Source organism: Nitrospirillum goiasense, assembly GCF_034427435.1.
GTDB lineage: Bacteria > Pseudomonadota > Alphaproteobacteria > Azospirillales > Azospirillaceae > Nitrospirillum.
Window position 1 is genome coordinate 2,308,328 of sequence record NZ_JAXQNP010000002.1, and the last position, 57,671, is coordinate 2,365,998.

48 protein-coding genes (2 of these 48 running past the window's edge) are annotated in these 57,671 nt (G+C 66.8%); 25 read left to right on the forward strand and 23 right to left on the reverse strand.

What is annotated here, in order from left to right:
* The 3 genes from ULB03_RS13160 to ULB03_RS13170 all read right to left on the reverse strand — a co-directional run.
* Window positions 1-911, reverse strand: partial view of a PepSY-associated TM helix domain-containing protein gene (locus ULB03_RS13160; protein ID WP_322483543.1) — the 5' portion only. It extends 643 nt beyond the left edge of the window; only the first 911 of its 1,554 coding nucleotides appear in the window; it begins with the start codon at window positions 909-911; its stop codon lies beyond the left edge, outside the window.
* A gap of 26 nt (window positions 912-937) precedes the next feature.
* Window positions 938-1,549: a hypothetical protein gene (locus ULB03_RS13165; RefSeq protein ID WP_322483544.1), complete on the reverse strand. Its 612-nt coding sequence runs from the start codon at window positions 1,547-1,549 to the stop codon at window positions 938-940.
* A gap of 116 nt (window positions 1,550-1,665) precedes the next feature.
* Window positions 1,666-3,108: a CoA transferase gene (locus tag ULB03_RS13170; RefSeq protein ID WP_322483545.1), complete on the reverse strand. Its 1,443-nt coding sequence runs from the start codon at window positions 3,106-3,108 to the stop codon at window positions 1,666-1,668.
* A gap of 114 nt (window positions 3,109-3,222) precedes the next feature.
* Between ULB03_RS13170 and ULB03_RS13175 the strand changes: the two genes are divergently transcribed.
* From ULB03_RS13175 to ULB03_RS13210, 8 genes are all read left to right on the forward strand, one after another.
* Window positions 3,223-4,476, forward strand: coding sequence for a citrate synthase family protein (locus ULB03_RS13175; protein ID WP_322483546.1), 1,254 nt, complete (start codon window positions 3,223-3,225; stop codon window positions 4,474-4,476).
* A 106-nt stretch (window positions 4,477-4,582) separates the two neighbouring features.
* Complete coding sequence (locus ULB03_RS13180) at window positions 4,583-5,209, forward strand: hypothetical protein (protein WP_322483547.1); 627 nt, start codon at window positions 4,583-4,585, stop codon at window positions 5,207-5,209.
* A gap of 176 nt (window positions 5,210-5,385) precedes the next feature.
* Entirely contained in the window at window positions 5,386-6,288 is a 903-nt protein-coding gene (locus ULB03_RS13185) for a LysR family transcriptional regulator (protein WP_322483548.1), read from the forward strand.
* A 219-nt stretch (window positions 6,289-6,507) separates the two neighbouring features.
* Complete coding sequence (locus tag ULB03_RS13190) at window positions 6,508-8,211, forward strand: RNA-directed DNA polymerase (RefSeq protein WP_322483549.1); 1,704 nt, start codon at window positions 6,508-6,510, stop codon at window positions 8,209-8,211.
* Window positions 8,212-8,422: 211 nt separating this feature from the next.
* Complete coding sequence (locus ULB03_RS13195; RefSeq protein ID WP_322483550.1) at window positions 8,423-10,756, forward strand: TonB-dependent receptor; 2,334 nt, start codon at window positions 8,423-8,425, stop codon at window positions 10,754-10,756.
* Window positions 10,757-11,064: 308 nt separating this feature from the next.
* Complete coding sequence (locus tag ULB03_RS13200; protein ID WP_322483551.1) at window positions 11,065-13,374, forward strand: TonB-dependent receptor; 2,310 nt, start codon at window positions 11,065-11,067, stop codon at window positions 13,372-13,374.
* Window positions 13,375-13,508: 134 nt separating this feature from the next.
* Window positions 13,509-13,844 (forward strand): MoaF-related domain-containing protein, encoded by a 336-nt coding sequence (locus tag ULB03_RS13205; protein WP_322483552.1) that lies wholly within the window; start codon window positions 13,509-13,511, stop codon window positions 13,842-13,844.
* Between the two features lie 75 nt (window positions 13,845-13,919).
* On the forward strand, window positions 13,920-15,377 hold the full coding sequence (locus ULB03_RS13210; RefSeq protein ID WP_322483553.1) for an esterase/lipase family protein: 1,458 nt from the start codon (window positions 13,920-13,922) through the stop codon (window positions 15,375-15,377).
* A gap of 4 nt (window positions 15,378-15,381) precedes the next feature.
* On the opposite strand, the gene ULB03_RS13215 is transcribed toward ULB03_RS13210, so the two are convergent.
* The gene (locus ULB03_RS13215) at window positions 15,382-16,200 is read right to left on the reverse strand and encodes an SDR family NAD(P)-dependent oxidoreductase (protein ID WP_322483554.1); all 819 of its coding nucleotides are present in this window, start codon (window positions 16,198-16,200) and stop codon (window positions 15,382-15,384) included.
* Window positions 16,201-16,498: 298 nt separating this feature from the next.
* On the opposite strand from ULB03_RS13215, the gene ULB03_RS13220 reads away from it, so the two are divergent.
* Window positions 16,499-17,029: a MarR family winged helix-turn-helix transcriptional regulator gene (locus ULB03_RS13220; RefSeq protein ID WP_322483555.1), complete on the forward strand. Its 531-nt coding sequence runs from the start codon at window positions 16,499-16,501 to the stop codon at window positions 17,027-17,029.
* Window positions 17,030-17,048: 19 nt separating this feature from the next.
* Here the strand turns inward: ULB03_RS13220 and ULB03_RS13225 are convergent, their stop codons facing one another.
* The 4 genes from ULB03_RS13225 to ULB03_RS13240 form a co-directional block, all read right to left on the reverse strand.
* Window positions 17,049-17,264, reverse strand: coding sequence for a type II toxin-antitoxin system VapC family toxin (locus tag ULB03_RS13225; protein WP_322483556.1), 216 nt, complete (start codon window positions 17,262-17,264; stop codon window positions 17,049-17,051).
* 34 nt (window positions 17,265-17,298) lie between these two features.
* A protein-coding gene (locus ULB03_RS13230) for an IS5 family transposase (RefSeq protein ID WP_322483521.1) occupies window positions 17,299-18,050 on the reverse strand; the annotation gives its coding sequence in 2 pieces (ribosomal slippage) (window positions 17,299-17,720 and window positions 17,720-18,050; 753 coding nt in all).
* 203 nt (window positions 18,051-18,253) lie between these two features.
* The gene (locus ULB03_RS13235) at window positions 18,254-18,499 is read right to left on the reverse strand and encodes a type II toxin-antitoxin system Phd/YefM family antitoxin (protein WP_322483557.1); all 246 of its coding nucleotides are present in this window, start codon (window positions 18,497-18,499) and stop codon (window positions 18,254-18,256) included.
* A 66-nt stretch (window positions 18,500-18,565) separates the two neighbouring features.
* Window positions 18,566-18,982 carry an OB-fold nucleic acid binding domain-containing protein gene (locus ULB03_RS13240; protein WP_322483558.1) on the reverse strand — a complete coding sequence of 139 codons (417 nt, stop codon included), beginning with the start codon at window positions 18,980-18,982 and terminating at the stop codon, window positions 18,566-18,568.
* A gap of 130 nt (window positions 18,983-19,112) precedes the next feature.
* Here ULB03_RS13240 and ULB03_RS13245 point away from each other — a divergent pair, with 130 nt between their 5' ends.
* Window positions 19,113-19,853: a hypothetical protein gene (locus ULB03_RS13245; protein ID WP_322483559.1), complete on the forward strand. Its 741-nt coding sequence runs from the start codon at window positions 19,113-19,115 to the stop codon at window positions 19,851-19,853.
* Window positions 19,854-19,873: 20 nt separating this feature from the next.
* Here the strand turns inward: ULB03_RS13245 and ULB03_RS13250 are convergent, their stop codons facing one another.
* Window positions 19,874-23,125, reverse strand: a complete 3,252-nt coding sequence (locus ULB03_RS13250) for an error-prone DNA polymerase (protein WP_322483560.1) — start codon at window positions 23,123-23,125, stop codon at window positions 19,874-19,876.
* A 244-nt stretch (window positions 23,126-23,369) separates the two neighbouring features.
* Entirely contained in the window at window positions 23,370-25,094 is a 1,725-nt protein-coding gene (locus ULB03_RS13255) for a Y-family DNA polymerase (protein ID WP_322483561.1), read from the reverse strand.
* Window positions 25,095-26,235: 1,141 nt separating this feature from the next.
* Between ULB03_RS13255 and ULB03_RS13260 the strand changes: the two genes are divergently transcribed.
* Together ULB03_RS13260 and map are read left to right on the forward strand one after the other, a co-directional pair.
* Window positions 26,236-26,457, forward strand: a complete 222-nt coding sequence (locus ULB03_RS13260; protein WP_322483562.1) for a ParD-like family protein — start codon at window positions 26,236-26,238, stop codon at window positions 26,455-26,457.
* Window positions 26,457-27,233, forward strand: coding sequence for a type I methionyl aminopeptidase (gene map, locus ULB03_RS13265; RefSeq protein ID WP_322483563.1), 777 nt, complete (start codon window positions 26,457-26,459; stop codon window positions 27,231-27,233). Before ULB03_RS13260 ends, map begins: the two co-directional genes overlap by 1 nt.
* 46 nt (window positions 27,234-27,279) lie before the next feature.
* On the opposite strand, the gene ULB03_RS13270 is transcribed toward map, so the two are convergent.
* Entirely contained in the window at window positions 27,280-27,510 is a 231-nt protein-coding gene (locus tag ULB03_RS13270; protein ID WP_322483564.1) for an AbrB/MazE/SpoVT family DNA-binding domain-containing protein, read from the reverse strand.
* Window positions 27,511-27,653: 143 nt separating this feature from the next.
* On the opposite strand from ULB03_RS13270, the gene galA reads away from it, so the two are divergent.
* Window positions 27,654-30,212, forward strand: a complete 2,559-nt coding sequence (galA, locus tag ULB03_RS13275) for a beta-galactosidase GalA (protein ID WP_322483565.1) — start codon at window positions 27,654-27,656, stop codon at window positions 30,210-30,212.
* A gap of 63 nt (window positions 30,213-30,275) precedes the next feature.
* Here galA and ULB03_RS13280 read toward each other — a convergent pair whose 3' ends face one another.
* Together ULB03_RS13280 and ULB03_RS13285 are read right to left on the reverse strand one after the other, a co-directional pair.
* Entirely contained in the window at window positions 30,276-31,667 is a 1,392-nt protein-coding gene (locus tag ULB03_RS13280; RefSeq protein ID WP_322483566.1) for an NAD-dependent succinate-semialdehyde dehydrogenase, read from the reverse strand.
* A 174-nt stretch (window positions 31,668-31,841) separates the two neighbouring features.
* Window positions 31,842-32,231 carry a hypothetical protein gene (locus ULB03_RS13285; protein ID WP_322483567.1) on the reverse strand — a complete coding sequence of 130 codons (390 nt, stop codon included), beginning with the start codon at window positions 32,229-32,231 and terminating at the stop codon, window positions 31,842-31,844.
* A 555-nt stretch (window positions 32,232-32,786) separates the two neighbouring features.
* Here ULB03_RS13285 and purQ point away from each other — a divergent pair.
* From purQ to grxD, 4 genes are all read left to right on the forward strand, one after another.
* Window positions 32,787-33,476, forward strand: coding sequence for a phosphoribosylformylglycinamidine synthase subunit PurQ (purQ, locus tag ULB03_RS13290; protein ID WP_322483568.1), 690 nt, complete (start codon window positions 32,787-32,789; stop codon window positions 33,474-33,476).
* A complete protein-coding gene (gene purL, locus ULB03_RS13295) occupies window positions 33,473-35,692 on the forward strand; it encodes a phosphoribosylformylglycinamidine synthase subunit PurL (protein WP_322483569.1) in 2,220 nt (739 codons plus the stop codon). Before purQ ends, purL begins: the two co-directional genes overlap by 4 nt.
* Window positions 35,693-35,864: 172 nt before the next feature.
* Window positions 35,865-36,101: a BolA family protein gene (locus ULB03_RS13300; RefSeq protein WP_040846404.1), complete on the forward strand. Its 237-nt coding sequence runs from the start codon at window positions 35,865-35,867 to the stop codon at window positions 36,099-36,101.
* A gap of 217 nt (window positions 36,102-36,318) precedes the next feature.
* Window positions 36,319-36,657 carry a Grx4 family monothiol glutaredoxin gene (grxD, locus tag ULB03_RS13305; RefSeq protein ID WP_145733687.1) on the forward strand — a complete coding sequence of 113 codons (339 nt, stop codon included), beginning with the start codon at window positions 36,319-36,321 and terminating at the stop codon, window positions 36,655-36,657.
* Window positions 36,658-36,763: 106 nt separating this feature from the next.
* Here the strand turns inward: grxD and ULB03_RS13310 are convergent, their stop codons facing one another.
* The gene (locus tag ULB03_RS13310) at window positions 36,764-36,898 is read right to left on the reverse strand and encodes a hypothetical protein (RefSeq protein WP_322483570.1); all 135 of its coding nucleotides are present in this window, start codon (window positions 36,896-36,898) and stop codon (window positions 36,764-36,766) included.
* A gap of 185 nt (window positions 36,899-37,083) precedes the next feature.
* Between ULB03_RS13310 and ULB03_RS13315 the strand changes: the two genes are divergently transcribed.
* Complete coding sequence (locus ULB03_RS13315) at window positions 37,084-37,374, forward strand: hypothetical protein (protein ID WP_322483571.1); 291 nt, start codon at window positions 37,084-37,086, stop codon at window positions 37,372-37,374.
* 24 nt (window positions 37,375-37,398) lie between these two features.
* Here the strand turns inward: ULB03_RS13315 and ULB03_RS13320 are convergent, their stop codons facing one another.
* On the reverse strand, window positions 37,399-38,415 hold the full coding sequence (locus ULB03_RS13320) for a sulfotransferase family protein (protein WP_322483572.1): 1,017 nt from the start codon (window positions 38,413-38,415) through the stop codon (window positions 37,399-37,401).
* 473 nt (window positions 38,416-38,888) lie between these two features.
* On the opposite strand from ULB03_RS13320, the gene ULB03_RS13325 reads away from it, so the two are divergent.
* Window positions 38,889-41,486, forward strand: coding sequence for a cation-translocating P-type ATPase (locus ULB03_RS13325; RefSeq protein WP_322483573.1), 2,598 nt, complete (start codon window positions 38,889-38,891; stop codon window positions 41,484-41,486).
* A 37-nt stretch (window positions 41,487-41,523) separates the two neighbouring features.
* Window positions 41,524-42,069, forward strand: a complete 546-nt coding sequence (locus ULB03_RS13330) for a cytochrome b (protein WP_322483574.1) — start codon at window positions 41,524-41,526, stop codon at window positions 42,067-42,069.
* Between the two features lie 87 nt (window positions 42,070-42,156).
* Here ULB03_RS13330 and rpsD read toward each other — a convergent pair whose 3' ends face one another.
* From rpsD to ULB03_RS13360, 6 genes are all read right to left on the reverse strand, one after another.
* Window positions 42,157-42,771 (reverse strand): 30S ribosomal protein S4, encoded by a 615-nt coding sequence (rpsD, locus tag ULB03_RS13335; RefSeq protein WP_145615591.1) that lies wholly within the window; start codon window positions 42,769-42,771, stop codon window positions 42,157-42,159.
* A gap of 231 nt (window positions 42,772-43,002) precedes the next feature.
* A complete protein-coding gene (locus ULB03_RS13340) occupies window positions 43,003-43,734 on the reverse strand; it encodes a peroxiredoxin-like family protein (RefSeq protein WP_322483575.1) in 732 nt (243 codons plus the stop codon).
* 110 nt (window positions 43,735-43,844) lie between these two features.
* Window positions 43,845-44,609: a tetratricopeptide repeat protein gene (locus tag ULB03_RS13345; RefSeq protein WP_322483576.1), complete on the reverse strand. Its 765-nt coding sequence runs from the start codon at window positions 44,607-44,609 to the stop codon at window positions 43,845-43,847.
* Window positions 44,610-44,611: 2 nt separating this feature from the next.
* The gene (locus tag ULB03_RS13350; RefSeq protein WP_322483577.1) at window positions 44,612-45,436 is read right to left on the reverse strand and encodes a tetratricopeptide repeat protein; all 825 of its coding nucleotides are present in this window, start codon (window positions 45,434-45,436) and stop codon (window positions 44,612-44,614) included.
* Window positions 45,437-45,487: 51 nt separating this feature from the next.
* Entirely contained in the window at window positions 45,488-47,182 is a 1,695-nt protein-coding gene (locus tag ULB03_RS13355; RefSeq protein ID WP_322483578.1) for an amidohydrolase, read from the reverse strand.
* Between the two features lie 62 nt (window positions 47,183-47,244).
* Window positions 47,245-48,159, reverse strand: coding sequence for an alpha/beta fold hydrolase (locus ULB03_RS13360; protein ID WP_322483579.1), 915 nt, complete (start codon window positions 48,157-48,159; stop codon window positions 47,245-47,247).
* Between the two features lie 235 nt (window positions 48,160-48,394).
* On the opposite strand from ULB03_RS13360, the gene ULB03_RS13365 reads away from it, so the two are divergent.
* A complete protein-coding gene (locus tag ULB03_RS13365) occupies window positions 48,395-49,108 on the forward strand; it encodes an FkbM family methyltransferase (protein WP_322483580.1) in 714 nt (237 codons plus the stop codon).
* Window positions 49,109-49,218: 110 nt separating this feature from the next.
* Complete coding sequence (locus ULB03_RS13370; RefSeq protein WP_322483581.1) at window positions 49,219-50,097, forward strand: AraC family transcriptional regulator; 879 nt, start codon at window positions 49,219-49,221, stop codon at window positions 50,095-50,097.
* Window positions 50,098-50,113: 16 nt separating this feature from the next.
* Here the strand turns inward: ULB03_RS13370 and ULB03_RS13375 are convergent, their stop codons facing one another.
* Both ULB03_RS13375 and cimA read right to left on the reverse strand, forming a co-directional pair.
* Window positions 50,114-50,920 (reverse strand): RNA methyltransferase, encoded by an 807-nt coding sequence (locus tag ULB03_RS13375; protein ID WP_322483582.1) that lies wholly within the window; start codon window positions 50,918-50,920, stop codon window positions 50,114-50,116.
* A gap of 31 nt (window positions 50,921-50,951) precedes the next feature.
* Complete coding sequence (gene cimA, locus ULB03_RS13380; RefSeq protein ID WP_322483583.1) at window positions 50,952-52,574, reverse strand: citramalate synthase; 1,623 nt, start codon at window positions 52,572-52,574, stop codon at window positions 50,952-50,954.
* A gap of 346 nt (window positions 52,575-52,920) precedes the next feature.
* Between cimA and ULB03_RS13385 the strand changes: the two genes are divergently transcribed.
* The 3 genes from ULB03_RS13385 to ULB03_RS13395 form a co-directional block, all read left to right on the forward strand.
* Entirely contained in the window at window positions 52,921-54,582 is a 1,662-nt protein-coding gene (locus ULB03_RS13385) for a methyl-accepting chemotaxis protein (RefSeq protein WP_322483584.1), read from the forward strand.
* Between the two features lie 251 nt (window positions 54,583-54,833).
* Window positions 54,834-56,978 (forward strand): TonB-dependent siderophore receptor, encoded by a 2,145-nt coding sequence (locus ULB03_RS13390; protein ID WP_322483585.1) that lies wholly within the window; start codon window positions 54,834-54,836, stop codon window positions 56,976-56,978.
* Window positions 56,979-57,175: 197 nt separating this feature from the next.
* Window positions 57,176-57,671, forward strand: partial view of a tetratricopeptide repeat protein gene (locus tag ULB03_RS13395; RefSeq protein ID WP_322483586.1) — the 5' end (the start) only. Its footprint extends 638 nt past the window's final position; 496 of the gene's 1,134 nt are visible here — the first part of the coding sequence; its start codon is at window positions 57,176-57,178; its stop codon lies off the right edge, out of view.

The window sequence follows — 57,671 nt, forward strand, 5'->3', positions numbered from 1 at the left end:
ACGCGCTGCCCCCGGGTGCCCGGCCGCTCGACGTAATAAAAGCGGGATATGCGGGCGGCACCCGGCGTGGGATCGGCCACCTGGGCCTGCAGCAGGGCGATGGGTGGCAGCGGCTGGGTGGCGGCGTCCGCCACCACCGCCGGCCCCCGCAAGGGGGCGGAGGCGCGGGCGAGATTTCCGTGATAGCCCACCTGGGCGATGGCCACCACCATCAGGCTGGCCAGGGCGAACAGCGTGCCGGTGATGCTGAGTGCCAGGTGGAAGGGCAGGCCCCAGACGCTGAGGCGATTGTGCAGGTCGGCCAACCCGAGCCGCCGCCCGCCCGTCAGGCGCAGGGCGAAGGCGTCGCGGAAAATGCGCGGATGAGCCAGGATGCCGGAGAACAGCAGCGACATCAGGGCGATGCCGACGGTGCCCACCACCAGCCCACCCCACAGGCCGGGCAAGGTCAGGCCCAGATGCACGTCGCCGATGACGTCGGTCCATTTGTCGGACGGGGCGTCGGCCAGCACGCCATTGGCGTCCGCCTGCCAGGTGACCTCCCCCGCCGCGGTGTAGGCGCGCACCGCCATGTGCGGCCAGTCCGGACGGGGCAGCAGGGTATAGAGCACGCTGACCTTATCCACCCCGCCGGCCGTTTCCGCGGCGCGGGCCAGGCCCGCCGCCATGGCCCTGTCCACCGCCTCTGGCGCCACGCTGGCGGATTCCGGGGTGGCGGCCCATTCCCACCGGCCGAGGTCGTCGGCGAAGACGGCCACGGCGCCGCTGAGGCAGACGATGTAGATCAGCGCGCCCAGGGCCAGGCCCAGGGCCGAGTGGCCGGCCAGCGCGGACTGCACGAGGCCGCTCTTGGCAAGCGGTTGGGCGCGGCGGGCCAGGACGCGGGCGGCGAAGCGCTTCAGCATGATCATGTCCCCTATCTTTTGCCCTATCTGTTTCAGGCGCGGGCCAGCCAGGCGGCCGCCACGGCGGCACCGGCCGTCAGGGGCAGCAGCAGACCCACCCTGGCCAGCCGCGCGTCGGTCAGCGCCCAGGTCATGGCGATGCCCCAGGCGATGGGCCCGACGAAGCCGCCGGCCACCAGCCGGTCGCCCTCCAGCCCGCCGCCCCGCACCGCGACCAGCGCGGCCAGGGACAGGCCGATCGCGGCGGCCAAGGGGCCGGCCAGCAGGACGCGGGCCGTGCCGCGCAGGGCCGTGACCCAGGCCCGGCCACCCGTCGCCGGGGCCGTGGGATCATGGGCTTTGGATGATTTAGCGGCGGGCGTCTTGGCAGAGGGCGTCTTGGGCGCGCGGTGCGGGCGGCGGCGGCGGTCGCGACCGGCCACCAGCACGGCGACGCCCGCCAGGGAGAAGGCCAGCAGGCCGATGGCGATGGCCTTGTCGGCATCCGCCACGGCCAGCCAGCCGGCGAAGCCGGCCAGGATCAGGCCCCAGCCCGGCAGGGTGTGCCAGCGCGGCGCCGTGGCCGAGGCCCACACCCGCCGCAGCAGGACGATGCCCAGCACCGTCAGGGCCAAGCCCCCCAAAAAGCCCATCGTCGCCGTCATGCCGTCGCCCATATCCCAAAGCGTGTCGCGGGCTCCCGGCCGATCATCCCCCCGGCCGCCGCCCCCTAGCGTCCGGCACTATAGATAAGAGTAATTCGCAATTGCAACACCCAACCTCAGCCCCAGTCCGCCGCCGCACTGCCCAGGGGGGAGGCTGGAAGGTCCCAGGCCAGGGGCGTCCCGGCCACGGCCACCGGCGGCCGCAGGCGGCGGGCGGGGCCCCAGACGGTGCGCTCCGGGACCGGGTTGAAATCGGCGTCGGTCTCCGGTGCCAGGGGCGGCGCGTCACCCCTGCCCGCCCCGCCCTCCATCAGCAGGCGGGCGGTGGCGGCCAGGGAGGTGCGGCCCACCACGCCGCGCCCGGTATCGCGCCGGTGGGCCAGGCCGCGCAGGGCCATGGCCGCCAGGATATAGCCGGTGGCATGGTCCAGCGCCTGCACCGGCAGGGGCGTGGGCCGGTCGCGGCCCAGCAGGCGCATGCCGGCGTCGGCGATGCCGCAGCTCATCTGCACCAGGCTGTCGAAGCCGCGCCGGCCGGCCCAGGGCCCCGTCCAGCCATAGGCGTCCAGGCAGATGTCCACCAGGCCGGGGTTGAGCGCACGGCGGCTGTCCGCGTCCAGGCCCAGGCCGGCCAGGGCGTCGGGGCGGTAGCCGTGGACCAGCACATCCGCCTGGGCCAGCAGCCGGCGGAAGGTCGCCAGGTCGCCGGCGTCGCGCAGGTTCAGGCGGGCGCAGCGCTTGCCCAGGGTCATGTCCGGCGCCAGGGCCGGCTCCTCCCAATCCGGCGGGTCGATGCGCAGCACCTGGGCGCCGCACCCGGCCAGGAAGCGGGTGGCGGTGGGGCCGGCCAGCACCCGCGTCAGGTCCAGCACCTTGACGCCGGCCAAGGGCCGCGCCGGATCGGGGCGCCAGCGGGCCCTGCCTTCCGCCGCCCCCTGGCTGGCCCCCTGCCCCGCCTCATCCAGGCTGAGCAGCGGCGCGGCCGCCACGGCCCGGCCCTGCGGGTGCGCCGCCCAGGCGGCGGCGTCGCGCATGGCCGCGGCGCAGCCACCGGCCGCCACCACGGCGGTTTCAAGCGCCGTGGCCGACCAGGCGGCGACGGCGCGGGCCACGGCGGCGCGCTCCGCCGGCACGGATAGCACGGCCAGGGCGGCGGCACGGTGGTGCGGGGCGTTGGTGTGCAGGCGGATCCAGCCGTCGGCGGCCAGGTAGTCCCCGGCCACCGCGTCCCAGACGGGCGGCAGTTCCCAGCCCTGGGGCCGCAGGGCGTAGCCGAACCAGACCGAGGCCAGGCGGCGGTCGGCCACGACGGTGTCAGCCCCCGTCAGCCCGGCCCCCATCAGCCCGGCCCCCATCAGCCCTGCCCCCATCAGCCCTGCCAAGGCCAACCCGGCGGCGGCCACCGAGGCCACGGCCAGGTCGGTGACGGGGTAGACGGCAGGCAGGCCGCCGGCGCCGGTGAAGGTCACGCGGTCCAGGGCGGCCGGGTCGCCGCCCAGGGCGTGCCACAGGGTTTCCAGGAAGCGCCGGTCCGGCGGCGGGCTCTCACGGGTGGTCATGGCTGGCGTCTCCCTCAGGGTCAGGAACGCCCCAACGATGAACCGGTGACATTTATCGTCAACGTTGTTTAACTCGATCAACGTTGACCAAGATAATCAACCAGGAGACCCGCCATGGCCGACCTGTTTACAGCTGATGGGCGGACAGGCGAGCTGCTGACCGCCGCCCAGGCCGCCACCCGGCTCGGCATCTCCCGCCCCACCCTGTACGCCTATGTCAGCCGGGGGCTGCTGCGGGCCCAGCCGGCGGGCGATGGCCGGGGCAGCCGCTACCTGGCGGCGGAGGTCGAGCGCCTGGCGCTGACCCGCATCCGCGGCCGCCGGCCCAAGGAGATCGCCAAGGCGACGCTGGACTGGGGCCTGCCGGTGCTGGAATCGGCCATCACCCTGATCCAGGACGGCCGGCTGTACTACCGCGGCCACGACGCCCTGGACCTGGCTGCCCGCGCCAGCGTGGAGGAGGTGGCGGGACTGCTGTGGCAGGTCCCGGCCGGAGGGACGGCCCCGGCCGACGCCTTCGCGGGGCCCGCTCCCACCCCGGCGCCAGCCTTCGCCGCCGCGCGCGCCGCCTTCCACGGCCGCCGGGCGGAGGAGACGCTGCTGCCCCTGCTGGCCCTGGCCAGCGACGATTCCGACACCGCCATCTGGCAGCGGGCGCCCGGCCGCCTGGCCCAGGGGGCGGCGGCGCTGGTGCGGCTGCTGACCGCCTGCCTGCTGGGCACGGCGCCGGACGCCGCCCCCATCCACCGGCAGTGCGCCAAGGCGTGGGGGCTGGACAAGGAGGGGGCGGAGCTGGTGCGCATGGCCCTGGTGCTGTGCGCCGACCATGAGCTGAACGCCTCCAACTTCACCGCGCGTTGCGTCGCCTCCACCGGCGCCAGCTTGCGGGCGGCGGTGCTGGGCGGGCTGGCGGCCCTGGGGGGCCCGCGCCATGGCGGCCTGACCGCGCGGGTGGAGGCGCTGTGGGATGAGGTGGGCGCCGATGGCGACACCGCCGGCCGCCTGCGCCAGCGCCTGGCGCGGGGGGAGGACATCCCCGGCTATGGTCATCCGCTGTACCCGGCGGGCGACCCGCGCGCCGCCGCCCTGCTGGCCCGCATCCTGCCCCAGCGCCCGGCCTGGGCCGTGGTGATGGAGCAGACGCAGCGCCTGGTGGGCCAGCCGCCGGTGATCGACACCGCCCTGGTGGCGCTGCGCCGCCACCTGCGCCTGCCGCCGGGCACGGCCTTCGGCCTGTTCGCCCTGGGCCGCTCCGTCGGCTGGATCGCGCACGCGCTGGAGCAGCGGGCGGACGCCCAGCTCATCCGCCCCCGCGCGCTTTACACTGGGCCGCTTTACACTGGACCAGGGCCGGCGCCCAAGCCGTGACCCCGACAGCGGCGCGCCTGGGCCAAAGCGATATGCCGGGCGCCGAGGCTGCGGCGGCGGGCGATACACGGTATACGGGTAGTGACCCATGAGAGGATCGCCCGCGATGTCCGCTTTGATGCCCGCCGAGCTGGCCTGGTACGTCACCGGCCGTTTCTACAAGGCCGCCGACGGCACGCTGGCCGACTATGGCTATTTCCTGCACCTGCCCTTCCCCGGCGTGCCGCTGTTCGCCGGGGAAGGGCACGCCGCACCCAGCGAGACGACGGCCCACTTCACCTTCGCGGCCCAGCCGTTCCGGGCGGGCGCGGCGACCAACGGCGCCCTGTCGCTGGGGCTGGACCCGGTGGGCGGCTTCGCCCTGTTCCTGCAGCGCCGGCCGGCCGCCACCTTCGACGACCCGGCCACCTTCGCCTGCGGGGAGTGCATCGCCACCTTCCGCCGCACCAGCCTGGTGGTGGGCACCACCGTGGCGGCGGGGAGTCCAGCGGCGGGGAGTCCAGGGGTGGTAAGCCCAGCGGCGGAAACCCCGCTGCTGGCGACCAACGTCTTCTCCGCCCGGCTGACCGCCAGCGTTCCGTTCGATTTCGCCGGCGGCCGCCATGACCTGGCGGCGCACATCGGCGCCGGCGTCACCCAGTTCGGCACCGCCGCCGCCACGCCGGTGACGCCGGCCCCCGCCGGCTACACCCTGGCCGTGCCCTTCACCGGCTCCGCCCTCGCCCTGGGCTGACGCGAGCGCGGCGCGTGCCCGGCGCAAGCGGGGCGAGCTATCGATGGCGCCGATATACCCCCATCGCTAAATACGCTACGGCCGGGCCGGCAAAAGGCTGGCCGAGCTATCGGTTCTGGCGTACCAAAACGGGGCGAGGTATCGCCTCGAACAATAAAACAGGGAGGATGGACGCCATGCGCTTCCGCCGTTTCGACCTCAACCTGCTGGTGGCGCTGGACGTGCTGCTGGAGGAACGCAACGTCTCGCGCGCCGCCCATCGCCTGCACCTCAGCCAATCCGCCATGAGCGGGGCGCTGGCCCGCCTGCGCGATTACTTCGATGATGAGATCATGGTGATGGTGGGCCGCACCATGGTGCCCACGCCGCTGGCGCTCGCCCTGGTGGAGCCGGTGCGCGACATCCTGATCCGGGTGCAGACCACCATCGAGGCGCGCCCCACCTTCGACCCCGCCACGGCCCAGCGCGTGTTCCGCGTGGTGGCGTCGGACTATGTGACGGAGGTGGTGCTGTCCCGCGCCGTCCGCCGCATGCGGCGCGAGGCGCCGGGCCTGCGGCTGGAGATCAGCCTGGTGGGCGACGACATCCACGACCGCCTGAACCGGGGCGACGTGGACCTGATCATCTCCCCCGACGCCTACCTCACCAACGAGCAGCCCAAGGAAATCCTGTTCGAGGAGACGCACAGCTGCGTCGTCTGGCGCGACAACCCGGACGTGGGCGACAGCCTGACGTTCGAGCGCTATCTGGAACTGGCGCACGTGGTGGTGATCATCGGCGGCAAGCGCACCCCGGCGTTCGAGCAATGGTTCATGGAACGCTACAGCTACGCCCGCACCATCGGCGCCGTGGCCCCCGACTTCTCCTCCGTCGCCGCCATCCTGGTGGAGACGGACATGATCAGCACCATGCACACCCGCCTGGCCCGCCTCTACGCCCAGCACCTGCCCCTGCGCGTCCTCCCCGCCCCCATCGACTTCCCGGTGCTGACCGAGATGATGCAGTGGCACTACCAGTTCGACCGCGACCCGGGGCTGATCTGGCTGCGGGGGTATTTGCGGGAGTGCGTGGCGGAGTGAGGGCGGGCGTATAAGCCAAATAAGGTCTGATAGTTTCGCTACAATCAGCAATCTTACAACATTGCCAAACGACCTTGAAAGGACGTATATATTTAATACCATCTGTTTCTGTAGGCCCCTATGCGATCTCCTCGATTTGATATTCGCGCCAATAAACTAAGCACTATTTTCTCGCCAATAAACATTGAGAGAACGTGGTTAAAAAAAGTCAGAATTTCGATGAAGGAGCAATTTATTAACGATGGTATCGAGAATTTCGATTTCCACATCGATTCCAAGACAGAATGCCAAAAACTCTCACAAATAATATTATCAGGAGATTATACCCCCCAGAGACCCCAAAGAATACTTGTCGAAAAAAGCAAGGGCCTCTGCAGGCAGCTTGTTATCCCGTCCGTTAGAGATTGCATTGTATTACAATGCCTATCAGATGCTTTTTATAAAGAAATCAAGGACAAATCCCCTACAAAAAAATCATTCTTCGAGCCGAAAGACCATAAATTTTCTTCAGAACCAGTCGAATACGGCATGTTTACGGCTTGGGTAAATTTTCAAAAGAATCTTTTTAAATTCTCAAAAACCAGAAACTTCATTGTCGTTACAGATATATCTAACTATTATGATAGCATATCATATACACATCTAAGAAATGCCCTATCACCGATAACGGGCGTCGACGAATGCGTTTTGGATATGCTAATATATGTATTAAATAATCTTTTATGGCAACCAGATTATACTCCGAAAATTGAGATCGGGCTCCCGCAAATTAATTTAGACGCGCCACGCCTTCTCGCTCATTGCTTTCTTTATGAACTTGATTCTTTCCTTGACAAAAGCTTTGGCGGGGATTTTGTTCGATATATGGACGACATCGATGTAGGAGTAGACACTATTGCCGACGCAAGAAAAGCATTAATGGAAATAGATCTCGTATTGCAAACGAAGCAGATTCGGCTAAATAGCGGAAAAACAAAAATACTTAATAAATCTGATGCTGTGAAGCATTTTCGTATTTATGAAAATTTCAGAATAGATACCGTTAAAACTAGTATCGAAAATAGAATCAAATCAAATAAGTCTATAGATCGCCAAAAAATACTAATAAGTCGCCGCATCCATAAGGGAATTCGCACCGGTGAATTCGACGATGGAAATGGAGAAAAAGTCCTCAAGCGCTGGATAACACTAGCAGCACAAACAGGTGTCAAAATTGATTCAAATGTTATAGAAAATATTGTAAAAAACAGACCGTCTGTTCGTGTTAGTATCTATAACTTTATCCGCAAAACCCCACTTACACCATCAATTTCTAAAGCACTAGCTCGATGCTTACAATCAAAACTTCTTGTTGATGATGCTGCTATGGTTGAAATGGCTAATCATCTTGTAGAAACACAAGTTAGAACCCGACATAGCCATCCGCAAATAAATGACATCATATTGAGCATGAACCCAAAAAGTTATTACGGACTGTATTCCAAACTATGGCTCCAATCTAAATATGGAACCACAGAGGAATTATTAAAAACGCTTTCAGAAAATAGCGACATCTGGATACCGCACGAAAATCTTGGAAGGTTGGCCGCATCATTTTTGCCTATTTTTTTGAAATCAAAAGAAGAAAATAACTTTAAGGAATTACTCAACAGCACCCTAAATTCTGGCGTAAGGGAGACGTATAAATTCCACATTTCCCTCATGAGAGATAAAGATAAATTTAAATCCATGTTCAGATTTCTTAAATCACCAAACCACTCGCGAGGAACTGGAATAACCCATGCTAAATTTATTTGCCTATTATCTGCACTACTAAATACCAACGCAGATAAAAATCAGTTAATAGAATTAAAATTTAATAATGGCCTTGCGTTCAAAGATACGTATTACAAGAGCATAGCAAAGAGATTAAAGGTAATCTAAAAGCAGACATAATACCCGACCATCACCCTCCCCGATACCGCGTATCCAGCCTATCGATTTGATGAATGCATTGTTGCGATCTACCTTTGCCTGTAGCGGCACAGCAGGCGCCCGGGAACCGGCGCCCCGGCCTTTAGTCCCTTGGAAGAGCACGGCTTTCGCCGTGGGGGCTGCGGGCTGGCCATAGAGGCCGCGCAGGGAGTGACCATATATGCACCGGATCGTGCGTCCGGCGACGGCTGCCGTCGCCCTTTTGCTGACGCCTGCCATGGGCGCGGCCTTCGCCTCCACCGCCTTGGCGCAAAGCGCCCAGCCGGCCTCCGTCCCACCCGCCCCGGCGGCGGCCGGCGCCAAGGGCGCCGTCCCGGCGGCGGAAACCAGCCAGCTTGAGGATATCGTCGTCACCGCCGAGCGGCGGGAGCAGAGCCTGCAGAACGCGCCCATCGCCGTGTCGGCCCTGGGCGGGGCGGCGCTGAAGGACGCGGGCGTGGCCGATGTGTCGGACCTGACGCGCAGCGTGCCCTCGGTGGTGATCGCGCCGGCGGCCGGCGGCGTGCCGCAGGTCTATGTGCGCGGCATCGGCACCTTCGCCTCCAACCAATATGCCGAGCAGTCGGTGGCGGTGAACCTGGACGGCATCTACATCTCCCGCCCCGCCGGGGCCAACGGCTTCTTCTACGACATCCAGCGGGTGGAGGTGCTGAAGGGCCCGCAGGGCACGCTGTACGGCCGCAACGCCTCGGGCGGGGCCGTGAACGTGCTGCCGGAGACGCCGAAGCTGGACGCGCTGTCGGCCGCCGCCACGCTGGACATCGGCAATTACAACCTGCGCAAGGGCGACGCCTATGTGAACGTGCCGCTGAGCGACAAGGTGGCGCTGCGCGCCTCCGGCATGGTCATCGACCGCAAGGGCTACCTGACCGACGGCTATAACGACGACCAGGGCCAGGCCGGGCGCCTGCAACTGCTGCTGGAGCCGACGGAGGATTGGCGGGTGCGCCTGTCCGGCGACTATTACCACCGGGGCGGCAAGGGCTCCGGCCAGGTGCAGTACCCCTACGCCGACCCCGACAACCCCTGGGTCGGCCCGTCCGATCCCCGCGAGGTCGCCGCCTATTACGCCGGCCTGCCGGCGGCCTCCGCCCACAGCCCGCTGATCGAGAACGCCAAGACCAACGGCTTCATCGACGACCAGTTCTGGGGCACGCACGCCGAGATCAGCCACGATTTCAGCTTCGCCACCCTGACCGTCATCCCGGCCTATCGCGAGGTGCATGAGGACTACCTGTCCTACATCCCGTCCGCCTTCCGGGTGGAAAGCGACAGCGCGCAGAAATCGGTGGAGGCGCGGCTGGCGTCCAGCGGCGGCGGGCCGCTGACCTGGCTGGCCGGCGTCTATTACTTCACCGAGGATGTGACGGCCAACCAGGACTATGACCACTGGGTGCAGGAAACGGTGATCAACAGCAAGCTGACGGACGAGACGACGGCGGCCTTCGGCCAGCTGACCTACGCGCTGACCGACAGCCTGCGCCTGACCACCGGCGGCCGCTTCACCCATGAGGAGAAGACGCAGGACAGCCAGTTCGGCACCGCCACCTTCAGCCCGGTGAAACCGGCGCTGAGCGGCCGCGCCGACGACCGCATCTGGAACGCCGCCACCTGGAAGGTGGGCGTGGATTACGACGTGGCGCCGCAATCGCTGCTCTACGCCAACATCGGCACCGGCTTCAAGGCCGGCGGCTTCTTCGCCAGCGCCGGGCCCGACACCTATAATCCGGAGCATCTGACGGCCTACAGCGTCGGCCTGAAGAACCGCTTCTGGGACAACCAGGTGCAGGTGAACGTCGAGGCCTTCGACTATGAATACCGCGACCAGCAGATCAGCTATCTGGCGCCGTCGCTGACCGGGGTGTCCAGCTTCCCCTACGCCCCCGTCTTCGTGACGCAGAACGTGGGCCGGTCGCGCATCCGCGGTTTCGAGGTGGAGGGGCGGTGGAAAGCCACGGCGCAGGACCTGCTGACCGCCAACGTGCAGTATATCGACAGCCGTTACACCAGCTTCACCTACAACTACTTCTCCAACTTCGGCGCCCCGCCCTCGGTCGGCTGCCCCTCCAGCGTGGCGACGGGGGTCAACCCGGCGCCGGTGGCCCCCTCCACCATCTATGCGGTGAATTGCAGCGGCAAGCCCGGCACCAACGCCCCGCGCTGGACGGCCAACCTGGGTTATGAGCATGAGTTCCGCTTCGCTGACGGCTCCGGCCTGACGGCGGCGGCGGATGTCTACCTCTCCGCCTCCTACTACACCGCCTATGACTACCTGGCGGAACAGGTGCAGGGTGGCTATCACATGACCAACCTGCGCCTGACCTATAACGCCGCCGACGACCGCTGGTCCGTCACCGGCTATGTCAACAATGTGGAAAACCAGGCGGTGGTCAACACCAGCTACCAGCCCAACCAGGCCTTCGGCAACGGCCTGAACTACGCCAACATCCGGCCGCCGCGCACCTACGGCGTGCGCGCCACCGTCCACTATTGAGGCGGATGCGGCATCGTCATGGCCGCCCTTTCCTGAAAGGGGGGCGGCCAGTAACCCTGACAATTCTCACCAATAAAGATTGCAATACCGGCACCGCCCCCGCGCAACACGTGGGGGCGGCGTCTTGCGTTGTGTGGTTTTACGGTATCACCAATCAATTCTAATCAAATCTGATTATTATTTCATTGCGCCATCGGGTCATTTTCTGTCTCCTGACGCTGTCTGCATAGGCACGGAATGGCGCCCCCAAGTGGCGCCCTGGACCCGACCGGTCCGGCCAACAGCTGCCATGCGTTGGGGACACATACATGACCAAACTGTTTCGGCCGGCGACGGCCATGGCCACCCTTTTTCTGGCCGCCGCCCTTCACGCCCCCGCCGCCCAAGCCGGGTCTGGCACCGCGTCCGGGGCCGCCCCGGATGCGGCCGACACCGGCACGGATGGCACGCTGGACGACATCGTGGTGACGGCGGAACAGCGGGCGCAGACGCTGCAGTCCGCCCCCGTGGCCGTGCAAGCCGTGACCGGCGCCAGCCTGGCGGCCAACAGCCTGACCAACACCGCCGACCTGACCCGCGTGCTGCCGGCCCTGGTGGTGTCGCCGGCGGCGGGCGGCACGCCGCAGCTCTACGTGCGCGGCATCGGCAGCTTCATCTCCACCAGCTATTCCGAGCCGGCGGTCGCCTTCAACCTGGACGGCGTCTATGTCCCCCGCCCGGCCGGCGCCAGCCTGGCCTTCTATGACCTGCGGCGGCTGGAGCTGCTGCCCGGCCCCCAGGGCACGCTGTACGGCCGCAACGCCTCCGCCGGCGTGCTGAACATCGTGCCGGAGGTGCCGGTGCTGGGCGAAACCTCGGGCCACGCCTCGCTGGAGTTCGGCAACTACAACCTGCGCAAGGGCGAGGGCGCGCTGAACGTGCCGCTGTCGGACAAGGCGGCCCTGCGCGTGGCCGCCCAGGTGGTGGACCGCAAGGGCTATCTCTCTGACGGTTATGACGACGACCAGAGCCAGGCCGGCCGCGTGCAGGTGGCGCTGGAGCCGGCGGACGACTGGCACATCCGCTTCGCCGCCGACTACGCCCACCGGGGCGGCAAGGGCGACGCGGAGGTGCAGTACCCCTTCGTGAACAGCGACAACCCGTGGGTGGGCCCGTCCGACCCGGCGGCGGTGAAGGCCTATTACGCGGCCCTGCCGCCGGTGGCCCGGCTCAGCCCGCTCATCGGCAACGCCAAGAACGACGGCTTCATCGACGACAAGGGCTGGGGCCTGAAGACCGACATCACCAAGGACTTCAGCTTCGCCACCCTGACGCTGACGCCGGCCTATCGCGGCATGGACGAGGATTATCTGACCTACGTCCCCAGCGCCTTCCGCCTGACGTCGCGGTCGCGCTCCACCTCGGTGGACGCGCGCCTGACCTCCAACGGCCAGGGGCCGCTGAGCTGGGTGGGCGGGGCCAGCTATTTCGATGAGAACCTGTACGCCGACCAGAACTTCAACAGCTTCATCCAGCACGCCATCGGCAAGGGCGACCTGACGACGGAATCCGAATCCGTCTATGGCCAGCTCACCTATGCCGTGGTTCCCGACCTGCGCCTGACCGCGGGCGGCCGCCTGTCGCATGAGGAGAAGACGCAGGACATCCTGTTCGGCAGCAACACCTTCTCCGCCGCCCCACCCACCTTGCTGCGCCGCGACGACCGGCACGACTGGAACGGTACCAGCTGGAAGGCGGGGGCGGATTACGACCTGGCCCCCGGTTCGCTGCTGTATGCCACCATCGCCACCGGCTACAAGGCGGGGGGCTTCTTCTCCGCCCCCGTCAGCCAGCGCGACCAGTATGACCCGGAGCATCTGACGGCCTACACCGTGGGCCTGAAGAACAGCCTGCTGGACGGCAAGGCCCAGGTGAACCTGGAGGCGTTCGATTACGAGTATCGCGACCAGCAGATCAATTACACCGCCCCGGTGCTGACCGGCATCGCCCTGGCGCCCTACGCCGCCCTGTCGGTGACGCAGAACGCCGGCCGGGCGCACATGCGCGGCCTGGCGCTGGACGGCCGGTGGCAGGTGACGGCGGACGACCTGCTGACCGCCAGCGGCCAGTACCTGGACACCGCCTACGACGACTTTCACTACCGCTACTATAGCGCCCTGGGCCTGGCGCCGGCGGTCGGTTGCGCCTACACCAACGCCACCGCCGTGGCGGTGCCCAAGCCCGTCGGCGCCGCCCGGATCTGGGCGGTGGATTGCTCCGGCAAGCCGGCGGTCAACGCCCCGCGCTGGACCGCCACGCTGGGCTATCAGCATGATTTCCGCCTGGACGGCAACGGCACGGTGACGGCGGCGGCGGATGTCTACCTCTCCTCCTCCTACCACACCGCCTATGACTACCTGGCCAAGCAGGTGCAGGGCGGCTATCACACCACCAACCTGCGCCTGACCTACACCCCGCAGCATGCGTGGTGGAGCCTGACCGGCTACGTCAACAACGTGGAGAACCAGGCCGTGGTCAACATGGGCTATCAGCCCGTGCAGGCCCTGGGCGCCGGCTACAACACCGAAAGCATCCGGCCGCCGCGCCTCTATGGCGTGCGGGTGCGGGTGGCGTACTGACGACACACGTAAGGCGCTTCCAACCCAAAGGGATAAACCCCTTATGGTTGCATGTCGGCGTGGACGTTCCTGCTAGGATGAGATGCGCCCGGGGATAACCCACCCCGGGCGCCATCCTTTCACGGAGACGTCCCATGCCCACGCCCTTCCCCGCCGTCGGCCACTATTACCTGGTGACCTTCACCACCTTCCGGGTCGAGTTGCACTTCACCTCGATCACGTCGCTGACCTACACCGTCATCGGGCCGGACGGCAGCCGGGGTCAGTCGGAAACCGTGACCATAAAGGTGGAGGAACTGCGCGACGACCAGTTCCTCGTGACCTGGCAAGAGGCCGACAAGACCACGGTGGTGCATGTCGAGGACTATGCCCGCCACACCATCGTCACCAACATCACCAACCCCGACCTGACCTTCGTCCAGGACCACGGCACCTTCGTCCAGGTGCCGGGGCCGGTGGGGACGTGCTGACCTCCTGCTGCGCACCAGACGTCACCCGGCTATGCTGCATGCTGGTATAGCGCCGAGGGGCAAGTCGGGGGGCCCATGATCCTGGTTTTCGTGCATGGCTGGAGCGTCACCAGCACCGCCACCTATGGCGGCCTGCCGGACGCCCTGGTGCGGCAGGCGGCGCTGACGGCGCCCGGCCTGACCCTGACGGTGGCGCACATCCACCTGGGCAGCTACGTCAGCTTCCACGACGCCCTCACCATGGCCGACGTGGTGCGGGCCTTCGACCAGGCCCTGCGCGACACGCTGCTGCCCGGCGCCCCGGCGGGGACGCCCCTGCCCGACTTCTCCTGCGTCACCCATTCCACCGGCGGCCCGGTGGTGCGGGAATGGCTGAGCCGGCTGTATGACGGCGAGGCCGGCCTGCGGCGGCCGCCGCTGCGCCACCTGGTCATGCTGGCGCCCGCCAACCATGGCTCCCCCCTCGCCACCCTGGGCAAGCAGCGGGTGGGCCGCATCAAGGCCTTCTTCAACGGCGTGGAACCGGGGGAACGCATCCTGGACTGGCTGGCCCTGGGCAGCGCCGACCAGTGGCGCCTGAACGGCCGCTGGCTGGAATACGATCCCCTGGCCGTGGACCTCTACCCCGTCGTGCTCACGGGCCAGGCCATCGACGGCCACTTCTACGACTTCCTCAATTCCTACCTGGCGGAGGAAGGGTCGGACGGGGTGGTGCGCGTGGCCGGGGCCAACCTGAACAGCCTGTTCCTGACCCTGGTGGAAACGGCGGCGCAGGTGACCAACCCGCACCCGCATTTCGACGGCCGGGCGGCCGCCGTGCTCAGCCCCGATGGTGGGCCCCGCGCCCCTCGGCAAGCCCTGGCCTTCGGCGTCATTCCCGACGCCAGCCATTCCGGCGACCGCCTGGGCATCATGGGCAGCGTCACACCCCAGAACGCGGCCGCCAAGCCGGTGGTGGCGGAGATCCTGCGCTGTCTGCGGATCGACAGCCCGGCGGCCTACGCGGCGTGCGCGGCGGCGCTGGCCCAATTGACCGACGCCACCCAGCAGGCCGTGGCCCGGGACAAGCCGCATGAGGGCCAGCGCCACAGCCAACTGGTCTTCCGTATCCGGGATGACCAGGGCGACGCGGTGGACGATTTCGACCTCTATCTGCTGGGCGGCCCGGACTACAGCCCGGACGACCTGCCGGAGGGCTTTTTCGTGGACCGGCAGCGCAACAGCGTCTCCCCCAACTGCCTGGTCTACTACCTGGATTACGACGTCATGGCGCGGTTGCCGGATGAACGGTTCGGCCTGCGCGTCCAGGCGCGGCCGGCCGCCGACGGCGGTTTCGTCGGCTATGACCCGGTGGAGTTCCACACCGACGGCGCCAGCCTGGCCATGGCCCTGCGGCCCAATCAGACGACCTACGTCGACGTGGTGCTGAAGCGCCACGTCGACCGGGCCGTCTTCCGCCTGGCCCCCGTAACGGCCCCCGTGGAAGACTTGAGGGACCGCAAGCCCCGTGGGACGGACGTCGACACGCCTTGAGAGATCAACCCGCCTTATAGCGGCTGGCGGCGTGGTTGCGCGACAGGTTGGGGCCCAGGGCGTAGCGGGCCTTGCTCACCGCGTCGAAATCCGCCGGGTCGGGCAGCGAGGGGATGGTGATCAACTCGCCCTGGTCCAGGCCGGCCAGCGCCGCGTCCACCATCTCCCCCACCTCCATGACCATGGTCTGGTCCAGGTCGTCGAAGGACTTGCCCACGCGGTCGAAAATCTCCGTCCGCGTCAGGCCGGGCAGCACGGCCTGGAACTTCACGGCCTTGCCGGCCTTGGCGGTCTCGGCCTGCAGCGACTGGGTCAGCGCCAGGACGAAGGCCTTGGTGGCGGCGTAGGTGGCGCTGAACATCTCCGGGATCAGGGCGACGACGGAGGCGACGTTGACCACGGTGCCGGCCCCTTTGCCTTCCGCCCCCTTGGCGGCGAAGGCGTCGGTGGCGGCGATGGCCAGGCGGTTCACCGCCGTGACGTTCACGGCGATCATGCTGTCGTGATAGGCGATGTCGCTGCCCAGCGAGCCCTCCTTGGGTCCCAGGCCGGCGTTGTTCACCAGCAGGGTGATGGCGGCGTCGGCGCGCAGGCGCTGCTCCACCTTCTCCACATCGGCCTGCTGGGACAGGTCGGCCGGCAGGACCTCGACCGCGACACCGGCCTCGGCCCGCAAGCGGGCGGCGGCCTCGTTCAGCCGGTCCTGGTTGCGCGCCACCAGGATCAGGTCATAACCCCGGCGGGCCAGCCGGTCGGCATAGGTGGCGCCGATGCCGGAAGAGGCGCCGGTGACAAGGGCGGTGCCCTTGGAAGACGTGCTCATGGGATTTTCCTCTGGAGAAATGTGGAAGCGGGGCGCCGTCGGCGTCGTTGATCACAAAACTGGTATATGCCACTATTATCATGCAAGTCAATCAGGCTTGCGGGGGCCGAGCTCCGCGCCGGGAGCATCGCAGGTCGGGCACCGGCGCGGGGACGGTTGGCCCCTATGGCGTGTTAGCCCCGCGATGGTGGAAATGGCCTCTGCCGCCGGGGGCGCCTATTCTGGCCCTGTCGCGATGTCGGATGACGGAGACCGGCCCGCCGGTCTTGGAAACGGCAGTCTTGAAAGGATGATGGAATTGGATGAGCCCGCCCTCACAGCATCCACGCCACCGGCGCCGGCATCGGATAACGGTCAATCGGACCGCTGGGGCTGGGACTATTGCACCAATACGGCGGTGCGCCGCGCCGCCCGCCGCCTGGGCCAGCTCTATGGCGACGTGACGGCGCCGGCCGGCCTGATGCCCACCCAGCACAGCCTGCTGACCCACCTGAAGCTGGCGGCCGCCGCGTCCGACCCCGCCGCCGGCACGCTGCAGAACCTGGCCGCCGCCATGGTCATGGATCTCTCCGCCCTGGGCCACACCCTGAAGCCGCTGGTCCGCGACGGCTATGTCGAGTTGGTGCCCGACGCCCGCGACCGCCGCGTCAAGCGCGCCCGCCTGACCGAGAAGGGCGAGGCCAAGCAGGCGGAGGGCCAGGCGTTGTGGCACGTGGCCCAAAGCCGCTTCGACGCCCTGTTCGGCGCGCAGGAGTCCGCCGCCCTACGCCGCGCCCTGGCCATCGTGGCGTCGGAGGAATTCGCCGCGGCGTTCAAGCGGGGGGAATAGCTAAAACCTCTTTCAATGCTCAACCGTCATGCCCAAGGATGGCAACGGCATACCGGCGCATGATTGCATCGACGGATACCAGCGTCAGTCCTTCGAGTTGCGCTTGAGCGACAAGCATGCGGTCGAATGGATCCTGGTGATGCGGCGGCAGGGTGCCTGCCCTCGCCGCGTGGGCGACATCGATACCGAGTGGCGTGAAACCCGCTTTAGCCAGCTGTTCTTCAATGCCGTCCAATGAAAACTTCAGTCGGCCTAGGGCTTGTTGAGAATCATCTGGAGTGAATGACGGCTGCGACGAGATAGATCATGGCTGAGAAGCTCTGATCTGTTTTGTCGCAGCGCATGGCGATGCGTTTGAACTCTTTGAGTTTGCAGAAGAAATTCTCGATGAGGTGACGCCACTTATATATCTCGGCGTCAATCTTGCGTGGACTTGCCCGGCGAGGATGCTGGGAGATGACGACCTTGGCGCCACGCTCGTCCAGATCGGCGATGATGGTGGCAGAGTCATAGGCTTTGTCACCGATCAATCCGCCGAACTCCAAATCCTGGATCAAAGGGGCGACACCAACAGTGTCAAACCGATGGCCTGGCAGGAGGACGAAACGCACCAGGTTTCCGAGCGCATCCGTAAGAGCCAGGATCTTGGTGGTCATGCCGCCCTTGGAGCGACCTATGGCCTGGCTCTGAGTCCCCCTTTTGCGCCCTGACCATGCCGGTGGACTTTGACGATGGTGGCGTCAACCATGGCGTATTCCATGTCGGGCTCGTCCGAGCACGCCTCGAAAAGCCGAATGAAAACATCAGCTTTGACCCAGTCACGGTAACGTTTGAAGATCGTGTTCCACTTGCCGAACGAGGCGGGAAGGTCTCGCCAGGGGCTGCTCGTCCGCGCTATCCAAAGCACCGCCTCAATGAAAAGGCGATTGTCGCTACCGCTCCGCCCTGGATCACTCGGCTTCCCAAGGCAATGCGGTTCCATCTTCGCCCATTGGGCATCGGTCAGTACAAAGCGTTCCATCCGAAGCTTGAATCACGACCAAGCAACGGATGGAAGATAAATCTCAACAAGCCCTAGGGCCTGCTTGATTGAGATTTCCCAAATCGATGCCGCGCTTACGAAGATTTGTGAGCGTCGGTCTTGAAGAGTCGCTTTGGCGATGGCCGGTAGCGCCGGATCGTTCGTCATCCACCAAAGCAGAATGTGCGTGTCGATCAATAGTCTCACGACACGCCACTTCCGAAAGCGCGGGCGATTTCGTCCGGCAATGGCGCGTCGAAGTCGGGACCGATTTCAATTTCGCCTTTCCATAAGCCAGGCACGCGTGGCCCCTCCAACGCCACCAGCGGCACGAGACGGGCCATGGGGCGTCCAGCCTTCGCTATGATGATTTCCTCACCCGCGGCGGCCCGCTCAACCAACTGCGACAGATGCGTCTTAGCGTCGTAAAGATTAACGGGCTCAGCCATGGCACCCCTCCTGACCAACTTGACCAAATATATCACAGCGGCGCCAATTGGTCGAGTTGGTCAACGTCACCGGAAGTTCCGCCCGTCGGGGAAGGTCGCGTCCGCGCGGCGGGCGGGGGCGGCGCCGGTGGGTTCGTCCAGGCGGGACAGCAGGTCGGAATAGTCGATCAGGCGTTCGGCGCGGATGTGGGTGACGGGGGTGGCGCTGGGGCCCTTGTCCTGGGTGGGGGCGATGACCTTCTCCACCCGCCCCAGGCACAGCAGCAGGCGGCTGCCCAGGATGTGGCGGCGGAAGGCGGTGAAGGTCTCGGGCATCAGCACCAGGTTGGCGATGCCGCTCTCATCCTCCAGCGTAATGAAGATGACGCCCTTGCTGCTGCCCGGCCGCTGGCGCACCAGCACCAGCCCGGCCACGGCGACGCGGCTGCCGTCGGCCAGGGTTTCCAGCGTTTCCGTGCGCATCAGGGGGTAGCGGCGCGTCATCCTCTCCTGAGGCTTGGCCGCTACGTTTCGTAGCTTTCATTATAAGCCTTGATGAATTTATCCATTAATTTACAATGGCGCAAAACATACCTGATTAATCATCAAATCAAAATATAATTGGGAAATAAACATGCATATAATATTAAATAATCTTTATTGTAAAATGTTTTTCTTAAATAAAATTAAGACATTATTTAAAAAAACTATACCGCTATTAGAAAAGGTGCTTCAAAGCAAAAAAGAAACCGTAGCTATGATTTCGGCTATATCCAGTGCTGCCAGCGCATTTTTTGCGTGGAAATCAGCCGATATTTCAAATAGATCATTTTTACAAACACAAAGACCATGGATATCAGTTGAAGTTAGTATTGGAGATAAAGGGATTATCATTAATAATGATATTATGAGCGTTGACTTAAAATTTACTCTCAAGAATGTCGGAAATGTTCCGGCATTATACTCTGGAATTAATGCTGCACCAGAAATAGGAATCACATCCGATAAGAGAATTGAGAATCTAGAGAGAAAGTGCCAATCAAAGAATATAAAACATAACCAAGTCGATACAATTTTCCCAAATGAAATTAGAGAATATGATATAATTTACACAGTATTAGAAAAAGAAAAAGCAAATAATATTATGAAAAGCGGAATGCCATACATAGGAATAACCCTCACAGGGTGCGCAACATATGCATCGCCAAATGAAGAAGGAAAATTACACTCAAGCAGATTTATATACGAGATACATCAAAGATACGAAAATGGCGGAACATATCAAGTGAAAATTCCAAGAAATGGAGAACCCATAGGAGGTAAAAATATTGTTTTTGATAAATGGATGGAACCTGGAAGCTTTAAGGCAGATTAAGTGAATTCCAACAAATCCTCTCACCGGAAGTTCCGCCCGTCGGGGAAGGTCGCGTCCGCGCGGCGGGCGGGGGCGGCGCCGGTGGGTTCGTCCAGACGGGACAGCAGGTCGGAATAGTCGATCAGGCGTTCGGCGCGGATGTGGGTGACGGGGGTGGCGCTGGGGCCCTTGTCCTGGGTGGGGGCGATGACCTTCTCCACCCGCCCCAGGCACAGCAGCAGGCGGCTGCCCAGGATGTGGCGGCGGAAGGCGGTGAAGGTCTCGGGCATCAGCACCAGGTTGGCGATGCCGCTCTCATCCTCCAGCGTGATGAAGATGACGCCCTTGCTGCTGCCCGGCCGCTGGCGCACCAGCACCAGCCCGGCTACGGCGACACGGCTGCCGTCGGCCAGGGTTTCCAGCGTTTCCGTTCGCATCAGGGGGTAGCGGCGCGCCATCCTCTCCTTGGGCTCCGCCGCCAGGCCCGCCAGCCGTGCCACAACCGCGTCGCGCACCAGGCTCAGGGGATGGCGCTTCAGCGACAGGGACAAGCGGCTGTAATCCTCCACCAGATGCTCCCCCAGGGTCATGGCCGGCAGGGTGGCCAGGGACGGCTCCTCCGCCCAGGGATCGCCGGTCCCCTCCTCCGCGTCCAGGGCGAGGTCCAGCAGGGGCGGCAACCGCTCGCCCAGGGCGCTGACCGCCCACAGCGCCTGGCGCCGGTCCAGGCCCATGGACTGGAAGGCGTCAGCCTCCGCCAGCAATTCCAGGGTGCGGGGCGCCAGGCGGGCGCGGCGCCACAAATCCTGCGGGCTGGCGTAAGGCTCATGCCCCCGCGCCTCCAGCAGGGGCTGCACCGCCGCCTCGCTCAGGCCCTTGGCCAGGCGCAGGCCCAGGCGCAGGGTCTGGAAACGCTGCCCGCGTGCCGGCGGTTCCAGCCGGCTGTCCCAATCGGAATGGTTCACGTCCGGCGGGCGCACCACCACGTCATGCTCCCCCGCGTCGCGCACGATCTGCGCCGGGGCGTAGAAGCCCATGGGCAGGCTGTTCAGCAGGGCGCAGGCGAAGACGTCGGGGTAGTGGCACTTGATCCAGGCGGAGGCGTAGACCAGCAGGGCGAAGCTGGCGGCGTGGCTTTCGGGAAAGCCGTAGGTGGAGAAGCCCTTGATCTGGTTGAAGCAACGCTCCGCGAACTCCTCGGTGTAGCCGTTCCTCAGCATGCCGGTGCGGAACTTCTCCTCGAAGGTGTCGATGTCGCCCAGCTTGCGGAAGCTGGCCATGGCGCGGCGCAGGCCGTCGGCCTCCGCCCCGGTGAAGCCGGCGCCGACGATGGCGATCTGCATGGCCTGTTCCTGGAACAGGGGCACGCCCAGCGTCTTCTGCAGCACCTTCCTCAACGCCTCCGACGGGTAGTCCACCGGCTCCAGCCCCTGGCGACGGCGCAGGTAGGGGTGGACCATGCCGCCCTGGATGGGCCCGGGGCGGACGATGGCCACCTGCACCACCAGGTCATAGAAGGTGCGCGGCCGCAGGCGGGGCAGCATGGACATCTGCGCCCTGCTCTCCACCTGGAACACGCCCAGGGTGTCGGCGGCGCACAGCATGTCATAGGTCGCCACGTCGTCTTGCGGGATGGTGGCCAGGTCCAGGTCGCGGCCGTAATGGTCCCGCAGCAGGGTGAACGCCCGGCGCAGGCAGCTGAGCATGCCCAGGCCCAGAACATCGACCTTCATCAGGCCAGCGGCGTCCAAATCGTCCTTGTCCCACTCGATGTTCTGCCGCTCCGCCATGGCGGCGTTCATGATGGGGCAGAAGGTGGCCAGCGGCTTGGGCGTGATGACGAAGCCGCCGACATGCTGCGACAGGTGGCGGGGGAACTTCGAGATCTGGCCCGTCAGGTCCAGCACCTGGCGCAGCAGCGGGTCGTCGGGGTCCAGCCCGGCCTCCCGCGCCCGCTCCTCCTCCGGCGTGCCGGTGCCCCAGCCGGAAATCATGGCCGAGAGCTGGGCCACTGTGTCCTGGCTCATACCCATGGCCTTGCCCACGTCACGGACGGCCCCCCGCGAGCGGTAGCAGATGACGGTGGCGGCGATGGCGGCGTGGTCGCGGCCGTACTTCCCATAGATGTGCTGGATCACCTCCTCCCGCCGCTCGTGCTCGAAATCCACGTCGATATCCGGCGGCTCCTTGCGCGCGGTGGAGATGAAGCGTTCGAACAGCAGGCCGCTGTGCACCGGGTCGATGGAGGTGATGCCCAGGCAATAGCAGACGGCGGAGTTGGCGGCCGATCCCCGGCCCTGGCAGAGTATGTTCTTGCTGCGGGCGAAATCGACGATCTCAAAGACCGTAAGGAAATAGGACGCGTACCCCAGTTCCCCGATCAGGGCCAATTCCTTGTCGATCTGCTTTTGCACATCCTCCGGCACGCCGTCGGGGTAGCGTTTTGCCGCCCCCACCGCCACCAGTAGGACCAGGCGTCCTTGCGGGGTTTCCTCCCCTTTCACCTCGGAGGGGTAGAGGTAATCGGCCCTCAATTCGCCGATGGAGAAGGTGCAGGCCTCCACGATGTCGCGGATGCGGGCCAGGGCGCGGGGATGGCGGTGGAACAGGCGCGCCATCTCCGCCGGCGGTTTCAGGTGGCGCTCGGCATTGGCGGCCAGGCGCCAGCCCGCCGTCTGGATGGTGCAATGCTCGCGGATGCAGGTCATCACGTCCTGCAGCGCCCGCCGGGCTGGGTGGTGGTAATGCACGTCGTTGGTGGCCAGCGGCGACAGGCCATGCGCCTCCGCCAGGGCCGCCAGCCGGTCCAGCCGCCGGGCGTCGTCGCCCTGGTAGCGGTGGGTCAGGCACAGGCTGAGGGTGCGGCCGAAACGGCGGCGGTAATCGGCCAGGTCGGCGGTGAAGCCCGCGTCGAGACTGTCCGGCGGCACCACCGCCATCATCTGGCCGGCGGCATGGGCCTCCACATCCGCGCGGGTCAGGAAGCATTGCCCCTTGGGCGCCCGGCGCATGCCCACCGTCAGCAGGGTGGACAGGCGGCCATAGGCCGCGCGGTCGGTGGGCCAGCACAACAACGACGGGCCGTCCGTCAAATCCAGCCGCGCGCCCACCACCAGGCGGAAATCCAGCTCACGCGCCGCCGCATGCGCCTGCACCACCCCCGCCAAGCTGTTGCGGTCGGTCAGCGCCATGGCGCCATGCCCTAAGACCTTGGCCGCCTCCACCAGGTCAGCGGCCTTGGAAGCGCCGCGCAGGAAGCTGAAATTGCTGGCGACTTGGAGTTCTGAATACATAGTTCCCTCAAGCGCCGGCGGGCCATCCGGCCCTTGGCTATCCTCAGTTTCCGGTCCGCTGCGCTCCCCAGAAACTTCCGGCGGCCGCGGTCGCGGCCTAGGGTTCCCTCAAGCCCCGGCGGGCCATCCGGCCCTTGGCTATCCTCACGTTTCAGTCCGCTGACGCTCCCCGAAACGTTCCGGCGGCCGCGGTCGCGGCCTAGTCGCTGCGCTCCGGGCGCATCCTCAAACGGTCACGGCTCGGCTAAGGGGTGGGGCAGGCATCACCCGAAAAAGCCGTGCAGGAACCAGCGGGGTGGCGGGCCGCCGGCGTGGTAGAGGCCCAGGCGATACAGCCAGAAGCGCCGGCCCTCGCCATCCTCCACCCGGTAATAGTCGCGGGGCTCGGGGTTCGGGTTCGGGCGGCGCTCGCCCCCCTCCCACCATTCCGGCAGCAGGCGCTCCGGCCCCTCGGCCCGGCCCACGCGATAGGTCTGGTCGCGCCAGCGGAACAGCAGGGGCGGGTCGTCGGGGATGGGGGCCACCACCTCCACCGCCTCCGGCCGGGGCAGCAGGCGGATGGGACGCGGCCGGTCGGCCGGCCAGGCGAGCGGCCCAGGCGCCGGCGGGGCCGCGGGCGGGCTGTTGTCCTGCGCCTCGGCCGGCACCGCCCGCACCGCCTGTTCCGGTATCCAGCTCTGCCGGGGCAGCAGGCGCAGCACCCGGCCAGGCCCCAGGCGGGCGCCCAGCCGGTCCACCAGTTCCGCGATGGGCGGATCGGCCACCAGGGGGTTGCCGCCAGCCGCGTCTCCCCCTTCTCGGGCCCCGTCACGGGCGGCCCCGCCAGGTCGGCCAGCCCCTCGGCGCTCAGCACCGCCTGCCCGCCGTCGAAGGGGGCGGCGTGGGTGACGGAAACGGCCATGGTCTCGAAGCCCGCCCCCGGCTCCAGCTGGTCCATGCGCGGTTCCAGCAGGCGCCAGAGGTGGGCGGGGTCGCGGTTGGGGCGGCTGGCGCCCACGGTCAGCACCTGGGGCGGGGTGTCGTGGCCGGCGTCGATGCGCCAGGCCTCCAACTCCAGTGAGCGCGCGCCCTCCCCCGCCGCCGTCAGGCTGGCCGCCACCCGGCCCAGCAGATGGCGCACCGCCTGGGCCAGGCCCTCGGGCGTGGAGAGGGGATCGACCACCGTCAGGCGGGCGGTGTGGCGGGTGGGCGCACGCCGGGGCGACAGTGGCTCCTCCACCCAGCCCAGGGCCTGATCCAGGCGCAGGGCGACCTGGGCGCCGTAGCGCGCGGCCAGCGCCGCCCGGTTCTTGGAGCCTTGCCCCCCTCCTGTTCCTTGGGCCATGCGCATCAGCTCACCCACCCGGCGCAGGCCCACGCGGCGCAGGCTGGCCACCAGGTCGGGACCCAGGCGCAGGGCCGGCAACGGCAGGTCGGCCAGGGCCTCCGCCGCACCGCCCGGCGGCACCACCAGCTGGGCGCCGAAACGGGCCTGCGCCCAGGCCGCGCCGATGCTGTCGGCGATGGCCGCCCGCCCCTCGACCCCCGCCTTGGCCAGCCGGCGTTCCAGATCCAGCAGCAGCTCATGCTCGCCCCCCAGCAGATGGGCGCAGCCGGTGATGTCCAGCAGCAGGCCAGGGCCCCCACCAAGTCCTTTTGGGCCGAAACCGGGCGGATCGGCGGGGTCCACCGCCGTCCAGGGGGTGTAGCGCCGGGCCCAGTCGGCCAGGCGCCCCAACGCCGCCACGTCGCCCTCGGGATCAGCATCCACGACGTGGACCTGCGGCTCCAGCGCGCGGGCGTCGGCCAGGCCCATGCCCGGCACCAGGCGCTTGGCCCGCGCCGCCGCGTTCACCGCCGCCACGGTCAGCCGCCCCCGGTCCGACAGGCGGGTCACCAGGGGCGTGCCGGCGGCCAGCGGCGGCGTCAGACCACGGGCGATGCGGTCGGTGGCGAAGGTGGGCAGCCAAAGGGACAGGATGCGGCGCATGGCTCAGCCCACCGCGCGCCAAGTGGGGGAGACGGTCGGGCGTGAGTTGTGCCGAGGCGAAGGGAACGACGGCCGAGGCGGGCGGTGGCGTCTCCGGCGTCGGCACGGCCGCCTGGCCCGCCGCCTCCAGCGTCAAGCCTTCGCGCTCATACAGGGTCCACGCCCCCGGCCGGCCGCCACGACAGCGCAGCAGTTCCACCCGCCAGGCGGGGCCGGTGAAGGCGGACGCGGCCATACCCCCATCTCCGGCAAGAGGTTCCTGGATGGGGGCCGTACCCACCTGCCAACGGGTGACGGCGGCGGTGGCCTGGGTGCTGCCCCGCCCGCTGGCCCGCCCCGTACCCTTCAAGCCCTTCATGGCGCCCCCCTTGCCCGCGTTCAGGCGCAGCAGCAGGCCGGGCACGCCGCCCGCTTCCGCCGCCAAGTGCAGGCGACGGCTGGCCGTCAGGTCCAGGCCTCCCGCCTCCCCCACCACGGCGCCCACGCGGGGGCAGCGCAGCGCCTCCTCCATGGCCCACAGCAGGTCGACCTCGTTCGCGGCATGCACCACCACCAGCCGGCCCGGCCCCACCCCCTGGGCATCCAGCCCGGGGGCGTAGAGGTCGGGCGCCCGCGTCATCCACAGGATGGGGCCGCGCACCTGCTCCGCCAGCCGGGCGGCCAGCAGCGCCGTGAAGGCGGTCGCGGCGCCGGCATCCAAGGCGCCCGCCGCCGCCACCTCATGCAGGGCGGCGCGCGGCAGGCCGTTTACGCCCCCCGCCATCGGCAGATGGGCATCCACCGCCGGCACCCCCAGCGGCACCACGCCTCGGCCGGTCCCCGGCGCCTCCACCGCGCGCACCTGTTCCCGCAGCACCGCCAGCAGGCGCTGGCGGTCCAGGGGTCCCTCCAACTGTCCCTCTTCAGGGCGAGTGATTGGGTTGGCTGCGGAAATGGGGGGAGGAATGGCGGGCATGGGGATGCTGCCTTGGTTCTCACGGGGGTGGAATGATGTTCTTGTTATGTTCTAATCCGGAGTCGCCAGCCCGGTCAAGATGAGTCGACACCCCCAAAATCGGACTATCCGGAATCGACGGCGCCAATTGACGCCCCCCGGCCACCACTATATGAACCATATACGTTTCATATATCGGAGAGCCCGATGGGCATCGTGAAAATCGACGACGACCTGCATGAGGAGGTGCGCAAGGCCAGCACCGTGCTGTGCCGGTCCATCAACGCCCAGGCCGAATACTGGATGAAGATCGGCATGCTGGCGGAGGCCAACCCCACCCTGTCGCTGAACGACATCCTGCGCATCCAGTTGAAGATGGCCTCCGTCCACCTGGAACCGGAACCCCGCCAGTTGGAACCAACCTCCTGATGGTCAAGCGCCCTGACGAGATCGAAAAGCTGGGGGAGGCCGGGCGCCTGTTGGCCAGCGTCTTCCACATGCTGGATGCCATGCCCCTGGCCGGCCTCAGCACGCTGGCGGTCAACGACCGGGTCGAGGACTACATCGTCAATGAGTTGCACGCCCGCCCCGCCAGCAAGGGCCAGTATGGCTATGGCTACGTCCTCAATTGCTCCCGCAACGAGGTCGTCTGCCACGGCGTGCCTTCCGCCACCGACATCCTGGCGGACGGCGACATCATCAATTTCGACATCACGCTGGAGAAGAACGGCTACATCGCCAATTCCAGCAAGACCTACCTGATCGGCGACGTGGCGCCGGCCGCGCGACGCCTGGTGCAGACGACGTATGAGGCGCTGTGGCAGGGCATCCGCCAGGTGCGCCCCGGCGCCCACCTGGGCGACATCGGCCATGTCATCGAGCGCCACGCCAAGCGGAACGGCTATACCGTGGTGCGGGAATATTGCGGGCACGGCATCGGCCGGGAAATGCACGAGGAACCGCAGATCCTGCATTTCGGCAAGCCGGGCACGGGCCTGCGCCTGAAGGAAGGCATGGTCTTCACCATCGAGCCCATGCTGAACCAGGGCGGCGCCCAGGTGGAAACCAAGGACGACGGCTGGTCGGTGGTGACGGTGGACGGCAGGCTGTCCGCCCAGTTCGAGCATACCGTGGCCGTCACCGCCACCGGCGTGCGCGTATTGACCCTGCGCGCGGAGGAGCGCAAGCGGCGGGCCGGCTTATAGTGGCTAGGTCCTGAAAGGGTTGATGATGCGCAACCGGCCTAGCCCTCTATCGGGCATTGGCGTCATCTCGGTCGAACTTGAAGTCAACCGGCAGACGTCCCCGATAAGCGTGCAATCGCTTCAGCAATTCTTCCCGGCCGGGCTTGCGGGCGATGGTGAACTCCCGGCTCTCAGCGACATGGATTTCGATCTCGTCGCCTACTTTCAATTCCAGAGCGTCGACCACCGCCGCAGGAAGCCGAACGGCAAGGCTGTTCCCCCACTTCACAACCCGCATGGCACCCTCCCGCCTACAGATCGCCAGCGTGTATCCGACTGCTTCCGGCAATCAAGCGCCTTGAGAGGTCATAAGGCTTTTACGCGGCGCAAATTGGATATTATATATTATTTATAAACGCCGCACCCTGGGGGACGCTTGCCATGCCCGACTTGACCCGCCGCCGCCTGCTCGCCACCGCCGCCACGCTGCCCACCCTTGGGGCCGCGCTGAGCACGGTCCCAGCCGGTGTCCCGTCGGCGATGGCGGCGCCAGCGCAAAGCGCCGCCGCCTCCCCCGCCCCCGTGCCTGCCGACCTGGCCCCGCGTGAGCGGCTGCGGATGAACGACGGCTGGCGCTTCCATCTGGGCCATGCCGCCGACCCGCTGCAGGATTTCGGCTTCGGCGCCGACCGCAGCACCTACGCCAAGTCCGGCGACCTCAGCGCGCCGGTGGCCAAGGCCGATTTCGATGACAAAGACTGGGCCGCCGTCACCCTGCCGCACGACTGGGCGGTGGATCTGCCCTTCGCCCAGGCGCGGCTGCCGGGCAAGGAGGCGGCGGAGGCCATGGCCTACCAGGGCTTCAAGCCCCTGGGGCGGCAGTTCCCGGAGACCAGCGTCGGCTGGTACCGCCGCACCTTCACCCTGCCCGCCAGTGACGCCGGGCGCCGCCTGTCGCTGGAGTTCGACGGGGTCGCCCGCAACTGCCTGGTGGTGCTGAACGGCTTCATCGTCGCCACCAACGAAAGCGGCTACGCCCCCTTCCGCGTGGACATCACTGATTTCGCCAACATCGGCGGCGCCAACACCCTGGTCATCCGCGTGGACGCCACCTTGGGCGAGGCGTGGTCCTATGAGGGCGCCGGCCTTTATCGTCCCGTCTGGCTGGTGAAGACCGCGCCCGCCCATGTGCCGCAGTGGGGCACCTTCGTCCGCAGCACGGTGACGCCCGGCGGCGCCGACCTCACCATCACCACCGAGCTGGCCAACGAGGGGCCGGCGGCGGACCTCACCGTCCGCAGCACCGTGCTGGACCCAGACGGCAAGGCCGCCGTGCAACTGGACGCCCCGCCGGTGGCGCTGGGGGCCTGGGAGACGGGCGCCGTCACGCAGGCCGTCCCCCTGCCCGCGCCCGCCCTGTGGTCGCTGGAGGCGCCCAAGCTCTACACCCTGGTGACGGAGGTCAGCGTGGGCGGTGCGGTGGTCGACCGCTATCACACATCCTTCGGCATCCGCACCCTGCGCTTCGACGCCAACGAGGGCTTTTTCCTGAACGGCCGCCCGGTGAAGGTGAAGGGCACCTGCAACCACCAGGACCATGCCGGCGTGGGCTTCGCCGTGCCCGACCGGCTGCATGCCTATCGCGTGGAACGGCTGAAGGAGATGGGTGCCAACGCTTGGCGCACCACCCACCACCCGCCGGCGCCGGCCTTGCTGGACGCCTGCGACCGGCTGGGCATCCTGGTGATGGAGGAAACCCGCCAGATGTCCAGCAACCCGGAGGGGATGAGCCAACTGGAGCGCATGGTGCGGCGCGACCGCAACCGGCCCTCCGTCTTCCTGTGGAGCATCGGCAACGAGGAAATCCACCGCGGCACGGAACAGGGGGCCCGCATCGCCGCCAGCATGAAGCGCGCGGTGTACCGCCTGGACGGCACCCGCCCGATCACGGAGGCGTTCAACGGCAAGTTCGGCCAGGGCGCCAGCCCGGTGCTGGACGTCATGGGCTTCAACTACTACCTGGATGAGATCGACGCCTTCCACGCCCGTTTCCCCAATCAGCCCATGATCGGCACGGAAACGGCCAGCACCGTGTGCACGCGCGGCGTCTATGCCCATGACGACGCCCGCCACTACGTCCCCGCCTACGACACCGAATACCCCAAGTGGGCCAGCACGGCGGAACAGTGGTGGACCTTTTACGACAGCCGCCCCTTCCTCTCCGGCGGCTTCGCCTGGACCGGCTTCGACTATCGCGGGGAACCGACGCCCTTCATCGACTGGCCCAACACCGTGTCCAACTTCGGCATCCTGGACCTGTGCGGTTTCCCCAAGGACAACTACCACTACTACCGCGCCTGGTGGCGGCCGGACCAGCCGCACCTGCACCTGTTCCCGCACTGGACCTGGCCGGGCCGGGAGGGCCAGGACATCGCCGTCTGGTGCCACAGCAACCTGGACGCGGTGGAGCTGTTCGTGAACGGCCGCAGCCTGGGTCGCAAGGACGTCACCCGCAACCGCCACCTGGAATGGACCGTGCCTTACCAGCCGGGCGCCATCGAGGCCCACGGCTACAAGGACGGCCGCCGCGTGCTGACCCAACGGCAGGAAACCGCCGGCCCGGCCCACGCCCTGACCTTGAGCGCTGACCGCGTCAAACTGTTGGCCGACGGCGACGACGTGGCCGTGCTGTCCGCCAGCGTGGTCGACGCCAAAGGCCGCCTGGTGCCCGACGCCGACCATTTGGTGACTTTCACCATCGCATCGTTGGAGGGGGGCGGCGCCCGCCTGCTGGGCGTGGGCAACGGCGATCCCACCAGCCTGGAACCCGACCACGCGCCCTATCGCAAGGCCTTCAAGGGCCTGTGCGGCGCCATCGTGCAGACGGGCAAGCAAGCCGGCACGGTGCGCGTGACCGCCAAGGCCGAGGGGCTGAAGGCGGCCACGGTGGAACTGTCACTGGAAAAGGCGGCGCCGGTGGCCAGCGTCGGCCCAGCCTAACGATGTACAAACACCCGGGCGCGGCGCCAATGCCGCGCCCGGGTGTCGCCCCCAAAAAAACGCTCAGAACGGCGCGTCGATGTCGACCACGTCGATCAGCTTGTGGTTCACGAACTCCTTGATGCCCAGGCCCAGCAATTCGCGGCCGTAGCCGGAACGGCGGATGCCGCCGAACGGCAGGTCGGCTTTCACCATGGTGGGGTGGTTCACGAACACCATGCCGGTGGAGATGCGGGCCGCCACCGCCGCCCCGCGCTGGGTGTCGCGGGTGAAGACGGAGCCGCCCAGGCCGAAGGGGGAGTCGTTGGCGATGCGGACGGCGTCGTCCTCGTCCTTGGCGCGGAACAGCATGGAGACGGGGCCGAAGAATTCCCAATAGCGGGCGGGGTTGTCCTCCCCCACCTCCGTCAGGATGGTGGGCTGGACGAAGGCGCCCTGGTTGGGAACCTTGGGGCCCACCTCCGTCGCCTTGGCGCCGTAAGCCACCGCCTCGCGGATTTTCTCCTTCACCTCGTCGGCGGCCCCTTGCGATGACAGCGGCGCAAGGGTGGTGGTGGCGTCGAAGGGATCGCCCGCCTTCAGGCCGGCGACACCGTTGATGTAGCGGTCCAGGAACTGGTCATAGACCTCATCCACGATGATCATGCGCTTGGAGGAGACGCAGACTTGGCCGCCGTTCCAATGCCGGCCGAACACCGCCCACTTGACGGTCTTTTCCATGTCGGCGTCCGCCAGCACGACGAAGGCGTCGGCCCCGCCCAGTTCCATGGTGGATTTCTTCAGCGCCTTGCCCGCCTGGGCCGCGATCACGGCACCCGCCGCCTCCGACCCCGTCAGGGCCACGCCGTGGACGCGCGGGTCGTTCAGGATGCGCTCGATCTGCTGGCGGGTGGCGTACAGGTTCCGGAAAGCCCCGTCGGGCAGGCCCGCCTGGCGCATCAGCACCTCGAACGCGGCGGCGCACTGCGGCACGTTGGAGGCGTGCTTCAGCAGCATCGTGTTCCCGGCGGACAACTGCGGGGCGATGATGCGGGCGATCTGGTAATAGGGAAAGTTCCACGGCTCGATGGCCAGCAGCACGCCCAGCGGCTCGCACACCAGCACGGCCTCGCCCTCCGCCGGATCGGCCACCGGCAGCTTCTCCGGCGCCAGCAGCGCCTCCGCCTTCTCGGCGTAGTATTCGAAGATGCGGGCGGACAGCTCCACCTCCGCCTTCGCCTCGGTGAACAGTTTGCCCATCTCCAGCGTCAGCAGCCGGGCGTAGGCGTCGGCCTCGGCCCGCAGGATGTCGGCCGCCTTCTGCATGATGCCGGCGCGATGGGCGAAGGGCGTTTCCCGCCAGGCCAGGAAGGCGGCATGGGCGTCGGTCAGGGCGCGGTCCACGTCCGCGTCGGTGGCGTCGGGAAAGGTCTTCAGCAATTCGCCGGTATAGGGATTGGTGGTCGCGTACGGCATGGCGTCATCCTCCGTTGCTGGCCGGCACAACGTCCCGGCCACCCCTATCGGAGCACCCCGTCCGGTTCGGGACCATGACGTGGGTCAAGGCCGCCATCGAGGGATGGGACATCGCAGGCCACTGGAGAGGGGACCGTCACACCGGGTCTACAGACGCGACGGGAAAAGCGACGATCACGGGAGTGTTTGGGGGCACGAACTCATGCGTGCCCTAAGCACGGCATATCTGTCGATCGCAGCGTTTTCCAGGTCGCCGTCATCTTCGTTAGCCTGGGCAACAGCCATACCCTGATCAGTATCATCAAAAACACCAGGCCTCTGGCACTCACCAAGAGATTTTAGAGCCTGCTTAAGCAGATCATTCGCCGATTTGAAATCGCCTTGCTTGATCCTCTCTTCCGCCTCAACGGCTTTTTGGGCGATCCAACGTGCGCGCATTGTGATTACGGGCAACGGCAACGACTCTTCTTTATTTTTAGCACCATTAGATACAAAAACCAAAATTAAAGAAATCAATAATAATGCTATTCCATGGTTATTATTCAGATATTTACGGAGTGGCATTTCATCCCCTCGCAAGCGCGCCCTTATCGAAGCAAGCGTTCATCGGCGCCACTCCCAGTGGAGCGATGCAACGAGCACCGCTCCCTCACCAGCCCTTATGGGTAAACCCAGTGTCGTTCGGTTCCTCGCCTCCATAGGCCCGCTTCAATAGCAACACCACCTCCGCCGCCGGACGCACTAGGAAACCGCTGGCGCCCTTGGCCAACAAGGGCACGCCGGCCAGGGCTAGACCTTCCGCCGTGCAACTGAGCCCCAAGCCACCCGCTCCATTGCTCAAACGGTATCGACGCTGCCAGCCATCCATGTTTGTTCTCCAGGTTGATGGAATAGCACTATATGTTCTCTTTTTGTTCTGGTCAACCGCAGCACCACAGTCCGGTGCTCCCCGCATATCCCGCCCCCACATCCGCGCGGGGTAGCCCCCCGCCCCCGCGCCTTGCATTCACCGGGCGGCGCGGCTAGCTTCCGCCGCACAAGACGACGGGTGCAGCGCCGGCTTAAGATCGGCGGGAATCCCGCCTTCCCCGGCCTCCAACGATTGGATATGCGGCCCCCATGAAGTCCGCCGTCATCGTCTTTCCCGGTTCCAACTGTGAACGGGACATCGCCGTGGCCCTGGAACAGGTTTCCGGCCATAAGACCTTTCACGCCTGGCACCGCGACACCGACCTGCCCGAGGTCGACGTCATCGCCGTGCCCGGCGGCTTCTCCTACGGCGACTATCTGCGCTGCGGCGCCATGGCCGCCAACTCCCCCGTCATGCGGGTGGTGAAGGAACGGGCCGCCAAGGGCGTCAAGGTCATCGGCGTCTGCAACGGCTTCCAGATCCTGACGGAGGCGGGGCTGCTGCCCGGCGCGCTGATCCGCAACCAGTCGCTGAAGTACATCTGCAAGACGGTGGACCTGAAGGTGGAGAACACCGACAGCCCCTTCACCCGCCACTACACCCCGGGCCAGCACATCGGCATCCCGGTGGGCCACGGCGAGGGTAATTACGTCGCGGATGAGGAAACGCTGAAGCGCCTGGAGGGCGAGGGCCGCGTGGCCTTCCGCTACACCGACGCCGACGGCGTGGTGAACGCGGCCGGCAACCCCAACGGCGCCACCAACAACATCGCCGGCATCTTCAACGAGACGCGCACCGTCCTGGGCATGATGCCCCACCCGGAACGCGCCTTTGACCCGCAGCACGGCAACACCGATGGCCGCGCCCTGTTTACCAGCCTGCTGGAGAGCCTGTCGTGAGCGTCACCCACACCCCTGACCGCGAACCGAAGGTTACCGCCGAGCTGGCGGCCGAGCACGGCCTGAAGCCCGACGAATACGCCAGCATGCTGGAAAGCGTGGGCCGCACGCCCACCCTGACGGAACTGGGCATCTATTCCGTCATGTGGTCGGAGCATTGCTCCTACAAATCCTCGCGCGTGTGGCTGAAGAAGCTGCCGACGACGGCGCCCTGGGTCATCTGCGGCCCTGGTGAGAACGCCGGCGTCATCGACATCGGCGACGGCCAGGCCGCCATCTTCAAGATGGAAAGCCACAACCACCCCAGCTTCATCGAGCCCTACCAGGGTGCGGCGACGGGCGTGGGCGGCATCCTGCGCGACGTCTTCACCATGGGCGCCCGCCCCGTGGCCAACCTGAACGCCCTGCGCTTCGGGGAGCCCGCCAACCCCAAGACCCGCCACCTGGTGGCGGGCGTGGTGGCCGGCATCGGCGGCTATGGCAACTGCGTGGGCGTGCCCACCGTGGGCGGCGAGACCAACTTCCACAAGGCCTACAACGGCAACTGCCTGGTCAACGCCATGACCGTGGGCGTGGCCCAGACGGACAAGATCTTCTATTCCAAGGCCGCCGGCGTGGGTAAGCCCGTCGTGTACGTGGGATCGAAGACCGGCCGCGACGGCATCCACGGCGCCACCATGTCCTCCGCCGAGTTCACCGAGGACAGCGAAGCCAAGCGCCCGACGGTGCAGGTGGGCGACCCCTTCACCGAGAAGCTGCTGATCGAAGCCTGCCTGGAGCTGATGGCCACCGACGCCATCGTCGCCATCCAGGACATGGGCGCCGCCGGCCTCACCTCCTCCTCCGTCGAGATGGCGGGCAAGGGCGGCCTGGGCATCGACCTGGACCTCGACGCCGTTCCCCAGCGCGAAGCCGGCATGACCCCGTATGAGATCATGCTGTCGGAAAGCCAGGAGCGCATGCTCATGATCCTGGAGCCCGGCCGTGAGGAAGAGGCCAAGCGCATCTTCGACAAGTGGGAACTGGACTTCGCCGTCATCGGCAAGCTGACGGACAACGGCCGCATGGTCATCCGTATGCACGGCCACACCTGGTGCGACGTGGAGCTGGCGCCCCTGTTCGACAAGGCGCCGCTGTACAACCGCCCGACCGAGCCCACCCCGCCGCAGGCCGAGATCGCCGCGGCGGAGGCCCCGCTGAAGGCGTCGGCACGCGACACCCTGCTGGCCCTGATGGGCACGCCGGACCTCGCCTCCCGCCGCTGGATTTGGGAGCAGTACGACAGCCAGGTGGGCGCCGACACCATGATCGGCCCCGGTGGCGACGCCGCCCTGGTGCGGGTGCACGGCACGCCCAAGGCGCTGGCCATGACCACCGACTGCACCCCGCGCTACTGCTACGCCGACCCGGTGCGCGGCGGCGCCCAGGCGGTGGCCGAGGCCTATCGCAACATCATCACCGTGGGCGCCCTGCCGCTGGCCATCACCGACAACATGAACTTCGGCAACCCGGAGAAGCCCCGCATCATGGGGCAGTTCGCCGGCTGCATCGAAGGCATGGCGGAGGCCTGCCGCGTCCTGGACTTCCCCGTCGTGTCGGGCAACGTCAGCCTCTACAACGAGACCAACGGCGAAGGCATCCTGCCCACCCCCGCCATCGGCGGCGTGGGTCTGCTGAAGGACAGCACGCTGGCCATCGGCAGCGGCTTCAAGGCCGAGGGGGACGTGGTCCTGCTGCTGGGCAAGACGGAAGGCCATGTCGGCCAGTCGCTGTACCTGCGCGAGGTGCACGGCCGTGAGGAAGGCGCCCCGCCGCCGGTCGACCTGGCGGCCGAGCGCCGTGCCGGCGACCTGGTGCGCGGCCTGATCGAGGCCCGCAAGCTGACCGCCTGCCACGACCTGGCCGACGGCGGCCTGGCCGTGGGCCTGGCGGAAATGGCCCTGCGCGGCAAGAAGGGTGTCGCCCTGACCGGCCTGGAGGCGGCGGACGCCGGCCTGCTGTTCGGTGAGGACCAGGGCCGCTACCTGATCACCGCCGCCGCTGGCGACGTGGCCGCGGTCACCGACGCCGCCAAGGCCGCCGGTGTACCCGTCACCACCCTGGGCACGGTGGGCGGCGACGCCCTCACCGGCCTGGGCGGCGGCGCCCTGGCGCTGGCCGACCTGCGCGCGGTGCACGAAGGCTGGCTACCCGGCTACATGGCCGGCGACGCCTGATCTGCGTAACCCGACGCTTACGCGCCAATCGGCGGCATGAAGATCTTCATGCCGCCGTAGCCTGCGACCGCAGGCGCCGGAGATTTCCGGGGAGCGTCAGCGGACTGGAAATTGAGGACAAGCCAAGCCGGCGGATGCCGGCGCCCGGCGTTTGAGGGAAAGGGTTACCAACATGGCCATGGACGCCTCTGAAATCGAGCGGCTGATCCGGGAAGGCATTCCGGGCGCCGAGGTGCGGATCGAGGACCTGCGGGGCGACGGCGACCATTACGCCGCTTACGTCACCGCGGCGGCCTTCAAGGGCAAGAGCCGGGTGGCCCAGCACCAGATGGTGTATGCCGCGCTGGGCGGGCGCATGGGCAATGAGCTGCATGCCCTGGCGCTGACCACGGCAGCCACGCAGGACTGATCCGCGACCCTTGCGGGGCGATGCGCCGGCTATTCCCTCTGGACAGACGGCCGGCGCGCGCTCATTTATGACGGGTGAAGTTGTTTGGTGAACCGGTTGACCGCTCGCGGTATCCTGGGCACCGGCAGCACCGGCGGGACCAGTCGCCGGTTTGGGTTAGACCGCCAACCGCCGCCCTTGCACCGCGGCGGCATTGGCACCAGAGGATCGATCGTACATGGACAAGACCGTCGAAGAGCGCATCCGCCGCGACATCACCGAGAACGACGTCGTGCTCTACATGAAGGGCACCCCCGTTTTCCCGCAGTGCGGCTTCTCCGCCGCCGTCGTGCAGGTGCTGAGCCACCTGGGCGTGAAGTTCAAGGGCATCGACATCCTGGTCGACCCGGCCCTGCGCCAGGGGATCAAGGAATTCACCAACTGGCCGACCATCCCTCAGCTCTACGTGAAGGGTGAGTTCCTGGGCGGCTGCGACATCGTCCGCGACATGTATGAGTCCGGCGAGCTGGTGCAGCTGCTGGCCGAGAAGGGCATCGCCGCTCAGGCCGCCGCCTGATCGCAGCGCATATCGGATTGACGAAGGGCCGCCCCGGGGATACCGGGCGCGGCCCTTTGGCTTTCTGTAGGTCAGCGTGGCGTGGGGACGACGCCAACAGCCTGCCTCAATGGAAAATCAGGTAGATGATGATCAGGACCGGTAACGGCACCCCCAGCAGCCATAAAAGCCCGTAACGCATCGCCGCGACCTCCTCATTTTTCCGTTTTTGCTCGATCAGGTCTTGAGGTCGGCTCACCATGACTGGCCATGACCGGGATTGGCCATGACGGGGCCGACCATCACGGAAACGGCGCAAGCGCCGAAGTTGTTCCCGCTGATGCGGCCGATCGCCGGAACCAGGACGGGAACACCGCCGTTTAAGCCTGGCTGTCCCGCTTCACCTCAGAAGAGGGCGGCCAGGAAATATCAGTCCGGAGATGACCGATGGGAAAAAACGCCTGGATGCGTAATGGCTTCGATAGTTGGCTGCTGGGCGTGGAGGCGCTGCAGGTCATCACCCTGCGCACCTTGAAACTGGCGGCCGGCGGGGACGCCGCCCAGACGGAGGCGCAACGCATGGTGAATGAGAAGATCGCCGCCGGCCTGGACCTGCAAGCGCGGGCCCTGACGGGCGGCCTGGGCGTTACCGCCGATGGCGCCGCCGCCAAGGTGCTGGCGCATTACCGCCGCAAGGTGCGCGCCAACCGCCGGCGCCTGAGCAAGGCGGCCGGCTAGACTTATTTCCTAAGCCCGCATTCCCTAAGCCCGCACGGCCTGACACAGCCGGGCCCATCCCTTGCCCAACTCGCGCAGGGCGCTGTACCAGCGTTCCCGCAGGCGCCACAGGGGGCCCGGCTGGGAGGGGGCATCCAGATACCCCAGGGACAGCAGCGTCGGCTCGATCAGGCGCAGCACCTGGCGGCGCTGGCGACGATGGCGATGGTGCTTGCCGATGGTGCCCTTGCGAATGGACGCCGCGCGGGCGGTCAACGCCGCCTCATCGGGCGCCAGGCCCATGAAGCCCAGGATGCGGCGCGAGGTGGGAAGGAAGTCGCGGCACAGGTCCTCATACCGGACCTCCAGATAGCGCCCCTGCAACATGGCGCCATAGGTGCGGCCCACTTCCACGGAATTCAGCCAGTGCAGGGCGTTATAGATGTGGGGCCGCCGGACATAGGCGCGGTTGGTCATGGACAGGCCGCGCCAACCCTGGATGTCGCCGTTGTTGAAGTAGACCTTGCGCCAAAATCGGGCCTGCGGCGGCACATGGTCGCTGAACGCCACGTCCAGGCCATCCCGCAGCAGATGGATGAAGCGCGCCTTGGGGAAAACCGCGGCGATGATGGGGACGATGTACGTCGTCTCGCACAGCTTCCACCCCCAGGGGGAATGTCCGTCATAGCCGTCCAGATGCTCCATCATCGCCGTGACGAACAGGGCCTCCAAGTCCACGGGCCAATCCTGGTCCCACAGCGACTGGTAATCGGGGTAGTAATCCTCGACCAATCGTTCCACCAGGGGCAGGATGGCCATGGCGTCGTTGGATTCATTCAGCCGGCCGCCAATGAAAACGCCTTGGTCCTCCAGCATCTGGGCCAGCAGCCGGCTGCCGGAATGCGACTTGTTGTAGACGATGACCGGCGCGGGCAAGTCGGCGAAGCGCCGCCGCAGCCGGTCTATCGTGCCGCCGCTCCCGACGGCCGGTCGGACGCGACCGGAAACCACGCTGCCGCTGCGGCTTTGACTATTCCAATTCTTGGCGTAGGCGTTCGACAAGACGCTGCCCTCATCGCAGTGATTGGACGAACGACAGCAACCCGGAATAATCCAAGTGACGCTGCGTCCACAAGTCACAGGTACTTTTTGTGACCTTCCTGTTACGGAGGCGGATGAGAATCCATGCGGCAACTTGACCAGATAAAACGGATTATTTTGGATAGGCCGCCCCTAATCCAAAAATCCACTGGACATATGACATCGACGACAATTGTCATATGACTGTTGTGTATTTATTCGAGATTTTTGCAACAATTACTCAATAAGACCTAGGCCATCACCGATCGATGCCCACAAATCCGGCGCCCAGAAATCCGACATCCCACGCATAACATCAACTCTTGGATGTGGCGTTGGCGGGTTTGAGGCTCCCGCCGCTGGTCATGGCTCCGTTGGGCTGATGTGCATCAAGGCATGGGGGCGTGAGTGGCGCAGTCTGGGGGAACCCGACCACCGCCCACCGGCGCGCGCCCATGTCCAGCCCTATGCCCAGCGACGCCAATACCCCGATCGCCGGCATCCCCGTTTACGGGCTGACCGCCACGGAGGCGGCGCGGCGGCTGGCAGCCAACGGCTACAACGAACTGCCCCGCCCCGACCGGCGCCCCCTGCTCCGCATCCTGCTGGACATCCTGGCGGAGCCGATGTTCGCGCTGCTGATGGTCAGCGCCCTCATCTACCTGTTGCTGGGGGACCTGCGTGAGGGCTTGATGCTGCTGGCGTTCGCCACGGCATCGGTCGGCATCGCCGCCGCGCAGGAGAGCCGCAGCGAACGGGTGCTGGACGCCCTGCGCACCCTGACCAGTCCTCGCGCCCAAGTTGTGCGGGATGGCATGCGACTCCGCATCCCTGGCCGGGAGGTGGTACCCGGCGATGTCGTCTTCATCGAGGAAGGCGACCGGGTGCCGGCCGACATCCATCTGATCTCCGCCCAGGATCTGGAGATCGACGAGTCCCTGCTCACCGGGGAATCGCTGCCGGTGCGCAAGCGGCCCGCCAGCACGGCCCCTGACACCGCCAATACCACCACCCAAGCCCCCACAGAGGCGGTCACGCCCGGGGGCGATGACCTGCCCGTGGCCTTTTCCGGCACCCTGGTGGTCCGCGGGCGGGGATGCGGCACCACGACGGCCACCGGCCGGCACAGCGAGATCGGCAAGATCGGCGCCGCCCTGGGCGGCATCCATCCCGAGCCCACGCGCCTGAACCGGCAGACCCGGCGGCTGGTCCGGGGCGTCGCCGTGGCTGGCCTGACCGTCAGCCTATTGGTCATGGCGCTGTACGGGCTGGTGCGGGGGGACTGGCTGCAAGGGATCCTGGCCGGCCTGGCCGTGGCCATGTCGATGATCCCGGAGGAATTTCCCCTGGTTCTGACCGTATTCATGGTCATGGGGGCATGGCGCCTGTCGCGGGCCCGGGTGCTGACCCGCCGCGCGGCGGCCATTGAAGCGTTGGGCGCCGCGACCGTCCTGTGCACCGACAAGACCGGAACCCTGACGCAAAACCGCATGGCGATCACGGAGGTACGCGACGCCGCCGACCTGGCGCGGGGCCTGGACCCGCGAGGCGATCACCCGCCGGACCTCATCCGCACCTTGATCCGCCATGGCATCCTGGCCAGCGCGCAAACCCCCGCCGACCCCATGGACCGCGCCTTCCACACCCTGGGGCGGGAGTTGGACCTGCCACCGCCGGGCCCCTCCTGGACCCTGATGAAGGAATACGGCCTGGAACCGGGGGTGCCGGCGATCACCCAGGTCTGGCAGGCGGATCCGGAAACCAACGCCATCGTGGCCATCAAGGGCGCGCCGGAGGCGGTGGCGGCGCTGTGCCGCCTGGATGGCCCCACCCGCGCGGCGATGCTCAGCGCGGTGGACGGCATGGCCCGGAACGGCATGCGCGTCCTGGCCGTAGCGGGGGGCGAGGCGCCAAACTCGCCGCCCGTGGACCGCCGGGAGTATTCCTGCCGCCTGCTGGGCCTCGTCGGCTTCAGCGATCCACTGCGCGCGGAGGTGCCGGCCGCGGTGCGGGACTGCCTGTCGGCCGGCGTCCGGGTGGTCATGATCACCGGCGATTACCCGGAAACCGCCCGGGCCATCGCCGCCCAGGCCGGTCTGCCCACCGACCCGCTGGTCACGGGCGCGGACCTGGATCGGCTGCCGCCTGCGGAACAGGCCGCCCGCATCCGCGCGGCCGCCCTGTTCGCCCGCACCCAGCCGGCGCACAAGCTGGCCATCGTCAAGGCCTTGCAGGGCGATGGCCAGATCGTGGGGATGACGGGGGACGGCGTGAACGACGCACCGTCGCTGAAGGCGGCGGACATCGGCATCGCCATGGGCGGCCGTGGCACCGATGTGGCGCGCGAGGCGGCCTCCCTGGTGCTGCTGGACGACGATTTCGGGTCCATCGTCCAGACCATCCGCCTGGGACGGCGCATCTACGATAATTTGCGCAAGGCCATGGGCTATATCGTGGCCATCCATGTGCCCATCGCCGGCCTGGCCCTGTTGCCGCTGGTCCTGGACCTGCCCCTGCTGCTCAGCCCCGTGCACATCGCCTTTCTGGAAATGGTGATCGACCCCGTGTGTTCCATCGTCTTCGAGGCCGAGCGGTCGGAGGCGGACAGCATGCGCCGGCCCCCGCGGTCCCCGAACAGCCCGCTGTTCTCGCGCGCGCTGCTGATGTGGAGCCTGCTTCAGGGAACCGTCGCGTTCGGCACGGTCGCCCTGCTGTTCGTCGGGGCGCTGAAAGGCGGGGTGCCGACGGAAGAGGCGCGGGCCCTGGCCTTCGTCGCCCTGGTGCTGGTCAATTTCGGCCTGGTGCTGGTCAACCGTTCCTTCAGCGCCTCCCTCCTCCGGGCGGTGACGCGTCCCAACCCCACGCTGTGGGCAGTGGCGGGGGTGATGGGGGCGGTGCTGGCGGTGACCCTCGCCTGGCCGCCGGCGGCAGCCCTGTTCGCTTTCGCGCCGTTACCCGCCCATGACCTGACCATCACCCTGGGGGCCGCCGCCGCCATGGTCCTGGCCCTGGAGGCGATCAAGCCACTGTGGACCAAACAGCTGCGTCTTTGATGGGCCAGCGTTGATTGATTTGGAGAAGGAGGAAACCATGGACCACACATCCCCGCCCCACTACAGCGGCGCCATGAAGGGGTTCCACTGGCTGGTCGTGGTTCTGCTGGCGGTACAGTACACGCTGGGCTGGACCATGCCGGAACTGCGCCGGGGAATGCCGCCGGAGGGGCTGGTCAACCTGCACCTGTCGTTCGGCGTCGCCATCGGCGCCGTCATGGCGCTGCGCCTGGGCTGGCGGCTGCTGACGCCCCAGCCCGCCGCCGATCCCCGCCTGCCGGCCTGGCAGCACAAGGCGGCCGCGGCGGTGCATGGGCTGCTGTACCTGCTGGTATTCGCCCTGGTGCTGACCGGCTGGGCCGACGCGTCGCGGCGCGGCTGGACGGTGACGCTGTTCGGCACCCTGGACCTGCCGGCGCTGGTGGCGACGGGGTCGCCCCTGGGGCGGACGCTGGGCGAGATGCACGAGGCCCTGGTGACCGTGCTGCTGGTGCTGATCGGCCTGCATGTCGCCGCCGTCGCCGTCCATGTCGTGCTGTGGCGCGACCGTATCCTGGACCGCATGCTGCCCCGCCGGACATGAGAGGGCCAGCCCACCGGGCGCACAAATAGAAAAGGCCGCGTCCCGAGGGGCGCGGCCTGATCTTTCCGGTTCCGAAAGGAGCCTGGATTAGCGCGAGTAGTACTCGACCACCAGGTTCGGTTCCATGGTCACCGGGTACGGGACGTCGGCCAGGTTCGGGGCGCGGACGAAGGTGCCCTTCAGCGCGCCGGTGTCGACCTGCACGTACTCGGGCGTGTCGCGCTCACCGGAGGCGACGGACTCCAGGATGATGGCGAACTGCTTGGCCTTCTGGCGCACTTCGATGGTGTCGCCATCCTTCACGCGGTAGGAGGCGATGTTCAGGCGCTTGCCGTTCACCAGGATGTGGCCGTGGTTGATGATCTGACGCGCGGCGAACGGGGTCGGCGCGAACTTCATACGGTAGACCACGGCGTCCAGACGACGCTCCAGCAGCTGGATCAGGTTCTCGCCGGTGTCGCCACGACGACGGACGGCTTCCTGGTAGATGCGACGGAACTGACGCTCGCCGATGTTGGCGTAGTAGCCCTTCAGCTTCTGCTTGGCCATCAGCTGCAGGCCGAAGTCGGACGGCTTCTTGCGGCGCTGGCCGTGCTGGCCGGGGCCGTATTCGCGGCGGTTGACCGGGCTCTTGGCACGGCCCCACAGGTTGACGCCAAGGCGGCGGTCAATCTTATACTTGGACTCTAAACGCTTGCTCATCTCTAAGCTCCAGCTGCCGCTGACGCGGCTTGTTGTCCCGGTAGTTCCATGGCGTCCTGCCAATCAGGCCCCACGGACGGGGACAAGGGGAGAGATCCCCCGGACCCGCCTTCCCGGGAAGGGAAGGCCGGCACTATAAGCGGCGCGCCGGCCAAGTCAACGGAAACCACGGGCCGCTCACCCCCGCCGTTGCACAGGGGCCATGCGGGGGCGATCCAGCACCCCCGCCCCCTATTCCGCCGCCCGGCTGGCCCTGTCCTCCGCCGCCCCATCTTCGACAATGAGGGCGCGCACGGCATCCAGGATGGGCCCCGGTTCGGTCCGCACCAGCCAGTCGGGGCTGACATCGGCATAGCGCACCACGCCGTCGCGGCCCAGCACCACCACCGTCGGCATGGGCAATTCCCAGGTGCCGGTGCCCGTGACCTCGCCCAGCGAACCGCCCTTGGCCAACTGGCTGGCCTGCGAGGCGGCGTTGGCGGTGAAGACGATGCCCAGGCGGCGGGCCAGGGCGTTGTCGCGGTCGCTGGCCACGATGAAGGTCAGGTCGTGGCGGCGCTTGATGTCGACCAGACGCTCCGGCACCTGCGGGCTAACCGCCACCAGCTGGGCGCCCAGCGCGCGCAAGCCCGGCTCCAGATGGCGCTGATAGTAGGGCAGCGCGATGTTACAGGCGGGACAGGTGGCAAAGCGGAAGAAGACCAGCACCACCGGCCCGCGCGCCAGCAGCGCGCCCAGATGCAGCGTGCCACCCTCCACATCCAGCAGCACCTCGCCCACCAGCCGGTCACCCGGCCGGACGAAGGCGGCGCGGTCCGCCGTCTCAACCAGTTCCCGCCGCTGGTCGATGTTGATCTGCAACTGGGCCGGATCCATGGTCGCCACCCGGTGGGCGTGCAGGTCGGCGAACAGCTGGTTCAACGTGGGCTCGGCGGCGGCTTCGGTGAGGGCGGATTGGCTCATGGCTCTGGGCTCCCGGGGTTTGAAGGGTTGCCGCCACTCTGCCAGCGGCGGCCCCCTGAAAAACCCGAGGAATCCTTGAGCGTCTTATTGGCCGGGATGAAGTGGCCCCATCAGCGGCCTTGGGCCCGCTGGCGCTGAATCTCTTTCAGTTCCATCTCCGCCAGGGCATTGCCCGGCAGCACCTTGAGACAGCGCCGGTAGGTCGCCTCGGCTTCATCAAAGCGGCCCATGGCGACGTAGGTGCTGCCCAGACCATAAAAGGCGTCGGCCGTTTCCTGCGGCCTGGTTTCCGGCGGCGACAGGTCGGCCGAGTCCACCGCCGCCTGATAGGCCTCCTGCGCCTGAGGCAATTTGCGCTGGGCCTTGTACGCGGCCCCCAACTGCAACAGGACAGCGGCGTTGGCGGGCGACAGGGCACGCGCCCGCTCCAGCCCCGCCTGCGCCCCCACCGGGTCATCCAGGGTCATCAATTCACGACCCCGGTAGACATAGGCCAGGACCAACCCGGCCTCCACCACCCGCGTCGGCTGATGGGTGCGCACCGCGTCCTGCATATAGAGGGTCGCCTCGCCCATGCCGCGCGCGCAATAGAGGCGCCCCGGCACCGTCTTGTAGCGCCTTTCATAAGCGGCGATGACCGGGTCGAAATAGCCATCCACCGCCCGCCGGGGAGCTCCCGCCCGCACCGCCAAAAGCCCCTCCAGCAAGGCTTTGCCCAATACCGGGTCAGGGGTCAGATCGGCGGTAGGCAAGGAGGGGGTGGCCGACGGCGCTTTGACGGACGGAACGACCGTCTCCCCCGCTGTCACCCCGGCACAGGCGGCACATGCCAGCAGGGCCAGGATCACCAAGGGGGGGCTGTTACCGCCCCGCATCTTCAATGAACCTGCGCCTGATTGGCCTTCTGCTGCACCACGTAATCCAGCTCATGCTGGGCGTAGGCGTCCTGCGGATTCTTCGCTAGGCACTGCTTGTAGATGGCCTCGGCCTCTTCCAGCTTGCCGGTCTCGGAGTAGACGAAGGCGATGCCATGCAGGGCCTTCATCTCGTCCGTATCCTTGGCCTGAGGCAACGAGAAAGCGGCGGAATGTTCCTTGGCCGCTTGATAGGTCTCCAGCGCCAAAGGCCAATTCTTCTCGGATTTGTACAGGTTCGCCAGTTCGATCAGGAACTGGGGATTATAGGGCGACAGGTCGCGGGCATGCTCCAGGCTGGCTTTCGCCCCGGGCAGGTCCTGCAGTTCCACCTGCGCATAGCCCTTCAGGAAATAGGCGATGGCCCAGTTGGGTGCCACGGCGATGGCCGACTGTTTCTGGCTGGCCGCCAGCACCATGTAGGCGAGGACTTCCACAGTCGTGCTGCCACAATAAACCTTTTCCTTGCGTCCCTTGTAACGCGCCTCGTAGGTCGCGATCACCTGATCATAGGATGCGATGGCTTGGCGTGGTTGGCCTGAGCGCATGGCCTGCATCCCCTCCCTCAGCACGCGCACCATGGCTTGGTCCTCGGCGTCCTCAGCCGCCTTTTGAGGATCAGCCGGTGCGGGGGCCGCCTGGCCCTGAGCCGGGGCGGCCCCCTGATCCTGAGCCCACACGGAAGCACCCGAAAAAACCAAGCCCGACGACACCAGAACGGCGAACACCCCACCGCGCATCGCTTCCCCCATCCCCATCCCGTGCGATCGTTGCACATTGGCGATCATTCTATCAGGACGGTCGCGGCACGCCAGGGGCGCAACCCCCGTACTAAAATCCTATTTCCCGGCCTCATACACTTTCTTGCCGTCCACCCAGGTGGACAGCGGCTTGATGTCGGCGATCTGGCGGGGGGCGACGGTCAGGGGGTCGGCGCTGAGGATGACGAAATCGGCGCGCAGGCCCGGCTTCAGGGCGCCCACTTCCCCCTCCATGAAGCCGGCGTAGGCGGCGTCGCGGGTGAAGCCGGCCAGCGCCTCCTCCCGCGTCAGCTTCTGGTCGGGCAACCAGCCGCCCGGCGGCTGGCCGGCCAGGTCCTGGCGGGTGACGGCGGCGTAGAGGCCCAGCATGGGGTTCACCTTCTCCACCGGAAAGTCGGAGCCCAGGGCCAGGCGGGCGCCCGTCCGGCGCAGGCTCTGCCAGGCATAGGCGCCGGCCAGGCGGTCATGGCCCAGGCGCTTTTCCGCCCAGGGCATGTCGGACGTGGCGTGGGTGGGCTGCATGGAGGCGATGACGCCCAGCTGGGCGAAGCGCGGAATGTCGTCCAGAGTCAGGATCTGGGCATGCTCCACCCGCCAGCGATGGTCGCTTTTGGCGTCGGCGCCCAGCACCTTGGCGTAAGTGTCCAGCACCAGGCGGTTGCCGCCGTCGCCGATGGCGTGGGTCGCCACCTGCAAGCGGCAGCCCTTGGCCTTGGCCACGATGCGGGGATAGTCGGCGGGGTTGGTGACATAGATGCCGCTGTTACCCGGATCGTCGCTGTAGGGGCGCAGCAGCTTGGCCCCCCGGCTGCCCAGCGCGCCGTCGATGTACAGCTTCACCGCCCGCATGCGGACCCGGCCCGTGGGGTCGGTGTAGCCGCCGTTCTGGGTGCACAGCCATGCCAGCGCCTCATGGTCGCCATCGGCCATGGTGTAGAGCCGCACCGGCACCTCCCCCTTGGCGGCCATGTCCTGCAGCACGCGGAAGGATTGCAGGTCGATGCCCGGCTCATGCGTGCCGGTCAGGCCCAGCGACACCATCTCGGCGAAGGCCAGCGTATAGTCCTGGCGGATCTGGGCGTCGGTGCGCGGCGGCAGGGCCTCGGCCACCAGATCCATGGCGTTGTCGATCAGCACGCCGGTGGCCTTCTTGCCCTGGCGCACGATGCGGCCGCCTTGCGGCTGCCAGGTGCCGTCCAGGCTCTTGGCCTTGGGCTGGGCCGCCATGACGCGCAGGGCGGCGCTGTTGACCCAGACGGCGTGGCCGTCGATGCGCTCCAGCCGCACCGGCCGGTCGGGGAAGGCGGCGTCCAGGTCAGCGGCGGTGGGGAAGGCCTTATCCGGCCAGCGGTTCTGGTCCCAGCCCCAACCCTGTAGCCAGTCGCCGGGCGGCAACTTGGCCGCCTGGGCCTTCAGGCGGGTGATGATCTCGGCCTTGCTGGTGCTGCCCGACAGGTCGGCGGTCAGCAGCGCCGCCCCCTCCTCCTGCACGTGGCCATGGGCGTCGATCAGGCCCGGCACCACGGGCGCGCCGCCGGCATCCACCGTGACGGCGCCGGGATAGCGCTGGATCAGGTCCGCCGTCTCCCCCGCCGCCAGCAGGGTGCCGGTCTCATCCCAGGCCAGGGCGCTGGCGGTCGGGTGGGCCGTATCCTCGGTGTGGATCAGGGCGTTGACCAGCAATGTGGGCGCGGCCCACGCCTGCCCAGCAATCTGGCTTGCCAGCAGCGCCAGGCCCGAGACCGCCGCTGCCATCCGCCCCATACGCGTCATGATCGCCATCCCCTTGGTTTCATTGCCGCCAAGGGTACAGGGGATTTCCGTGCGGTCAAATTTTAGAGGAACGGTTCCACCGCCGCCAGGAAGGCCTTGGGCGTCTCGATCATGGGGGCGTGGCCGCTGTCGGGGATGGTCACCAGCTTAGCGCCAGGGATGCCGTCGGCGTAGAACTGGCCATCCGCCGGGGGCAGCAGCTTGTCCTCCGCCCCCCAGACCACCAGGGTGGGGATGGTGATGTCCTTCAGCTTGCCGTCCACCGCCTCGTTGAGCAGCGCCGGGTTGCTGTAGACGGAATGGATGGTCCAGGCGTCGCCCTTGGACAGACTCCAGGCGAAGCCGCGCTTCAGGGCGGCGGGCCCGGTGGACCAGCGCGGATCATGGAAGATGGCGCCCAGGAGCGCCTTCTGCCCGGCCAGCGAGGCGGCGGGCGGCGGGGCGGCGGTACCAGTAGGTTTGGGGCCAAAGGTCTTGGCCATGGTGTCATGCCGGCCGGCGGCGTCGCACAGCACCAGCCGCGACGGCTTGGGCAGGGCGAAGGCGGGATCGGCGGCGACGCCGTCCAGGGCCTGGATGGTGTATTGCGCCGAAATCCAGCCGCCCAGGGATTTGCCCATCAGGGTGAAGTCCGTCACCTTCTTCTGGCGCAGGAACTCGCCCAGAAAATCCACCCAGGTCTGGATGGCGTAGTCGATCATGGGCTTGTCCGACGCACCGAAGCCCAGTTGGTCCAGCGCCAGGACGTGATGGGTCTTGGCGAGCTCCGCCATGACCTTGCCCCAGTCACCCTGCGCGCTGCTGCCCAGGCCGTGGACCAGCACCAGGGTCGGACCCCGTCCGGCCTCGTAATATTTGATGGCGGCGCCGAAGAGCTGGATGGTTTGCGGCTGCTCCTTGGCCGCCGATGCCGCAGCCATAGGCGCCACCGCCAGCAACATCGCCAATCCCAGTATACCCGCCAGCGGTGCCCGCATGCCCGTCCTCCTTTTGTTGTTTGGCCCTGAACCTACAGCAAGGATCGCAGCTTGGCGACGTCATCCAACTGAAGGACCAAACAGTTGGCCTCAGGTCGTGCCCGGCACTGTCAGCGCATCACGCTAACCACCCAGCCCACCTGTCAAAGGCGACGACACGCAGCGAGAGATATTGCCTTCACAATTAACCGATCCCGATTTATCTTATGCACATTTGCAAAGCTAGGCGCTTAAAATGATCCGACTCAACCTCCTCGAACAATTTAGCGCTAGTCAATATTTTGATATAATTCGAGACCCTAATTTAAAGATAATATATTCTCAATTCGCGGAAGACGCCCTTATTTCTGATATTCTCTTTTACGACATCAAGCGGCCACATGGCGGATTCTATGTGGATGTAGGCGCTTATCATCCGCGTCGAATGTCAAATACCCAATTGCTGCGGCACATGAGCTGGCGGGGGATGAATATCGACGCGAATATCGACGTGATCGAACTGTTCAATAAGGAACGGCCGAACGACATCAACATCTGCACCGGCGTCGGCCCGAGTGAGGGTGAACTCGTCTACCATATGTTTGAAAGCAACGGCACGAACACGCTCAGCCCCGAAACGGCGGAAGAGTGGAAGCGCATGGGCCGGAAGCAGATCGGCACACGGATGGTACCGGTCAAGACAATCAACCAGATCCTGGATGAAAATCTGCCCAGCGGCCAGTCGATCGACTATATGAACATCGACCTGGAAGGGTTTGACCGGCCGGTGCTTGCCAGCCTTGACCTGGAACGCTACCGGCCTGCCGTCATCAGCATCGAGATTCACGACATCGACATCCTGAATCTGGCGAGTGACCCCACCGTGGCCCATCTGGTGAAGCACGGATACAAGCTCGCCGCAGTCGCACGGGTCACCTACATCTTCGCGCTCGCCAACCCGGCGGCCTAACGGCGCGGGCCGGCGGGCACCAGGGTGCATCGCCATCCCCGGAAACGGCAAGGGCCCAAAACAGCAAGACCGGTCAGGACGGGGCCGCCGGCATTGGTCATAGTGCCGGCATGACCCAGCACCATCCCCAACAGCCCGACCGCCTCGCCGACCTTCTGTCCTGGATCGAGGACAATTTGGACCAGCCGCTGACGCTGGACGACATCGCCGCGCGCATGGCGCTGTCGCCCTATCATTTCTCCCGCCTGTTCACCGCCCGCATGGGGCGCAGCGTCATGGCCCACGTCCGGGGGCGGCGGCTGGTCAAGGCGGCGCAGCGCCTGGCCAGCGATCCCGATGTGCGCCTGATCGACCTGGCGTTCGATTGCGGCTTCGACAGCCAGGAAGCGTTCACCCGCGCCTTCGGCCGCATCTTCGGCGTGGCCCCCGGCCGGTTCCGGCAAGGCTTTTCCGCCACCCCCTTCGAAGGACAATATCCCATGAGCCTGCCCGACAGCGCCGACGTCGACGTCACCCACCTGCCCGACCTGGTCCCCCTGGACGCCTTCACCGTTGCCGGCCCGTCGCGGCGCTTCGACGGCGCCACCAAGGCCACCATTCCCCAGCTCTGGCCGGCGCTGATCGGCGCCCTGCCCTTCGCGGGACAGGAACCCAGCTGGGCCACCTATGGCGTGGTGTGGGCGGCGGACCGCTCGGAGGGCAGCTTCGATTACATGGCCGGCGTCCGCATCACCCCCGACGCCACGCCCCCGGCGGGGTTCACCACCCTGCGCATTCCGGCCGCGACCTACGCCGTGTTCCGCATCACGCTCAACGGCGGCCCCCTGCATCCCCAGGTCAAGACGGCCATGGCCCGCATCTGGGGCGAGCTGATCCCGGCGTCGGGCCTCAAGGTGGCGGAAAGCCCGGACTTCGAGCTGTACGACAGCGAATTCGCGCCCACCCGCCCCGGCGCGGTCATTGATTTTTATGTACCGGTGGTCGTGTGAGGGACGGGCGTGGGGGTTAGTGCCCCTTGACCGGACCGCCGTCCTTGCGCCGGCCGGTCAGGGCGGCGATCACGCCGTGGAAGGTGCGCACCTCCTGCTCCGTCATGTGCGCCCGCTGCAGCAGGTTGCGGATGTTGCGCACCATGCTGGGGCGCTTCTCCTCGCTGGTGTAGAAGCCGGTGGCGTCCAGTTCCGCCTCCAGGTGCTCGAACAGGTTGACCAGTTCTTCCTTCGTGGCGGGGCGGGAGTTGCCGGTGTACAGCTCGCGCTCCGGCCCCTCATAGCCCGCCTGGAACCATTCGTGCGCCACCAGCAGCACGCACTGCGCCAGGTTGAGGGAGGAGAACCCCGGGTTCAGCGGGATGGTGATGATGGTGTCGGCCAGCGCGATGTCGTCATTGACCAGGCCGGTGCGTTCCGGCCCGAACAGGATGCCGACATCCCGGCCCACCTGGGCGTGCGCCCGGATTTCCGTCGCCGCCTCACGCGCTGTCAGTACGGTCTTGACCATGTAGCGGGGGCGCGCCGTGGTGGCGTAGACCTTCTGCAGGTCGGCGATGGCGTCCTTGGTGCTCTCGTACACGCGGGCCTGGTCCAGCACCAGGGTGGCGCCGGCCGACGCCGACACCGCTTTCTCATTGGGCCAGCCGTCGCGCGGGTTCACCAGGCGCAGGTCGGTCAGGCCGTGGTTCAGCATGGCCCGCGCCACGGTGCCGATGTTCTCCCCCAACTGGGGCTCCACCAGGATGACGGCGGGGCCCGCACCCTCCTGCGTCCCTTCAGCCTGGGATTTGGCGAGCATACGGCGGTCGGTTCCACTCATGGCACGGGGGTCCTGAACTGGCTTTCGTCCCTCACGCGGCGGGGACGGTGGCCCCCGCGCGGTAGAGACAATAGGTGATGCTGTCGAACAGCGCGTTGAACGAGGCGTCGATGACGTTGGCCGATACCCCGACGGTAACCCAAGGGGCGCCGTCCGGCATCCGCGTTTCGATCATGACGCGGGTCACCGCCTTGGTGCCGTCCTGGGGGGTCAGGATGCGGACCTTGTAGTCGACCAGGCGCATGCCGTCCAGATGCGGATAGGCGGGGATCAGGGCCTTGCGCAGCGCGGTGTCCAGGGCGTTCACCGGGCCGTTGCCCTCCGCCACCGTCATCAGGGCGTCGGCCACGCCCGGCACCTCCAGCTTGGCGGTCGCCTCCGACAGGGTGACCAGGTCGCCCTTGGCGTTCCACCGCCGCTCATCCAGCACGCGGAAGGAGATGAGGCGGAAATAGTCCGGCAGGGTGCCCAGCGTGCGGCGGGCCAGCAGCTCGAAGCTGGCCTCGGCGCCATCATAGGCGTAGCCCTCGAACTCCCGCCGCTTCACCGCCTCCACCAAGGCGCCGACGCGCGGGTCGTTGGGCTCGATGGCGATGCCCACCTCGCGCAGGCGGGCCAGGACGTTGGACCGGCCGGCCTGGTCCGACACCACGACATGGCGGCGGTTGCCCACGCTCTCGGGCGGCACATGCTCATAGCTGGTGGGGTCCTTCTCCACCGCCGAGACGTGCAGGCCGCCCTTATGCGCGAAGGCGCTTTCGCCGACATAGGCGGCGTGGCGGTTGGGGGCGCGGTTCAGCCGGTCGTCCAGCAGGCGGCTGACATGGACCAGGCGGCGCATCCCCTCCGCATCCACCCCGGTGTCATACCCCATCTTCAGGGTCAGCGTGGGGATGAGCGAGATGAGGTTGGCGTTGCCGCAGCGCTCCCCCAGGCCGTTCAGCGTGCCCTGGATCATGCGGGCGCCGGCGCGCACCGCCGCCAGGCTGTTGGCCACCGCGTTCTCGGTATCGTTATGGCAATGGATGCCCAGCCGGTCGCCGGGGATCTCCCGCGCCACGGCCGCCACGATGGCCTCCACCTCATGCGGCAGGCTGCCGCCGTTGGTGTCGCACAGCACAATCCAGCGCGCCCCGCCCTCATAGGCGCCACGCACGCAGGCCAGGGCGTAATCCGGGTTGGCCTTGTAGCCGTCGAAGAAATGTTCCGCATCGAACAGCGGTTCGCGCCCGCGCGCGGCGGTTTCCGCCACGCTGTCGCGGATCAGGTCCAAATTCTCGCCGCGCGGGATGTTCAGCGCCACGTCGACATGGAAGTCCCAGGTCTTGCCCACCAGGCAGACACCCGCCCCCGGCACCCGGTCGGTGGCGTTGAACAGGGCGTTCAGCCCCGGATCGTTGCCGGCGCTGCGCCCCGGCCGGCGCGTCATGCCGAAGGCCGTCAGCCGCGCCCGCTTGAGCAGCGGCGGGTCGGCGAAAAAGGCGTCGTCCGTGGGGTTCGCCCCCGGCCAGCCGCCCTCGATGTAATCGATGCCCAGCGCATCCAGCTCGCGCGCGATGGCGGCCTTGTCGGCCGCGGTGAAGTCCACGCCCTGGGTCTGCGCGCCATCGCGCAGGGTGGTGTCGTACAGGTGGATGCGGGGGCGGTCAGTCATAATGGAGGATCGCGACAAGGCCAATAAACGAAACGGAGTTGCGACAATGGACGAAGCCACGCAACGAAGCAACCTTTCCCGCTCCCAATCCCGCACATGGCGGCCCTGAGCATCCCACCCTGGCCGCTCCGCCTGGCCACCCCCGGGCCTCGGCCGCGCGGCATATTACCCCCTGCGAATTGGTATATTGTATAATAAATTTACCTGCCTTATTACGTTTCCCATAAGTGTTCATTTCTTGCCGGCCCGGTCTCGACCGCCGTCAAGACAGATTAACCCCTGGGGCGGCGCCAAGGGCATCGTCCCACGGGGACCATAAACATTTGATGTGATAGCGGAAAAACGAATGGGCCTGACGCCGAAACTGCTGCTGCCCGCGGTGGGCATTGCCATGATCGCCGGTTTCCTTGTCATCGCCGGCCAGATCGGCCTGCGACGGACGGCGGCGATTTCCCAATCGCTGGAGGATGCCCAGGCGCTGATGGTGCAGGCGTCGGAGGTGCGGGCCCTCAGCCGCGCCATCCAGCGCGACGCCCTGAACACCATTCTGGAAGCGCCGGCGGCCAAGAAGGCCTTCGCCGACCGCGCCCTGAAGCGGGTGCAGGAGATGCGCGACCAGGTCGCCGCCTTGCAGCCCCGGCTGCCGGCCGATGGCGGCATGACCGCCTTCACCAAGGACCAGGAGGCGGTGATGCAGGCGGCGACCGACGTCATTACCGCCGCCTTGGCGGGCGACGACGCCACGGCCACCGCCCGCTTCCGTGACCAGGTGCGCCCGCGTGAGCGCGAGGCCTCGGCCCTGACCGACGGGTATATCGACGCGCTGGGCAAGAAGATCGCGGCCCTGACGGTGGAGGCGGCCGGGACACGGGCCCAAACCGGACAGCTCCTGGCCTGGACCGGGGCGCTGGGCGTGGGCGCCGGCCTGCTGGGCGCGGTCTTCCTATCGCTGAGGCTGGTGGTGCGTCCCCTGGGCGGGCTGACCGGCACGACGCGCGCCATCATCGCCGGCGACCTGTCGGTCACCGTCGCCGCCACCGGGCGCCGCGATGAATTGGGCGACCTGGCCCGCGCCCTGGCGGTGTTCCGCGACAACGCCGCCGCCATGAAGCGGCTGGAGGCGGAGCAAGCGGCCCTGCGCCTTCAGGCGGAGCAAGAGCGCAAGGCCGCCCAGGCGGCGGTGGCCGACGCCTTCGAGGCCCAGGTGGCCGGCCTGATCACCGCCCTGGCCACGGCGGCACGCGAGATGCGGGGCACGGCCGAGTCCATGGCGGAGGCGGCGGGCATCACCCGCGACCGCTCCAGCGCCGTCGCCGGCACCGCCGTCCAAACCTCCGCCAATGTGCAGATGGTCGCCACCGCGTCGGAGGAGTTGGCCGCCACGGTGCAGGAGATCGCGCGCCAGGTGGAGCGGTCCCGCCGCCAGGCCCAGGACGCCATCGCTGACTGCGCCACCTCCGGCCAGGTGGTGGCGCAACTGCAGGACAGCACCAACCGCATCACCCAGGTGGTGGAGATCATCGCCGGCATCGCCGCCCAGACCAACCTGCTGGCCCTGAACGCCACCATCGAGGCCGCCCGCGCCGGGGAGGCCGGCAAGGGCTTCGCCGTCGTGGCCGGCGAGGTCAAGGCCCTGGCGACCCAAACCGCCAAGGCGACCGAGGACGTCACCGCCCAGGTGCAGCGCATCCAGGACCTGGGCGACCGCACCGCCGGCGCCCTGGCCGGCCTGGAGGCCGCCATCACCGCCATGGCCGACATCGCCATGGCCATCGCCTCCGCCGTGGAGGAACAGACCGCCGCCACCCGCGAGGTCGCCCGCGGCATCAACGAGGCCGCCACCGGCGCCGAGGACATGTCCCGCGACATCACCCACGTCAGCACCGCCGCCACCACCACCGGCACCGCCGCCACCCAGATCAAGAGCACCTCGGGCAAACTGGCGGAACACGCCGACGTGCTGACCAGTGCCGTGGAGCGGTTCCTGGGCACGGTGCGGGCGGCGTGAGGGGACGGAACGGCAGAACGGTGTGACGGGCGGCATATTGGGGTCGAGGCCCCCGATGCCGCCCGCGATCCATTCCGTATCCCATCAAGCCCCACCCCCATGCGGGGGGGGGTGGTCGCGGGACGCCCCAGAAGCCGGCGGGTAAACGTCCATCAAACTGATACGCGAATGAGAATGACTTGCATTTATAGCCCAACGCCGTTACAGGGGCCGGCATCACCCTGATGCACACCCCATGACGGGAGGAACCGTTGTCGCTGCGCGCCCTTTGCTTCTCGCTGCTGGTCACCACCTCGCCCCTGGCGGCGTATGCGGCCACACCGGCAGCGCCCGATCCAGCCGCCGCCGATCCACAATCGGGAACCGAGGTCGTCATCACCGGCACGCGGGACGATGCCACCGAAGGCAGCGGGTCCTACACCGTCAAGACCACCCGGGGCGCCACCAAGCTGCCGCTGACGCTGAAGGAGACGCCGCAATCGGTCACCGTCATCACCCGCGACCAGATGACGGACTTCGGCCTGCGCACGGTGAACGATGTGCTGGCCAGCACGACGGGCGTCAACGTGCAGGAGGTGGAAACCAACCGCACCTTCTACAGCGCGCGCGGTTTCGACATCAGCAACTTCCAGTACGACGGTTTCGGCCTGCCCCTGGTGGACGGCATCCAAAACGGGACCATCGACACGGCCATCTATGACCATGTGGAAGTGCTGCGGGGCGCCAACGGCCTGATGTCGTCCACGGGCAACCCCTCGGCCACGGTCAACTTCGTGCGCAAGCGCCCCACCGATGACCTGGCGGTTTCCAGTTCCTTCACCGGCGGGTCCTATGACACCAAGCGGGGCGATGCCGATATCTCCACGCCCTTGAACGCCACCGGCAGCGTACGGTTGCGCCTGGTGGGCGCCTATGCTGACGGCGACAGCCAGGTGGATCGCTACAACAACCAGCGCGGCGTCGGCTACGCCGTGGTCGAGGCCGACCTGGACCCCCGCACCACGGTGTCGGCCGGCTATCAATACCAGGACGACCTGACGCGCGGCGGCCTATGGGGCGCCCTGCCCCTCTACTACACCGACGGCACACCCACGGATTACGGCCGCGGCACCAGCACCGCCGCGAAGTGGAGCCGCTGGGACATTCAAACCCACCAGATCTTCGGCGATATCCGCCATGACCTGGGCTCCGGCTGGACAGCCAAGGCCAGCGTGCTGCACCGCCTGAACGAAAGCGATGGCGACCTATTCTATGTTTACGGCACACCGGACAAGGCCACGGGTAACGGGCTCTATTCCTATCCCTCCGCCTACCACAACCATGACCGGCAGTGGACGGCGGAAGCCTATGTCTCCGGCCCCGTGGAAGCCCTGGGCCGCAGCCATGACCTGGTGATCGGTGGCAATTGGGGTCGCAACAACACCTTCCAGCATTCCGACTATGGTCAGGGCATCGGCACCCCCCTGCCGGGCTTGAGTGCCTTCGACGGCAGCTATGCCGAGCCCAGCTTCGACGCCTATACCGGCGAAGCGCACTATTACTACACACGGGAGACGGGGTATGCGGCGGCGCGGCTCAGCCTGCTGGCGCCGTTGAAGCTGATCGCGGGCGTCAACGTCACCCACGTGAAGATGTCGGGTGACAGCTATGGCGCGGCCAACAGCTATGACGTCAGCCGCGCCCTGCCCTATGCCGGCCTGGTCTATGAGGTCACGCCGGAGATTTCCGCCTATACGAGCTACGCGCAGATTTTCAATCCCCAGACCCAACTGGACGTTAACAACCATGTCCTGGCCCCCATCGACGGTGACAACGTCGAGGTGGGCGCCAAGGGGGCTTGGTTCGATGAGAAACTGAACGCCAGCGTCGCCCTGTTCCAGGCGCGGCAGGACAACACGGCGGAAAGCGCCGGCTATAACTTGGCCACGGGCCAGACCTACTACACCGGAGTCAACGCCACCGCCCAAGGCATCGAGGCGGAGGTATCCGGCCGCCTGTTGCCTCAGGTCCAGGTCAGCGCCGGGTATACCCTGATGAAGATCGAAGATGAGGCCGGACGGGCGGCACGCACCTATGTGCCCAGGCAGACCCTTCGCCTGGCGACCAACTATCAGGCCACGGACAAACTGAAGCTAGGGGCCACCCTGTCGTGGCAGAGCCGGATCTATCGCGACCAAGGAGCGGTCAGCACCACCACCGGACGGGAAATCTACACCACCCAGGAGGCCTACGCCCTGCTGGGGGTGATGGCGCGGTATGAAGTTGACCGGCACTGGTCCATTACCGCCAACATGAACAACCTGACCGATGAGAAATACATCACCAGCCTATACTGGGCGCAAGGCTACTATGGCCCCGGCCTGAATGGCACGATCAGCATCGGCTGGAAGATGTGACCTGGAGCGTGCCAGGCGCATAAGGGGCGCACCGTGCCCTTGGGGGATGGGGCTATCGCGCCCGCCATATCCCATCCTCCATAGGCCTGGTCCCGCCCCCTTCCCCTAAAGGCCCCCTCGGCCGGGCTCGCGTTGACAGAGCGGGGGGCAAGCCGCCACCCTTGGCGGGCACCCTCTTGGCTAGGGACCAATCCCACATGCCGGCGCCCATGGCCCGCCCCTTCACCGACGACGCGTTCATGTCCCCGGATGGCATGAACCCGGATGGCATGCCGCACGACCACTTCCATCGCCAGGGGCGCGGCCTGATCGACCAGGGCCGTCCGGCGGACGCCCTGCCCATCTTTCAGCATGCCGCGACCCTGGCCCGGCAGGGCGACGCGCGCGGGGTGGTCGATGCCGACCGCCTGGGCCGCATCCTCTATGACGTGGGCTATTGCCTGTACGACCTGGGCCGCATCGATGAGGCGCTGGCGGAGTTCCAGGACGCCGTGGCGGCGGCGGAGCAGGGCGACGCCCAAGGCAAGGTGCATGGCGACAACCTGGCCGCCTGCCAGCATCTGGTGGGCACCTGCCTGGCCCGCCTGGGCAGGGACGTGGAGGCGATGGCCTGGTTCCAGCACGCGGCGGAGGCGGCCGCGCGGGGCGACGTCCAGGGACGGGTGGATTATGAGGCCGTGGGCCATAGCCTGC

What these genes read in the sequence shown, in the direction of transcription:
- ULB03_RS13345 (WP_322483576.1), bottom strand. Translation starts at nt 44,609, where the DNA reads ATGCGGGGCGGTAACAGCCCCCCCTTGGTGATCCTGGCCCTGCTGGCA.
- grxD (WP_145733687.1), top strand. Translation starts at nt 36,319, where the DNA reads ATGGACAAGACCGTCGAAGAGCGCATCCGCCGCGACATCACCGAGAAC.
- map (WP_322483563.1), top strand. Translation starts at nt 26,457, where the DNA reads ATGGTCAAGCGCCCTGACGAGATCGAAAAGCTGGGGGAGGCCGGGCGC.
- ULB03_RS13200 (WP_322483551.1), top strand. Translation starts at nt 11,065, where the DNA reads ATGACCAAACTGTTTCGGCCGGCGACGGCCATGGCCACCCTTTTTCTG.
- ULB03_RS13245 (WP_322483559.1), top strand. Translation starts at nt 19,113, where the DNA reads ATGCATATAATATTAAATAATCTTTATTGTAAAATGTTTTTCTTAAAT.
- ULB03_RS13280 (WP_322483566.1), bottom strand. Translation starts at nt 31,667, where the DNA reads ATGCCGTACGCGACCACCAATCCCTATACCGGCGAATTGCTGAAGACC.
- ULB03_RS13340 (WP_322483575.1), bottom strand. Translation starts at nt 43,734, where the DNA reads ATGAGCCAATCCGCCCTCACCGAAGCCGCCGCCGAGCCCACGTTGAAC.
- ULB03_RS13360 (WP_322483579.1), bottom strand. Translation starts at nt 48,159, where the DNA reads ATGCGGGCACCGCTGGCGGGTATACTGGGATTGGCGATGTTGCTGGCG.
- ULB03_RS13165 (WP_322483544.1), bottom strand. Translation starts at nt 1,549, where the DNA reads ATGACGGCGACGATGGGCTTTTTGGGGGGCTTGGCCCTGACGGTGCTG.
- ULB03_RS13255 (WP_322483561.1), bottom strand. Translation starts at nt 25,094, where the DNA reads ATGCGCCGCATCCTGTCCCTTTGGCTGCCCACCTTCGCCACCGACCGC.
- ULB03_RS13250 (WP_322483560.1), bottom strand. Translation starts at nt 23,125, where the DNA reads ATGTATTCAGAACTCCAAGTCGCCAGCAATTTCAGCTTCCTGCGCGGC.
- ULB03_RS13365 (WP_322483580.1), top strand. Translation starts at nt 48,395, where the DNA reads ATGATCCGACTCAACCTCCTCGAACAATTTAGCGCTAGTCAATATTTT.
- ULB03_RS13330 (WP_322483574.1), top strand. Translation starts at nt 41,524, where the DNA reads ATGGACCACACATCCCCGCCCCACTACAGCGGCGCCATGAAGGGGTTC.
- ULB03_RS13260 (WP_322483562.1), top strand. Translation starts at nt 26,236, where the DNA reads ATGGGCATCGTGAAAATCGACGACGACCTGCATGAGGAGGTGCGCAAG.
- ULB03_RS13175 (WP_322483546.1), top strand. Translation starts at nt 3,223, where the DNA reads ATGGCCGACCTGTTTACAGCTGATGGGCGGACAGGCGAGCTGCTGACC.
- ULB03_RS13350 (WP_322483577.1), bottom strand. Translation starts at nt 45,436, where the DNA reads ATGATCGCCAATGTGCAACGATCGCACGGGATGGGGATGGGGGAAGCG.
- ULB03_RS13210 (WP_322483553.1), top strand. Translation starts at nt 13,920, where the DNA reads ATGATCCTGGTTTTCGTGCATGGCTGGAGCGTCACCAGCACCGCCACC.
- ULB03_RS13195 (WP_322483550.1), top strand. Translation starts at nt 8,423, where the DNA reads ATGCACCGGATCGTGCGTCCGGCGACGGCTGCCGTCGCCCTTTTGCTG.
- ULB03_RS13310 (WP_322483570.1), bottom strand. Translation starts at nt 36,898, where the DNA reads ATGGTGAGCCGACCTCAAGACCTGATCGAGCAAAAACGGAAAAATGAG.
- ULB03_RS13315 (WP_322483571.1), top strand. Translation starts at nt 37,084, where the DNA reads ATGGGAAAAAACGCCTGGATGCGTAATGGCTTCGATAGTTGGCTGCTG.
- ULB03_RS13215 (WP_322483554.1), bottom strand. Translation starts at nt 16,200, where the DNA reads ATGAGCACGTCTTCCAAGGGCACCGCCCTTGTCACCGGCGCCTCTTCC.
- rpsD (WP_145615591.1), bottom strand. Translation starts at nt 42,771, where the DNA reads ATGAGCAAGCGTTTAGAGTCCAAGTATAAGATTGACCGCCGCCTTGGC.
- ULB03_RS13385 (WP_322483584.1), top strand. Translation starts at nt 52,921, where the DNA reads ATGGGCCTGACGCCGAAACTGCTGCTGCCCGCGGTGGGCATTGCCATG.
- galA (WP_322483565.1), top strand. Translation starts at nt 27,654, where the DNA reads ATGCCCGACTTGACCCGCCGCCGCCTGCTCGCCACCGCCGCCACGCTG.
- cimA (WP_322483583.1), bottom strand. Translation starts at nt 52,574, where the DNA reads ATGACTGACCGCCCCCGCATCCACCTGTACGACACCACCCTGCGCGAT.
- ULB03_RS13240 (WP_322483558.1), bottom strand. Translation starts at nt 18,982, where the DNA reads ATGACGCGCCGCTACCCCCTGATGCGCACGGAAACGCTGGAAACCCTG.
- ULB03_RS13190 (WP_322483549.1), top strand. Translation starts at nt 6,508, where the DNA reads ATGAAGGAGCAATTTATTAACGATGGTATCGAGAATTTCGATTTCCAC.
- ULB03_RS13170 (WP_322483545.1), bottom strand. Translation starts at nt 3,108, where the DNA reads ATGACCACCCGTGAGAGCCCGCCGCCGGACCGGCGCTTCCTGGAAACC.
- purQ (WP_322483568.1), top strand. Translation starts at nt 32,787, where the DNA reads ATGAAGTCCGCCGTCATCGTCTTTCCCGGTTCCAACTGTGAACGGGAC.
- ULB03_RS13325 (WP_322483573.1), top strand. Translation starts at nt 38,889, where the DNA reads ATGTCCAGCCCTATGCCCAGCGACGCCAATACCCCGATCGCCGGCATC.
- ULB03_RS13235 (WP_322483557.1), bottom strand. Translation starts at nt 18,499, where the DNA reads ATGGCTGAGCCCGTTAATCTTTACGACGCTAAGACGCATCTGTCGCAG.
- ULB03_RS13355 (WP_322483578.1), bottom strand. Translation starts at nt 47,182, where the DNA reads ATGACGCGTATGGGGCGGATGGCAGCGGCGGTCTCGGGCCTGGCGCTG.
- ULB03_RS13300 (WP_040846404.1), top strand. Translation starts at nt 35,865, where the DNA reads ATGGCCATGGACGCCTCTGAAATCGAGCGGCTGATCCGGGAAGGCATT.
- ULB03_RS13270 (WP_322483564.1), bottom strand. Translation starts at nt 27,510, where the DNA reads ATGCGGGTTGTGAAGTGGGGGAACAGCCTTGCCGTTCGGCTTCCTGCG.
- ULB03_RS13370 (WP_322483581.1), top strand. Translation starts at nt 49,219, where the DNA reads ATGACCCAGCACCATCCCCAACAGCCCGACCGCCTCGCCGACCTTCTG.
- ULB03_RS13185 (WP_322483548.1), top strand. Translation starts at nt 5,386, where the DNA reads ATGCGCTTCCGCCGTTTCGACCTCAACCTGCTGGTGGCGCTGGACGTG.
- ULB03_RS13375 (WP_322483582.1), bottom strand. Translation starts at nt 50,920, where the DNA reads ATGAGTGGAACCGACCGCCGTATGCTCGCCAAATCCCAGGCTGAAGGG.
- ULB03_RS13285 (WP_322483567.1), bottom strand. Translation starts at nt 32,231, where the DNA reads ATGCCACTCCGTAAATATCTGAATAATAACCATGGAATAGCATTATTA.
- ULB03_RS13205 (WP_322483552.1), top strand. Translation starts at nt 13,509, where the DNA reads ATGCCCACGCCCTTCCCCGCCGTCGGCCACTATTACCTGGTGACCTTC.
- ULB03_RS13180 (WP_322483547.1), top strand. Translation starts at nt 4,583, where the DNA reads ATGTCCGCTTTGATGCCCGCCGAGCTGGCCTGGTACGTCACCGGCCGT.